The organism is Paracoccus sp. (in: a-proteobacteria) (assembly GCF_035556475.1).
Classification (GTDB): domain Bacteria; phylum Pseudomonadota; class Alphaproteobacteria; order Rhodobacterales; family Rhodobacteraceae; genus Paracoccus.
This window is the reverse complement of the sequence record NZ_DATMFA010000107.1, coordinates 55,273-108,329: the sequence shown is the minus strand read 5'-3', so window position 1 is coordinate 108,329 and position 53,057 is coordinate 55,273. Positions and strand designations below refer to the sequence as shown.

General features: G+C 64.1%; 56 protein-coding genes and 1 tRNA gene (1 of these 57 running past the window's edge). 22 read left to right on the top strand and 35 right to left on the bottom strand.

Annotated elements, in window-relative coordinates; genetic code table 11:
* The 4 genes from VNQ78_RS15170 to VNQ78_RS15155 all read left to right on the top strand — a co-directional run.
* Positions 1 to 622 (top strand): ABC transporter substrate-binding protein (locus VNQ78_RS15170; RefSeq protein WP_325691272.1); only part of this gene is annotated, 622 nt, incomplete at its 5' end.
* Positions 619 to 1,287: a thiaminase II gene (gene tenA / locus VNQ78_RS15165; RefSeq protein WP_325691271.1), complete on the top strand. Its 669-nt coding sequence runs from the start codon at positions 619 to 621 to the stop codon at positions 1,285 to 1,287. The genes VNQ78_RS15170 and tenA, both read left to right, overlap by 4 nt.
* Positions 1,284 to 1,991 carry an ABC transporter ATP-binding protein gene (locus tag VNQ78_RS15160; RefSeq protein WP_325691270.1) on the top strand — a complete coding sequence of 236 codons (708 nt, stop codon included), beginning with the start codon at positions 1,284 to 1,286 and terminating at the stop codon, positions 1,989 to 1,991. The genes tenA and VNQ78_RS15160 overlap by 4 nt, the downstream gene beginning before the upstream one ends.
* Entirely contained in the window at positions 1,988 to 2,719 is a 732-nt protein-coding gene (locus tag VNQ78_RS15155; protein WP_325691269.1) for an ABC transporter permease, read from the top strand. Before VNQ78_RS15160 ends, VNQ78_RS15155 begins: the two co-directional genes overlap by 4 nt.
* A gap of 40 nt (positions 2,720 to 2,759) precedes the next feature.
* On the opposite strand, the gene VNQ78_RS15150 is transcribed toward VNQ78_RS15155, so the two are convergent.
* The 8 genes from VNQ78_RS15150 to VNQ78_RS15115 form a co-directional block, all read right to left on the bottom strand.
* Positions 2,760 to 4,022 (bottom strand): Nramp family divalent metal transporter, encoded by a 1,263-nt coding sequence (locus VNQ78_RS15150; protein ID WP_325691268.1) that lies wholly within the window; start codon positions 4,020 to 4,022, stop codon positions 2,760 to 2,762.
* A 136-nt stretch (positions 4,023 to 4,158) separates the two neighbouring features.
* Positions 4,159 to 4,764 (bottom strand): molybdenum cofactor guanylyltransferase MobA, encoded by a 606-nt coding sequence (gene mobA / locus VNQ78_RS15145; RefSeq protein WP_325691266.1) that lies wholly within the window; start codon positions 4,762 to 4,764, stop codon positions 4,159 to 4,161.
* Positions 4,761 to 5,354, bottom strand: coding sequence for a hypothetical protein (locus VNQ78_RS15140; protein ID WP_325691264.1), 594 nt, complete (start codon positions 5,352 to 5,354; stop codon positions 4,761 to 4,763). The genes mobA and VNQ78_RS15140 overlap by 4 nt, the downstream gene beginning before the upstream one ends.
* A complete protein-coding gene (locus VNQ78_RS15135; protein WP_325691262.1) occupies positions 5,351 to 6,169 on the bottom strand; it encodes an ABC transporter permease in 819 nt (272 codons plus the stop codon). Before VNQ78_RS15135 ends, VNQ78_RS15140 begins: the two co-directional genes overlap by 4 nt.
* Positions 6,166 to 6,918 (bottom strand): ABC transporter ATP-binding protein, encoded by a 753-nt coding sequence (locus VNQ78_RS15130; protein ID WP_325691260.1) that lies wholly within the window; start codon positions 6,916 to 6,918, stop codon positions 6,166 to 6,168. The genes VNQ78_RS15135 and VNQ78_RS15130 overlap by 4 nt, the downstream gene beginning before the upstream one ends.
* Positions 6,919 to 6,930: 12 nt before the next feature.
* Complete coding sequence (locus VNQ78_RS15125) at positions 6,931 to 7,497, bottom strand: hypothetical protein (RefSeq protein ID WP_325691258.1); 567 nt, start codon at positions 7,495 to 7,497, stop codon at positions 6,931 to 6,933.
* 28 nt (positions 7,498 to 7,525) lie between these two features.
* Positions 7,526 to 8,500 (bottom strand): YVTN family beta-propeller repeat protein, encoded by a 975-nt coding sequence (locus VNQ78_RS15120; RefSeq protein ID WP_325691255.1) that lies wholly within the window; start codon positions 8,498 to 8,500, stop codon positions 7,526 to 7,528.
* An 8-nt stretch (positions 8,501 to 8,508) separates the two neighbouring features.
* Positions 8,509 to 9,714, bottom strand: coding sequence for an ABC transporter substrate-binding protein (locus VNQ78_RS15115; RefSeq protein WP_325691253.1), 1,206 nt, complete (start codon positions 9,712 to 9,714; stop codon positions 8,509 to 8,511).
* Between the two features lie 155 nt (positions 9,715 to 9,869).
* Between VNQ78_RS15115 and VNQ78_RS15110 the strand changes: the two genes are divergently transcribed.
* The gene (locus VNQ78_RS15110; RefSeq protein WP_325691251.1) at positions 9,870 to 10,421 is read left to right on the top strand and encodes an SRPBCC family protein; all 552 of its coding nucleotides are present in this window, start codon (positions 9,870 to 9,872) and stop codon (positions 10,419 to 10,421) included.
* Positions 10,418 to 11,338: a YncE family protein gene (locus VNQ78_RS15105; protein WP_325691249.1), complete on the top strand. Its 921-nt coding sequence runs from the start codon at positions 10,418 to 10,420 to the stop codon at positions 11,336 to 11,338. Before VNQ78_RS15110 ends, VNQ78_RS15105 begins: the two co-directional genes overlap by 4 nt.
* Here the strand turns inward: VNQ78_RS15105 and VNQ78_RS15100 are convergent.
* The 14 genes from VNQ78_RS15100 to rph form a co-directional block, all read right to left on the bottom strand.
* Positions 11,319 to 11,849, bottom strand: coding sequence for a PQQ-dependent catabolism-associated CXXCW motif protein (locus VNQ78_RS15100; RefSeq protein WP_325691247.1), 531 nt, complete (start codon positions 11,847 to 11,849; stop codon positions 11,319 to 11,321). The genes VNQ78_RS15105 and VNQ78_RS15100 overlap by 20 nt on opposite strands.
* On the bottom strand, positions 11,846 to 12,661 hold the full coding sequence (locus VNQ78_RS15095; RefSeq protein ID WP_325691245.1) for a substrate-binding domain-containing protein: 816 nt from the start codon (positions 12,659 to 12,661) through the stop codon (positions 11,846 to 11,848). Before VNQ78_RS15095 ends, VNQ78_RS15100 begins: the two co-directional genes overlap by 4 nt.
* On the bottom strand, positions 12,658 to 13,311 hold the full coding sequence (locus VNQ78_RS15090; RefSeq protein ID WP_325691242.1) for a c-type cytochrome, methanol metabolism-related: 654 nt from the start codon (positions 13,309 to 13,311) through the stop codon (positions 12,658 to 12,660). The genes VNQ78_RS15095 and VNQ78_RS15090 overlap by 4 nt, the downstream gene beginning before the upstream one ends.
* Before the next feature lie 108 nt (positions 13,312 to 13,419).
* On the bottom strand, positions 13,420 to 15,222 hold the full coding sequence (locus VNQ78_RS15085; protein WP_325691240.1) for a methanol/ethanol family PQQ-dependent dehydrogenase: 1,803 nt from the start codon (positions 15,220 to 15,222) through the stop codon (positions 13,420 to 13,422).
* A gap of 261 nt (positions 15,223 to 15,483) precedes the next feature.
* On the bottom strand, positions 15,484 to 16,317 hold the full coding sequence (gene fghA, locus VNQ78_RS15080; RefSeq protein ID WP_325691238.1) for an S-formylglutathione hydrolase: 834 nt from the start codon (positions 16,315 to 16,317) through the stop codon (positions 15,484 to 15,486).
* Between the two features lie 199 nt (positions 16,318 to 16,516).
* Positions 16,517 to 17,029 (bottom strand): N-acetyltransferase, encoded by a 513-nt coding sequence (locus VNQ78_RS15075; protein WP_325691236.1) that lies wholly within the window; start codon positions 17,027 to 17,029, stop codon positions 16,517 to 16,519.
* Positions 17,026 to 17,664: an ATP-dependent Clp protease proteolytic subunit gene (locus tag VNQ78_RS15070; protein ID WP_325691234.1), complete on the bottom strand. Its 639-nt coding sequence runs from the start codon at positions 17,662 to 17,664 to the stop codon at positions 17,026 to 17,028. Before VNQ78_RS15070 ends, VNQ78_RS15075 begins: the two co-directional genes overlap by 4 nt.
* Before the next feature lie 79 nt (positions 17,665 to 17,743).
* Positions 17,744 to 18,871 carry an S-(hydroxymethyl)glutathione dehydrogenase/class III alcohol dehydrogenase gene (locus VNQ78_RS15065; protein WP_325691232.1) on the bottom strand — a complete coding sequence of 376 codons (1,128 nt, stop codon included), beginning with the start codon at positions 18,869 to 18,871 and terminating at the stop codon, positions 17,744 to 17,746.
* 132 nt (positions 18,872 to 19,003) lie between these two features.
* Complete coding sequence (gene gfa / locus VNQ78_RS15060; RefSeq protein WP_325691230.1) at positions 19,004 to 19,588, bottom strand: S-(hydroxymethyl)glutathione synthase; 585 nt, start codon at positions 19,586 to 19,588, stop codon at positions 19,004 to 19,006.
* A 99-nt stretch (positions 19,589 to 19,687) separates the two neighbouring features.
* On the bottom strand, positions 19,688 to 20,041 hold the full coding sequence (locus tag VNQ78_RS15055) for a YbaN family protein (RefSeq protein ID WP_325691228.1): 354 nt from the start codon (positions 20,039 to 20,041) through the stop codon (positions 19,688 to 19,690).
* Position 20,042: 1 nt separating this feature from the next.
* Positions 20,043 to 21,233, bottom strand: a complete 1,191-nt coding sequence (hemW, locus tag VNQ78_RS15050; RefSeq protein ID WP_325691226.1) for a radical SAM family heme chaperone HemW — start codon at positions 21,231 to 21,233, stop codon at positions 20,043 to 20,045.
* Positions 21,230 to 21,631 carry a RidA family protein gene (locus tag VNQ78_RS15045; protein WP_414694085.1) on the bottom strand — a complete coding sequence of 134 codons (402 nt, stop codon included), beginning with the start codon at positions 21,629 to 21,631 and terminating at the stop codon, positions 21,230 to 21,232. Before VNQ78_RS15045 ends, hemW begins: the two co-directional genes overlap by 4 nt.
* On the bottom strand, positions 21,597 to 22,202 hold the full coding sequence (rdgB, locus tag VNQ78_RS15040) for an RdgB/HAM1 family non-canonical purine NTP pyrophosphatase (RefSeq protein ID WP_325691221.1): 606 nt from the start codon (positions 22,200 to 22,202) through the stop codon (positions 21,597 to 21,599). Before rdgB ends, VNQ78_RS15045 begins: the two co-directional genes overlap by 35 nt.
* Positions 22,199 to 22,912, bottom strand: coding sequence for a ribonuclease PH (rph, locus tag VNQ78_RS15035; RefSeq protein WP_325691219.1), 714 nt, complete (start codon positions 22,910 to 22,912; stop codon positions 22,199 to 22,201). The genes rdgB and rph overlap by 4 nt, the downstream gene beginning before the upstream one ends.
* Before the next feature lie 86 nt (positions 22,913 to 22,998).
* On the opposite strand from rph, the gene hrcA reads away from it, so the two are divergent.
* Positions 22,999 to 24,054, top strand: a complete 1,056-nt coding sequence (hrcA, locus tag VNQ78_RS15030) for a heat-inducible transcriptional repressor HrcA (protein ID WP_325691217.1) — start codon at positions 22,999 to 23,001, stop codon at positions 24,052 to 24,054.
* Between the two features lie 5 nt (positions 24,055 to 24,059).
* Positions 24,060 to 24,611 (top strand): nucleotide exchange factor GrpE, encoded by a 552-nt coding sequence (locus tag VNQ78_RS15025; RefSeq protein ID WP_325691215.1) that lies wholly within the window; start codon positions 24,060 to 24,062, stop codon positions 24,609 to 24,611.
* 89 nt (positions 24,612 to 24,700) lie between these two features.
* On the opposite strand, the gene VNQ78_RS15020 is transcribed toward VNQ78_RS15025, so the two are convergent.
* From VNQ78_RS15020 to VNQ78_RS14990, 7 genes are all read right to left on the bottom strand, one after another.
* Entirely contained in the window at positions 24,701 to 25,573 is an 873-nt protein-coding gene (locus tag VNQ78_RS15020) for a ParB/RepB/Spo0J family partition protein (RefSeq protein WP_325691213.1), read from the bottom strand.
* A 10-nt stretch (positions 25,574 to 25,583) separates the two neighbouring features.
* Positions 25,584 to 26,360 carry a ParA family protein gene (locus VNQ78_RS15015; RefSeq protein WP_325691211.1) on the bottom strand — a complete coding sequence of 259 codons (777 nt, stop codon included), beginning with the start codon at positions 26,358 to 26,360 and terminating at the stop codon, positions 25,584 to 25,586.
* Positions 26,353 to 26,934 (bottom strand): 16S rRNA (guanine(527)-N(7))-methyltransferase RsmG, encoded by a 582-nt coding sequence (gene rsmG / locus VNQ78_RS15010; RefSeq protein WP_325691208.1) that lies wholly within the window; start codon positions 26,932 to 26,934, stop codon positions 26,353 to 26,355. The genes VNQ78_RS15015 and rsmG overlap by 8 nt, the downstream gene beginning before the upstream one ends.
* Complete coding sequence (gene mnmG / locus VNQ78_RS15005; RefSeq protein WP_325691206.1) at positions 26,931 to 28,793, bottom strand: tRNA uridine-5-carboxymethylaminomethyl(34) synthesis enzyme MnmG; 1,863 nt, start codon at positions 28,791 to 28,793, stop codon at positions 26,931 to 26,933. Before mnmG ends, rsmG begins: the two co-directional genes overlap by 4 nt.
* A 10-nt stretch (positions 28,794 to 28,803) precedes the next feature.
* The gene (gene mnmE, locus VNQ78_RS15000; RefSeq protein WP_325691204.1) at positions 28,804 to 30,063 is read right to left on the bottom strand and encodes a tRNA uridine-5-carboxymethylaminomethyl(34) synthesis GTPase MnmE; all 1,260 of its coding nucleotides are present in this window, start codon (positions 30,061 to 30,063) and stop codon (positions 28,804 to 28,806) included.
* A gap of 16 nt (positions 30,064 to 30,079) precedes the next feature.
* The gene (gene rho, locus VNQ78_RS14995; RefSeq protein WP_325691276.1) at positions 30,080 to 31,351 is read right to left on the bottom strand and encodes a transcription termination factor Rho; all 1,272 of its coding nucleotides are present in this window, start codon (positions 31,349 to 31,351) and stop codon (positions 30,080 to 30,082) included.
* 119 nt (positions 31,352 to 31,470) lie between these two features.
* Entirely contained in the window at positions 31,471 to 31,920 is a 450-nt protein-coding gene (locus tag VNQ78_RS14990; RefSeq protein WP_325691202.1) for a CopD family protein, read from the bottom strand.
* 532 nt (positions 31,921 to 32,452) lie between these two features.
* Here VNQ78_RS14990 and VNQ78_RS14985 point away from each other — a divergent pair.
* The 11 genes from VNQ78_RS14985 (at position 32,453) to VNQ78_RS14935 (ending at position 46,083) form a co-directional block, all read left to right on the top strand.
* On the top strand, positions 32,453 to 33,691 hold the full coding sequence (locus VNQ78_RS14985) for an aromatic ring-hydroxylating dioxygenase subunit alpha (protein ID WP_325691200.1): 1,239 nt from the start codon (positions 32,453 to 32,455) through the stop codon (positions 33,689 to 33,691).
* Positions 33,691 to 34,767 (top strand): hybrid-cluster NAD(P)-dependent oxidoreductase, encoded by a 1,077-nt coding sequence (locus VNQ78_RS14980; RefSeq protein ID WP_325691198.1) that lies wholly within the window; start codon positions 33,691 to 33,693, stop codon positions 34,765 to 34,767. The genes VNQ78_RS14985 and VNQ78_RS14980 overlap by 1 nt, the downstream gene beginning before the upstream one ends.
* Positions 34,768 to 34,920: 153 nt before the next feature.
* Positions 34,921 to 38,004, top strand: coding sequence for a formate dehydrogenase-N subunit alpha (gene fdnG / locus VNQ78_RS14975; protein ID WP_325691195.1), 3,084 nt, complete (start codon positions 34,921 to 34,923; stop codon positions 38,002 to 38,004).
* A complete protein-coding gene (fdxH, locus tag VNQ78_RS14970) occupies positions 38,001 to 38,990 on the top strand; it encodes a formate dehydrogenase subunit beta (RefSeq protein WP_325691193.1) in 990 nt (329 codons plus the stop codon). The genes fdnG and fdxH overlap by 4 nt, the downstream gene beginning before the upstream one ends.
* The gene (locus tag VNQ78_RS14965) at positions 38,990 to 39,676 is read left to right on the top strand and encodes a formate dehydrogenase subunit gamma (RefSeq protein WP_325691191.1); all 687 of its coding nucleotides are present in this window, start codon (positions 38,990 to 38,992) and stop codon (positions 39,674 to 39,676) included. Before fdxH ends, VNQ78_RS14965 begins: the two co-directional genes overlap by 1 nt.
* A gap of 24 nt (positions 39,677 to 39,700) precedes the next feature.
* The gene (gene fdhE / locus VNQ78_RS14960) at positions 39,701 to 40,609 is read left to right on the top strand and encodes a formate dehydrogenase accessory protein FdhE (RefSeq protein ID WP_325691189.1); all 909 of its coding nucleotides are present in this window, start codon (positions 39,701 to 39,703) and stop codon (positions 40,607 to 40,609) included.
* Positions 40,609 to 41,943, top strand: a complete 1,335-nt coding sequence (gene selA, locus VNQ78_RS14955) for an L-seryl-tRNA(Sec) selenium transferase (RefSeq protein ID WP_325691186.1) — start codon at positions 40,609 to 40,611, stop codon at positions 41,941 to 41,943. The genes fdhE and selA overlap by 1 nt, the downstream gene beginning before the upstream one ends.
* Positions 41,940 to 43,865 (top strand): selenocysteine-specific translation elongation factor, encoded by a 1,926-nt coding sequence (gene selB, locus VNQ78_RS14950; protein ID WP_325691184.1) that lies wholly within the window; start codon positions 41,940 to 41,942, stop codon positions 43,863 to 43,865. The genes selA and selB overlap by 4 nt, the downstream gene beginning before the upstream one ends.
* A gap of 8 nt (positions 43,866 to 43,873) precedes the next feature.
* Positions 43,874 to 43,969, top strand: a tRNA-Sec gene (locus tag VNQ78_RS14945).
* Positions 43,970 to 43,989: 20 nt separating this feature from the next.
* On the top strand, positions 43,990 to 45,045 hold the full coding sequence (locus VNQ78_RS14940) for an aldo/keto reductase (protein ID WP_325691182.1): 1,056 nt from the start codon (positions 43,990 to 43,992) through the stop codon (positions 45,043 to 45,045).
* A 75-nt stretch (positions 45,046 to 45,120) separates the two neighbouring features.
* A complete protein-coding gene (locus tag VNQ78_RS14935) occupies positions 45,121 to 46,083 on the top strand; it encodes a nitronate monooxygenase family protein (protein WP_325691180.1) in 963 nt (320 codons plus the stop codon).
* 33 nt (positions 46,084 to 46,116) lie between these two features.
* Here VNQ78_RS14935 and VNQ78_RS14930 read toward each other — a convergent pair whose 3' ends face one another.
* Positions 46,117 to 46,920 (bottom strand): response regulator, encoded by an 804-nt coding sequence (locus VNQ78_RS14930; protein ID WP_325691178.1) that lies wholly within the window; start codon positions 46,918 to 46,920, stop codon positions 46,117 to 46,119.
* Between the two features lie 93 nt (positions 46,921 to 47,013).
* On the opposite strand from VNQ78_RS14930, the gene VNQ78_RS14925 reads away from it, so the two are divergent.
* The 3 genes from VNQ78_RS14925 to VNQ78_RS14915 are packed head-to-tail and all read left to right on the top strand — an operon-like array spanning position 47,014 to position 49,560.
* On the top strand, positions 47,014 to 47,160 hold the full coding sequence (locus VNQ78_RS14925; protein WP_325691176.1) for a NepR family anti-sigma factor: 147 nt from the start codon (positions 47,014 to 47,016) through the stop codon (positions 47,158 to 47,160).
* Positions 47,161 to 47,166: 6 nt separating this feature from the next.
* The gene (locus VNQ78_RS14920; protein WP_325691174.1) at positions 47,167 to 47,760 is read left to right on the top strand and encodes an RNA polymerase sigma factor; all 594 of its coding nucleotides are present in this window, start codon (positions 47,167 to 47,169) and stop codon (positions 47,758 to 47,760) included.
* A gap of 12 nt (positions 47,761 to 47,772) precedes the next feature.
* Positions 47,773 to 49,560: a sensor histidine kinase gene (locus tag VNQ78_RS14915; protein ID WP_325691172.1), complete on the top strand. Its 1,788-nt coding sequence runs from the start codon at positions 47,773 to 47,775 to the stop codon at positions 49,558 to 49,560.
* On the opposite strand, the gene VNQ78_RS14910 is transcribed toward VNQ78_RS14915, so the two are convergent.
* The 5 genes from VNQ78_RS14910 to VNQ78_RS14890 form a co-directional block, all read right to left on the bottom strand.
* Positions 49,557 to 50,435 (bottom strand): YihY/virulence factor BrkB family protein, encoded by an 879-nt coding sequence (locus VNQ78_RS14910; protein WP_325691170.1) that lies wholly within the window; start codon positions 50,433 to 50,435, stop codon positions 49,557 to 49,559. The two genes, VNQ78_RS14915 and VNQ78_RS14910, sit on opposite strands and share 4 nt — an antisense overlap.
* 72 nt (positions 50,436 to 50,507) lie before the next feature.
* Positions 50,508 to 51,233, bottom strand: a complete 726-nt coding sequence (dnaQ, locus tag VNQ78_RS14905) for a DNA polymerase III subunit epsilon (RefSeq protein ID WP_325691168.1) — start codon at positions 51,231 to 51,233, stop codon at positions 50,508 to 50,510.
* Positions 51,226 to 51,822 carry a dephospho-CoA kinase gene (coaE, locus tag VNQ78_RS14900; RefSeq protein ID WP_325691166.1) on the bottom strand — a complete coding sequence of 199 codons (597 nt, stop codon included), beginning with the start codon at positions 51,820 to 51,822 and terminating at the stop codon, positions 51,226 to 51,228. Before coaE ends, dnaQ begins: the two co-directional genes overlap by 8 nt.
* Entirely contained in the window at positions 51,819 to 52,670 is an 852-nt protein-coding gene (locus VNQ78_RS14895; protein ID WP_325691164.1) for a shikimate dehydrogenase, read from the bottom strand. The genes coaE and VNQ78_RS14895 overlap by 4 nt, the downstream gene beginning before the upstream one ends.
* 162 nt (positions 52,671 to 52,832) lie before the next feature.
* On the bottom strand, positions 52,833 to 53,057 hold the final stretch of the coding sequence (locus VNQ78_RS14890; RefSeq protein WP_325691162.1) for an Rrf2 family transcriptional regulator. 225 nt of this gene lie beyond the right edge of the window; 225 of the gene's 450 nt are visible here — the last part of the coding sequence; its start codon lies beyond the right edge, outside the window — the gene reads right to left on this strand; its stop codon occupies positions 52,833 to 52,835.

Sequence of the window (53,057 nt, the reverse complement as noted above, 5' to 3'; positions counted from 1 at the left end):
CTGCCTGATGGTCAAGGCCGATGGTCCGGTCCAGACCATCGCCGACCTGAAGGGCAAGAAGGTCGGCTATTCCGTCTCGGGGGTCGAGGAGGCGCTGGTCGGCCAGATCCTCAAGACCGCCGGGCTTTCGATGGGCGATATCGAGATGGTGAACGTCAACTGGTCGCTCTCTCCCGCGCTGATCGCCGGGCAGGTCGACGCGACGATCGGCGGCTATCGCAATTTCGAACTGACCCAGATGCGGCTGGAAGGGGCCGAGGGGCGCTGCTTCTTCGTCGAGGAACAGGGCGTGCCGACCTATGACGAGCTGATCTTCGTCGCCAATCCCGAAACGCTCGACACCGACCGCACCCGCCGCTTCCTGCACGCGGTCGAGCGTGGCGCGCAATACATGGTCAACCACCCGGACGAGGCGTGGCAGCTGTTCTCTGCGACCGCGCCAGACCTCAAGGACGAGCTGAACAGCGAGGCGTGGAAGGACACGCTGCCCCGCTTCTCGCAAAGCCCGGCGGCGCTGGATCAGGGTCGCTATGCGCGTTTCGAGGCCTTCCTGAACGAGGCCGGGCTGACCGACAGCGTGGTTCCGGTCGCGGATCTGGCCGTGGATCTGGGCGCGCAATGAGCTATGGCCGCACCTTCGCCCTCTGGCGCGACGCCGCGCCGGATTGGGCCGCCTATACCCGCCACGCCTTCGTCGAGGGGATGCGCGACGGCAGCCTGCCGCGCGCCGATTTCCTGACCTATCTGGTGCAGGATTATCTGTTCCTGATCCATTTCTCGCGCGCATGGGCGCTGGCCGTCGTCAAGGCGGGCGATCTGGACGAGATGAAGGCCTGCGCCGGCACGGTCCACACGCTCCTCGACCACGAGATGGCGCTGCATGTCCAGAGCTGCGCAGCCGCCGGGATCGATGTCGAGGTCATGCGGAACACGCCCGAGGCGATCACCAATCTCGCCTATACCCGCTATGTGATGGATGCGGGCCTCTCGGGCGATTTCCTCGACCTGCTCGCTGCGCTGATGCCCTGCGTGCTGGGCTATGGCGAGATCGGGACGCGCCTTGCGCGCGATGGCGCGCCGGATACCCCCTATCGCGAATGGATCGAGACCTATGCCGGTCCCGAGTATCAGGCGGCCTGCGCGAAAGCCGGGGCGCTGCTGGACGAGGCGATCCGCAAGCGACTGGGCGCGACGCCCGAGGCGAGCCCGCGCTGGGACGCGCTTTGCCAGCGCTTCGCGACCGCGACCCGGCTCGAGGTCGCGTTCTGGGATCTGGGGCGGGCATGAGCGGCGTCGCGGCCTCGGTCCGTGGCCGGGCCTGGGTTGGCGAGGAGGCGCTTTTCGCCCCCGTCGATCTGGAGCTTCGGGCCGGGGACTGGACCTGCCTGCTTGGCCCTTCCGGCGTCGGCAAGTCCACCATCCTGCGGCTGATCGCTGGGCTGGAGACCGGCGCGCGCTTCGAGGGTGAGGTCGAGCGTGACCGGCCCGTCGCGCTGATGGCGCAGGATGCCGGGCTGATCGGCTGGCTTGACGTTCTGGGCAATGTAACGCTCGGCGCGCGCCTGCGCGGCGAGGCCCCGGATCTTGCCCGCGCCGACGCGCTGATCGAGGCGGTGGGTCTTGCCGATCGCGCCCATCACCGCCCCGAGAACCTGTCGGGCGGCCAGCGCCAGCGCGTCGCGCTGGCCCGGACGCTGTTCGAGGACCGGGCGCTGATCCTGCTGGACGAACCCTTCTCGGCGCTGGACGCCCGCACGCGGGCGCAGATGCAAGACCTATCCGCGCGGCTGCTGGCTGGGCGCACGGTGCTGCTGGTCACGCATGACCCGGCCGAGGCCGCGCGCCTTGGCGACCGCATCCTGCTTTTGCGCGAGACGGGGATCAGCGAATGGCCCCTGCCCTCGACCCGGCCCGAGGGCGCGGCCCGCCCCTATGACGCGCCCGAGGTGCTGGCGCTGCAAACCGACCTGATGCGGGGGATGATGGCATGAGGACCGCGGCCCTTTTGATCGTCACCGTCCTTGCCTTGTGGCAAGGGATCATCTGGCTGGCGGGAATGCCGCATTTCCTGCTGCCCTCACCCCTCGCCGTCGCGGAGGCGTTGTGGGTGAACCGGACCGAGATCACCCGACACGCCGGTTTCACGCTGGCCGAGGTGGTGCTGGGTTTTCTGCTCGGCTCGGCCCTCGGGGCGGCGCTGGCGGTGGCGATGGGGTTTTCCGACCGTCTCACCGGTGTTTTGCGCCCGATCCTGACGTTTTCGCAGACCATCCCGGTCTTTGCCCTCGCGCCGATCCTGACGCTGTGGCTGGGCTTCGGCATGGCGCCCAAGGTCGCGATGACGGTGCTGATCGTGTTTTTCCCGGTCGCCAGCGCCTTTCTCGACGGCCTCTCGCGCACGCCGCAACCGGCGCTGGATCTTGCGCAGGTGATGGGAGCGTCGCGGGTCAGGACCATGCGGGTGCTGCGCATCCCGGCGGCGCTGCCCCAGCTTGCCACGGGGCTGCGGCTGGCGGCGGTCTATGCGCCGATCGGGGCGGTCATCGGCGAATGGGTCGGCGGCGCGCGCGGGCTTGGCGCGCTGATGATCCACGCGAACGGGCGGATGAAGACCGATCTGGTCTTTGCCGCGCTGCTGGTCCTGTCGGTGATGACGGTGATCTTTGCGCGTCTGGTCGCGCTGGCCCTCGCGCGCGCCTGGCGCCGCTACGGGGTCTGAGAGTGCCGCGCCCCGACGGATCGGGGCGCGACGGATCGGATCAGAAGAACGAGGCGATCCGGGTATAGACCTCGTTCACCGCAAGCGCGACGAAGGCCAGCGCGCAAAGCAGCAGCATCAGGTTCGTCAGCGGGCGGTTGCGCCATTGCGCCGGCACCCGGTCGGTGTTCAGGATCCACAGCAGCGTCACCGCCATGAAGGGCATGAAGAGCGAGCCGAGCACGCCATAGGCCAGGATCAGATAGACCGGTTGGCCCAGGAACATCATGATCATCGGCGGGAAGGTCAGCCACAGGATGTAGAACTTGTAGTAGCGCCCGCCGGCCAGCCGGTCGGGATGGTCATGCCGCTCGCCCCGGACGTGGCCGAGGAAGTCGGCGAACATCAGGCTGACGCCGTTCCAGACGCCGACAAGCGAACTCATCGCGGCGGCCCAGAAGCCGATCAGGAACAGCTTGCTCATCCAGCTGCCGTAGCGTTCGCCCAGAACATTCGCCAGATCGACCATGCCCTGATCGCCCTTGCCGATGGCGATGCCGGCGGAATACAGCAACTCGGCCCCGACGATCAGGGTCGAGATGACGAAAATGCCGGTCACGAGGTAGGCAACGCCATTGTCGATGCGCATGACCTTCATGAAGCGGGGCGTGGTCCAGCCCTTCTCCCGCAGCCAATAGCCATAAGCAGCCAGCGTGATGGTACCGCCGACGCCGCCCGCGACGCTGAGGACGTTGACCATCGCGCCTTCGGGAATCACCGGCACCAGGCCCGCCATGACCTCGCCCAGGTTCGGCAGGGTCAGCGCCGCGGCCAGCAGCATGGTAATGAACATCAGCACGACCATGGCGGTCAGGACTTTTTCGAACAGGTCATAGCGGCCCGACCAGACCAGCGCGAGGCCGATCAGACCCGAGAGGATCCCCCAGCCAGCCACGCCCATGAACGGGAAGAGCGAATAGAGCGCAAGCCCCGTCCCCGCCATCGCGGCGGCGCCGTAGACGAAGCCCCAGATGACGATATAGGGGCCGAAATACCAATGGGTCCAGCGGCCAAGGCTGCTCCAACCCTCGAAGATGGTCTTGCCGGTCGCGAGGCTATAGCGGCCCGCGCCCTCGACCAGAATGACTTTCATGATGCAGCCCGCGACCACGGCCCAGAGCAGCGCATAGCCATATTTGCTGCCGGCGACGGTGGTGGCGATCAGGTCTGCCGCGCCAACGCCGGTCGCAGCCACGACCAGACCCGGTCCGACAAGGTTCCATTTTGGCTCAACGGCCGATGGGTGGTCACTATGATTGGCCATCCCGTCTCCTCTTGTGCTGTAAGGTGCATGCCCCGCAGATATGATGCAGCCACGGGGCTTCATCCCGCGCGGGCTCACGGGCGTGTTACAGCTTCAGAGCGAAAGAATGAACCCGAATGTCACCTCAATAGCGTAATCATCGCAAATGACGTGACGCCTCGACCAGGTCTTCGGGGGTGTTGAGGTTCATGAAAGGGTCGCAGGGATTGCTGTCGAAAACCGCGCGGCCCGGATCATAGGCCGCGGCAAACTGCCCGATCCGGTGCAGGCCCGACTCAAGCGCGGCACGCAATTCCTCGCGCAGGGACACGGGCCAGAGCGCACAGGTCGGATGGTCGCGCAGCAGCCCGTCCTCGCCCGGGCTGGCCGCCACGGCAAGACCCGAGCGGCCCTTGGCCTCGTTCAGGCGATGGACCAGATCATGGGGCAGGAAAGGCGTATCGACGCTGACGCTGATGACGCTGTCGGCCTGATTTGCCGCCGCCCATTCCATGCCCGCCAACACCCCGGCAAGCGGCCCGGCGAAACCCGAGAAGCCGTCGGCGATGACGGGCAGGCCATAATCCTCGAACTGCTCGGCCTCGCCATTGGCATTGATCGCCAGCGCCCCGCATTGCGGGCGCAGGCGCGCAATCACGCGGGCCAGCAGCGTCTCGCCGCCCAGAAGCCGCAGGCCCTTGTTGCCGCCGCCCATGCGGGTCGAAAGCCCGCCGGCAAGGATGACGGCAGGCGGTCGCTTCATTTCAGCCCGGCCTGAATCGCGCGAGCCAGAGCGAACAACCGCTGCTCGAGGATGACGGGCGTTTCACACACATAGGTCAGTGCCTGCTGGCGGTCCTGAAAGATTCGCATGTCCCAGTCGAGCTTTTCTTCCTCGGCATCCACCGCGTCGAAATCGGGCTTCGGCGCCTTTTCCATCTCGGCCATCTTGCCGCGATGGTCCTCGATCCGCTTGGCAAGGTCCACTTGTTTGTTGCCATATCTGGCGATGCCCGAGATCAGCGCGGTGCGATGCGGCTCGACCCGGTCGAACAACGCCACCATCAGCGCGGTCAGCTGGTCGTTATCCGCCGTTTTCGCGAAATCCGCGATCTCGGCCGTGGCGTCCTCAACCGGCAGGCGACGCTGCTCCAGCCGGTCGGCCAGCCGGCCGATATCGGCGGAAGCCGCAAGCTCGCGGACCGCATCGGTCGCCTCGGGCCCGGTCCACATCTGGCCAAGCGACAGATGCGGCTGCTTGCGCTGCACGCAGGGCCAGTCGGGATCGGTGCTCGACTCGGCATGGGCGGCCCCTGCCGCGACCAGTGACGCCACCAGAACCAGGTATTTCATGCTCCCCCCTTTCGCCGGACCCAGAGTCCCCTTGCCGGATCATACATGATGACCGCCCCTGTGAAGAACAGGATGAGACAGCCCAGCACGACCGAAAAGGACAGGAGATCGAATTGCTGGTAAAGAGCGAAACGGATCAACTCAACCGCATGGGTGAAGGGATTCACCGCGCAGATGTCATGCAGAAGTGTCGAGCTTTCGCGCATCCGCCACAGCGGATAAAGCGCGGTCGAGGCGAAGAACATCGGGAAGATGACAAAGTTCATCACGCCCGCGAAGTTTTCGAGCTGGCGGATGGCCGAGGACAGGAAGAGCCCCATCGCCCCCAGCATCAGCCCGGTCAGGATCAGCGCCGGCAGCACCGTGACATAGCCCCAGAGCGGCGGCTCGACCCCCCAGAACCAGGCGATGGCGAGGAAGGTATAGACCTGGATGATCGAGACGATCACCCCCGCGACCAGCTTCGATCCGAGCAGGAACCAGCGCGGAAACGGGCTGACCAGCAGGGTGCGCATCGCCCCGGTCTCGCGGTCATAGACCATCGAAAGCGAGCTTTGCATGCCGTTGAAAAGCTGGATCATCGCGGCAAGGCCGGGCGTCACATAGACCTCGTAGAGCACATAGGTCTGGTAGGGCGGCGTGATCGAGAGGCCAAGCACCGCCCGAAACCCGGCGGCGAAGATGAAAAGCCAGACCAGCGGCCGGACCAGCGCCGCAAGGAAGCGCCCGCGCTGGTTGACGAAGCGCAGCGTCTCGCGCCGCGAAATGCCCAGGAAGGCGGTCAGCCACATCCGGGGGGTCAGGCTATGGCTCATCCCTCTTCTCCCGTCAGGCGCAGGAAGGCTTGGGTCAGATCCTCGCCGCCCGTGACCTCTTCGGTCCGGCCAGAGGCCAGAACCTCGCCCCTGTGCAGGATCACCAACCCGTCCTCGGGCCGGATCTCATCCATGATATGCGTGGCCCACAGCACCGAGACACCCTCTGTCGTCAGCTCGCGCGTCAGGCTCACCACTTCGCTGCGGGATTTGACGTCGAGGCCGACGGTCGCCTCGTCCAGCAGCAGGATCTCGGGCCGGTGGATCAGGGCGCGGGCGATCTCGGCCCGGCGCTGCTGGCCGCCCGACAGCGCCGAAACACGCGTGTGCAGCCGGTCGGAAAGCCCGACCTGCGCCAGCACCGTTTCGGCCCTGGCCATCGCCTCGCGGCGGCGGATGCCATGCAGCGCGGCGTGATAGGTCAGGTTCTGGGCCACCGTCAGGTCGGCATCGAGCGCACGGGACTGAAAGACCACCCCCAGCCGCGCCAGCGCCGCCGCCGGCTGGCGCCGCAGGTCGTTGCCCGCAACCTCGATCCGGCCGGAGGTATTGTTGTAAAGCCGCGTGATCAGCGAGAACAGCGTGGTCTTGCCCGCGCCGTTCACGCCCAGCAGCGCGGTGAAGCCGCCTTGCGGCACGCTCAGCGACACATCCTTCAGCGCCTGAAAGCGCCCGAAGCTGTGGCTGACATTCTGAACGGAAAGCGCGATCTGCGACATGGTCAAGCGATGCGGGTCAGGAACCCGCATCATTCCTGATATTTACTGGATGTTGAAGACCGCCTGCTGGGTTTCGCCATGCGAACCGGGGATCGAGAGCGTGTAGCGCCCCGGCATGATCGCGACGAAGCTGACCGTCGCTGTGCCCGCATCGTCGAATTCCAGCGAATGAACGCCCAGCGGCCGGATTTCGATGTCGTTGATGACGATCTCGTTCACCCAGATCGCCCGGAAGAAGTCGCCGCCCGACAGCGCCAGTTCCTGGCTGCCATCGGCATTGATGTCGATGCGATAATAGCCGCCGGATTTCAGCTTGTATTCCGCGCTGGCAACCGGCTTGCCCGACGCGAGCGTCAGGGGCGCAAGCTGGGTCCGGTTGTCGCGGGCCAACATCCCCGAAAAGCCATAGTCGAACTTGCCGGCGGCATCGTGGACGCCCTCGTCGGCGGCGGCCTCCTCTTCCTCTTCTTCGCCCTCCTCGCCTGCATCAGCCTCGGTGGCTGCCTCCTGGGCTGCGGCATCGGCGGGCTTCGAGGCGGGCGCTTCCTGCGCGGCGGCGGGCATGGCCAATCCGGCCATTACCATCAGGATCGTCAGCAATCGCGTCATGTCTTCCTCCTCCGTTTATGTTTGTTTGTCAGTTGGGCGCGACGACCACGCCCCAGGGCTGCTGGCCCACCGGAACGGATTTCACGACCTTGTTCGCGGCCACGTCGATCACCGAAACGTCGTTCGAGTTTCCGTTCGTGGTGAACAGGAACTTTTCATCCGGGGTAAAGGCCATCTGCCAGACCCGCTGGCCGACCAGCAGGTATTCCTCGACCTCGTCGGTCTCGCCATTGATCACGGCAACGCGGTTCGCGGGGCCAAGCGCCACGAAGACCTTCTTGCCGTCCTTGGTCACGCGGATGCCGACGGGCTGGATCGCCTCGGGCAGGACGCCGGGGATCTCGAAGGTGATCTTCTTTTCGATGGTCTGGTTTTCGGGATGGATGACGCTGACCGTGCCGCCGATTTCGGCGCTGACGTAAAGCTTGGTGCCCGCCTCGTTGAACTGGGCAAAGCGCGGGCGCGAGTCGACCAGAACGTTGCCGAAGATCTCGAAAGTCTCGGAATTGATGAAATGCGCCATGTTCGTGGTCTCGGAGGTGTTGATCACCACCTTGCCGTCCGGGCTGATGCCCATGCCCTCGGGCTCGACCCCCACGGGGATCTCGGCCAGCACCTTGTGGGTCTTGGTATCGACCACGGTGACGAGGTTGTCGTCCTCGTTCGCGATGTAAAGCGGATTGCCCGAGGGGTGCAGCACGAACAGTTCCGGGTCCGGGCCGGAGGGCAAGGTATGCGTCTCCTCCATCGTCTCGGGGTTGAAGACCCGCACGAGGTCATCGTCCGAGGCGCAGACATAAAGTTCCTTGCCATCGGGGCTGATCGTGATGCCGCGCGGGCGGGCGCCCACGGGGAAATGCCCGATCACCTCCAGCGTATCGCTGTCGAGGACGGTGACGTCATTCCCCTTCTCGTTGCTGACGAAGACGCGGTTCGCCAGCGCGGGATGGCCAAGACCCAGGCAGATCGCCGAGGTCAGGGCGGCAGTCGCAAGATGCTTCATGTTCGGCCTCAGAATTTGCATTCGGTTTCGGGTCGGTCGATGCCCAGCGTGTCGAGCGCCGAGGTCTGGTGAAGATACTGGTCTTGCGGACTGACCGAGGCGGTCACGTCGCCCGTGGTCAGCAGCACGGGCTGGCGAAGCTGGTGGTCCCAGTCCCGCATGGTCAGCTTCTGGCCCTTGAAGCCCGCGACCTCGAACTTGTCGGAAAGCATGAACTCCTTCAGCGTGGCGGGGTCGGTGCTTTGCGTGCGCGTCGCGGCCTCGCCGATCATGCGCAGGGCCAGCCAGGTCTGGTAATCCTCGTCCCACATGCGACGGGTCGCAAGCTTTTCGAAACGGTTCTGGAACTGCGTCGCCCCCCATGCCTCCAGCGCCGGGTGCCAGGATCGCGGAACCAGCCCCGCCGATCCGGCAACCGGGCGCGGATCCCAAGTTTGATAGGGCAACCACGGCGCGAAGACCCCAGCCTCGTCCGCGGCGATGACGACGTCATGTTCGGCGGCGCGCTGGGTAAAGACCGGCATCTGCTGCTGGACCTGGATATGGCCGCTATCGGTGCGCCGGCCGCCGCCGGTATCCTCATAGGTCCGCTCCTCGACGATCTTGGCGCCGAATTTCGTCGCCGCGCGGCGATAGGCGTCGGCCAGTGCGACATCCTCGGGGTGGCTGCCCGAGATCAGGAACCAGTTCGGCCATTTCTTCCACATCAGGAACTGCGCCAGCCCGTCGGCCAGCATGGCATGGCTGGGCGCGGTGTGGATGGTGTTGAAGCGGCAATCGGCGCCACGCAGCCTGTCGCCCCGCGCCCGCGCATTCAGGATCAGCGCCCGGTCGCCGGCCTGATCGGACAGCTTCAGCGTCGCGTCCTCATCCGCCAGCGTGACGACGAAGGTAACGCCCTCGCCCAGCAGCTTGTCCATCTCGGCCGCGGCGGTTTCGGGCGTGGCGGAGACCTCGACCGCCTCGAAATCCTGCCCCATGAAGCGGCCGGTGGTGTCATTATCCTCGATCGCGAGCCTTGCGCCGGCAAAGCCCAGATCCCCGGGAGGCGTGTCCAGACGCGAAATCGGCGGCAGTTCCGGCTTGTCGACGCGCAGGACGGCCGCGCGGACCGTCTGCATCGGCTTTTGCGCCGCCGGGCTTGCCGCCTGCTGCGCGAAGGCAGGGGCCGTGACACACAACCCCGCCAAAAGTATGATGATTCTGCCTTTCATAGCCATCCTCCCCTTTGGGATCATGGCGGGCAAATGGGTCTGCGCCAACCCGGCAATCCCCCCGCATCGAACCGGGGAGATTCACCCGATACGTTTGTCGTATGGACGCGCCGCGCCTCGGGGGGCATCGTCTCCTCGTTCTGGAGGAGACGAGGATGAAGCGAATACTGGCCATGAGCCTCGCTGTCGCGACGGCGCTTGCCACAACCGCCGAGGCACATGGTCCCGTCCGGCTGAAGCTGGAACTGGACCAGAAACTGAACGCCACACCGGACGAGGTCTGGGCCGCCATCGGCAAGTTCGACGACATGAGCTGGCACCCCACCATCGCCTCGGTCGAGATCAAGGGCGACGGATCGACCGACCAGCCCGAGAAATCCGAGCGCGTCCTGCACCTGAAGGCCGATTCCGGCGACCCGACGATCACCGAGGTGCTGTCGAAACTGCAGCCCGAGAAACGCTGCTATGCCTATCGGATCGAAGCGGTCGACGTGGCGGTCCTGCCGGTGACGAATTACGCCTCGACGATTTGCGTCAAGGACGAGGGCGGCAAGGCGACGGTCAGCTGGAAGGGCGGCTTCTATCGCGGTTTCCCGAACAACAACCCGCCCCCCGAGTTGAACGACGACGCCGCGACCAAGGCGGTCGGGGACATGTATCAGGCGGGGCTCGACGCGCTGGCCGAAAGGTTCGGCAAGGCGGAATGATCCGCCTCGGGACAGCTCTGGCCGTCCTTGGTTGCCTGCCGGCGATGGCTGCGGATCTGGCCTTTGTGACGTCACAGAATGCCGGATCGGTCAGCGTGGTCGATCTGGCAAGCGGAGAGGTGCTGGCCGAGACCCCGATTGAGGGCGCGCCCGCACCCGTCGCCTATGATCCCCTCCATGCCCGCGCCCATGTCATCGCGGCACAGACCGGCCTGCTTTCCGTTCTGGCCGAGGATGGGGCCGTCACCCGCACGAAGTCCCTGCCCGAAGGGGCGTTCGGCATTGCGGTGGGCCCGGATGGCGGGCTTTTTGTCACCGAATGGTATCAGGCCCGGCTGATCCGGCTGAGCGAGACGCTGGACGAGCTGTGGTCAGTCCCGACCGGGCGCGCCCCGGCGGGCGTCGCGACCGATGGCGCGCTGGTCGCCACGGCGGATCGCGACGACGATCAGGTCTCGGTCTATGATGCGGAAACCGGCGCGCTCAGGGGCAGGATTGCGGTCGGCAAGCATCCCTATGCGCTGGCCTTCCATGACGGGCGGCTCTGGAGCGTCGATGTCCAGAGCGACACCGTCACGGTGATCGACCCGGTTGCGCAAAGCGTGACTGGGCAGGTTCCGACCGGAAGCCATCCCTATGGCATCGCCTTCGCGGGAGGGCGCGGCTTCGTCACCGATCAATATGCCGGAACCGTCACCGTCTTTGATCCCGCGACGCTGAGCGTCCTCGCCACGCTGGAAACGGGGGACTATCCCGAGGGCATCGCCCCCCTGCCCGACGGGACCGGAGTGGTCGTCGCGCATTGGGACTCGAACACGCTGGTCTGGATCGACGCCGCCAGCCTTCAGATCACGCGCGAGATCGAGATGCCGGACGGGCCGCGCGCCTTCGGGAATTTCACGGGGCGTCAGCGGTAACCAGCTCGCGTCCCGCCTCCTGCCAGCCATCGCTGCCCGCCGGATACCAGTTGACCCCGGTATAACCCAGCCCGACCGCCCGCTTGCCGGCGTTCCAGCTCATCCAGCAATCGCTGCGGCAGAAGATCACCACAGGCGCGGTCTTGTCGCCCTTTGTCGCGTGGGCGAGGCCATCGGCAAGGCGCTGCTCCTCGGCCGGGGCGATCCGATCATAGCCGGTATCATAAAGCCATGTCGCGCCAGGGATGGTCATATGCGGCGGAGCATTCCAGATCGTCCCCTCCGGCAGCCCCTCGGGACGCTTTTTCCGCGGCATGGTATCAAGGAAGGGGACGCCCGCGTCATGCAGGCGAATGGCCTCCTCGGTCGTGATCACATCCGCGCCGGTCAGGGTCGCGGGCACAGCCGAGCGATAGGGCTCTCCGTGAAAGCCTTGCGGCTCGGGCACCGCCTCCTCGGCCATGGAGGGTCCGGCCGACAGCATGATCAGTGCCGCGGCCAGCCATTTCATGGCTTCAGACCCTTGCCGTAATCGTCGAGGATCGGAACCCCGGCCTCGCGCAGGATGGCGTCGATCTGGTCCTGATTGCGGCGGATCGTGCTGTTCAATTCGCGTTTCCACGCATCCTCACCCAGCCGAACGCCCATGGTGATGCGGTAAAACATCTTCGGGCCGGTGGTTTCCTTGAGAAGCGGGGTGAACTGCAATTCCGGGTCCTGCTTGACCAGCGGCCCGACCAGCGGTCCCCAAAGCACGGCTGCGGCAAGCTCGCCCGACTTCACCTGCTTCAGCATGTCGCCGACCGGGTTCATCACGCGGCGGTCGACGAAAAGATCGGCCCCGTGCATGTCCTTGGCCAGACCCGCCCGCGCCATGTTGGTCGCCGGGGGCGTCCCGGCCACCACGCCCAGCGGCTTGCCCTTCAGCGCCGGATCCTCAAGCGTGTCGACCGAGGCCAGCGGGCTGTCCTTGCGCGTCACGATGCCATAGGCCGAGGTGTAGTAGTGGTTGGTGTTCAGGACCATCTCGTCGCCCTGAGCATAGCCCATCACGACGTCGCACAACCCGGCGCGCAGCGTCTTGCGGATGAAGCCCGAGCCCTGCGGGAACCAGGTATAGGTCACGGGCAGGCCCAGCTGCTCGCCCATGAAGCTGGCCAGCTTGTTTTCGAAGCCGGACCCGTCCTCGGAGGACATCGGAACCGCGGCAGGATCGGCGCAGACGCGGAACTCGGTATGCGAGCGCAGGTCCGCGACCTGCGCCGACGCCCCCGTGGCCATGGCGAGGGTCAGGAGGGCGGGCAGGAACCGGGTTCGCATCATCCTTCCATGCAGGAATTTTCCTGCGCCGCAAAATCGTCGGACTTGGCGTCCTTCTTGGCCGGACGGCCGCGCGGCAGATCGCCCACGCCCCGCGCCACCAGATAGGCATAGATGTCGTCGATATAGCACCAGACGTTCTTGTTGGTTCCGAATGCCGGCATGACCAGGTTCGCGGCCGCGTTCACGTCCTGCTTGCCCGAGGCCACGATCTCCTGGAACTGGTAATAGTCGAGCTTCAGGACCGAGTTCTTCAGCGCCGGCGCATAGGTCGAGCCCTCGCCGTCCGGGCCGTGGCAGACATGGCATTCCGCCGAATAGCGGCGATAGCCCGAGAAGGTCGCATAGTCGAGCGTGCCATCCTCGGCGATCTTGAAGGTCGGGATGCCGTCCGCGTTGTACCAGCGCCCGTTCTCCATGTGGTCGGGGGTCATGTCCTGGCCGTTTTGCAGGACCAGCTTTCCTCCGCCTGCCGGCGCTGCCTCGGCCGAAGGCGCCTCTGCGGCGGCGGGCGCATCGCCCGAAGTCGCCGCGGCGGCCCCGGCACCGGCCTGGGCCGGGGGGGTCGTGCTTTCCTGGGCCAATGCCGTCTGGGTCATCGTCGCAGTCGCGAAGCAGATCGCCAGTATCCCGGCGGTCATCGACGTCTTCATGTAATCTTCCTCCCTAGGTCCATCCGCAGAAAGATGAAGCCGTCCCAAGTTACCCTTGGAACGGCCATTTTCGAGTCACAGTTTGATATTCGGCACCAAAGTATGACGTCAGCCGGGCAGTTCGAACACCGTCAGCTGGCCGCCAAGTTCGGTATATTGCGACAGCGCGGCATATCCGCCCACCGCACCCAGGCCTTCGTTCGGGTTGGTCAGACCGGCCGCAAGACCGATGCCCGCCCAGCCGCCGACGCCCGAGAGGATGCCGATATACTGCTTGCCGCCATGCTCATAGGTCATGACGTTGCCGATGACGCCCGAGGGGGTCTTGAACTTGTAGAGTTCCTTGCCCGTCTCGGCATCGACCGCCTTCAGATAGCCTTCCAGCGTGCCGTAGAAGACCACGTCGCCCGCAGTCGCCAGAGCGCCCGACCAGACCGAGAACTGCTCGGGCAGGGACCACTTGATCTCGCCCTTGGTATTGTCCCAGGCGATGAAGTTGCCCATGCCGCCATGGCTGTTCGGCGCGGGGAACATCGACAGCGTCGCGCCGACATAGGGCTGACCCGCGGTATAAGCGACGCGGAACGGCTCGTAGTCCATGCAGACGTGGTTGGTCGGGACATAGAACAGGTTGGTCTTGGGCGAGAACGAGGCCGGCTGCTGGTCCTTGGTGCCAAGGGCGGCAGGGCAGATGCCGGTCGAGTTGGTATCCTCGCCATTCTGTTCGGTCGAGTATTGCGCCACCACGGCGGGACGGCCGTAGGTTTCCGATTTCGGGTCCATATCGACGCCGGTGGTCCAGTTCACCGCCGGGTCATACTTCTCGGCCACCAGCAGCTCGCCGGTTTCGCGGTCCAGGGTATAGCCAAGGCCGTTGCGGTCGAAATGGGTCAGCAGCTTGCGGTCCTTGCCGTCGATCTGCTGGTTGGTCAGGATCATCTCGTTGATGCCGTCGAAGTCCCATTCGTCATGCGGCGTCATCTGGTAGAACCATTTCGCCATGCCGGTATCGGCATCGCGGGCCATGATCGTCATCGACCATTTGTTGTCGCCCGGACGCTGCGCGGGGTTCCAGGTCGAGGGGTTGCCGGTCCCGTAATAGATCAGGTTCAGCTCCGGGTCATAGGAATACCAGCCCCAGGTCGTGCCGCCACCGATCTTCCACTGGTCGCCTTCCCAGGTGCTGAGCGAGCTGTCCTTGCCGATCGGCTTGCCAAGCGCAGTGGTCTTTTCGGGGTCGACCAGCATCTCCTCGTCCGGGCCGGTGGAATAGGCCTTCCAGATTTCCTTGCCGTCGGCGAGGCTATAGGCCGTCACGCGGCCACGGACACCATATTCGCCGCCCGAGACGCCGACGATGACCTTGTCCTTGACCGGCAGCACGGTCGCGGTGTTCGTCTCGCCAATGGCGGGATCCCCGGTCTTGATCGACCATTTCACCTCGCCGGTCTTGGCGTCCAGAGCCACCAGAGTCGTATCGGCCTGATGCAGCAGGATCATGCCGTCGGCATAGGCGACGCCGCGGTTGACCGTGTCGCAGCACATCACCGCGATGACGTTCGGATCCTGCTGCGGCTCATAACGCCACAGGATCTTGCCGTTGTCATTGAGGTCGAGCGCAAAGACGTTGTTCGGGAACGGCGTATGGACATACATCACGTCGCCGATCACCAGCGGCGATCCTTCATGGCCGCGCAGCACGCCGGTCGAGAAGGTCCAAGCCACCCGCAGGTCCTTGACGTTGTCCTTGTTGATCTTGTCGAGCGTCGAATAGCGCGTGTTCGCGTAGTCGCCGGTCTGGATCGCCCATTGCTCGGGCTTTCCGATCTCTGCCAGAACGCTGTCGTTGGCCAGTGCCGAGGTGCCAGACAGCAGCAACGCCAGAGCGGCGCCCTTGATCAGTTTCTTCATGATTTCCCTCCGCTTTCAGGCCAGCGCGACTCCTCCTCGCGGGGTGGCCATCCCTGTGACCGAGTCTCCCTGCCGCGCTACCCCTGCGTCAACGAAGCCGACAGCCTCGCCAAACTAAAGTCTTAGGGAAACGAGGAAACTTGGTCGGGATTTCTACCTGCCCGAGGGTCCGGGCCGATTCTATCGCCTTCGTGATCGCGGGGGCCTGGCCGGCCCGCCGCGGATTCCCTTCGCCTTTACCGGCAGAAGTCCGAGGGTCGATCAACCCAGACGTTCGGCGTGCCAGCGGATATGGTCGGCGATGAAGGTCTGGACGAAGAAATAGCTGTGGTCATAGCCCTTCTGCATCCGAAACTCTCCCGGCTGGCGCCGGGCCAGCATCGCCTGCCCCAGCGCCTCGGGCTTCAAGAGGTCGAGGAACTGGTCCGCCGATCCCTGATCGATCAGGATCTCGCCCGGATAGCCGCGCTCGCGCATCAGCACGGTCGCGTCATGGCGGTTCCAGGCAGCACGATCCTCTCCCAGATAGGCGGTGAACTGCTTGCGGCCCCAGTCCGATTCCGAAGGATTGCTGATCGGCGCGAAGGCTGAGACGGATTTGTAACGCTCGGGCATGGTCATGGCGATGGTCAGCGCGCCATGCCCGCCCATCGAATGGCCGGTGATTCCCTGAGCCTCGCGGTCGAGCTGGAAGTTTGAAAAGACCAGCTCGGGCAGTTCATGCGTCACATAGTGCCACATGCGGAAATTCGGCGCCCAGGGCGCTTGCGTCGCATCGACATAGAAGCCCGCGCCCTGCCCCAGATCGAAGGCCTCGTCATTCGCGACCCCTTCGCCCCGCGGCGAGGTATCGGGGAAGATCAGGGCGATGTCATATTCGGCCGCCCATTCCTGCGCGCCCGCCTTGGTCATCGCATTCTCATGCGTGCAGGTCAGGCCCGAGAGATACCAGAGAACCGGCACCTTGCCGTGCTTCGCCGCCGGCGGAAGATAGACCGCGAAGGTCATGTCGGTGCCGGTCGCCTGCGACTCGTGGCGATAGACACCCTGTGTCCCGCCAAAACTGCTATTCTCGGAAACGGTCTCGAAGCTCATCAGTCATCTCCCTTGAAGCGAAACGATCGCCTGTGACGGTGCAAGAACAACTCTGCTGGGGACCCGACAACCGACAACCGCGCTTTCTGCCACGATTGGCTTGCTGGCCCCACGTGACCGCAAGGACACTGCCGTCAACAAACCTCAACCGAAGCAGGCTGTCCAGCGCCGTGGCATGATGCCCGGTCCCGCAGGTCCCTCAGCGGGCGGTCAGGTCGCGATACATCACCAGCGCGTCGACATAGCCTTCGCGCGGGTGCAGGAAGGCGCCGGGAAGACGGCCAACGATCTCGAAACCGGCCTTCTGCCAGGAATGCACCGCATCGGCGTTGGTCGAGACGACAAAGTTGAACTGCATCGCCCGGAAGCTCTGCGAGGCGGCCCAGTCGATCGCGTGATTCACCAGCGCCCGCGCGATACCTTTGCCCCGCGCCTCGGGAAGGGTCGCGAAGCTTGCATTCGCGACATGGCTTGCCGGTCCGGGGCGGTTGCGCCCGACATGGCTGGCGCCCAACACGCGGCCCTCAACCTCGGCCACGAAGGCAGTGAAAGGCGCGGCGAACCAGTCCGCCAGCGCCTCGTCTCGGGTGATGTCGGTGGGGATGCAATAGGTCTCGCCCGCCCGATAGACCGGCTCCAGGATCTTCCAGATCGCGTCATGGTCATCGGGGGTGGCGGGACGAATCACGATCCCTGTCCCGCCATTCGTCATTTCAGCTCGTCCACCGTGCGGATGACCTTGCCCAGAAGGCCGTAATCCAAGGCTTCCTGGGTATTCAGCCAGAAGTCGCGCTGGGTGTCCTTCTCGATCCGCTCGATCGTCTGGCCGGTCGCCTCGGCAAAGATCTGGTTCAGGCGGTCGCGCATCAGGCGGACCTGCTCGGCCTGGATCATCATGTCCGAGGAGGTGCCGCCGATCCCGCCGGAAGGCTGGTGGATCAGGAAGCGCGTGTTCGGCAGGCAGTAGCGGTTTTCCTTCTTCGCCGCGACAAAGATCAGCGCGCCGGCCGAGGCGACCCAGCCCGAACCGATGGTGCGCACGGTGGGACGGATGAACTTGATCACGTCATGGATCATGTCCCCCGATTCCACATGCCCGCCGGGCGAGGAAATCAGCATGTTGATCGGCGCGTCGCTGTCTTCGGCCAAAGCCAGAAGATGCGCAACGGTGCGCTGCGCCAGCTTGTCGTTGATCGGGCCGGCGACGATCACCGTGCGCGACTTGAAGTAGAGCTTGCCGATCTTGTCGCCCTCGGGCAGGCCCAGACCCTCGTCCTTTTCGCCTTTCTGGGGGCGATCGTCGTCATCATCGTCGTCGTCATCATTATCGAGCCATTGGTGACGCATCGGCCTGCTCCTTCTGTTCCTCATGGCGACGGCGGGACCAGCGGCCCCGCCGTCCTTTTAACTAAGCAGCAGTTTCGGATCAGTAAAGGACGACCGAGCGGATCGACTCGCCCGAATGCATCAGGTCGAAGCCCTTGTTGATGTCCTCGAGCGGCATGGTGTGGGTGATCATCGGGTCGATCTCGATCTTGCCGTCCATGTACCAGTCGACGATCTTCGGCACATCGGTCCGGCCGCGCGCGCCGCCGAATGCCGTGCCTTTCCAGACCCGGCCGGTGACCAGCTGGAACGGACGGGTGCTGATTTCCGCGCCTGCCGCCGCCACGCCGATGATGACCGACTGGCCCCAACCGCGATGGGTGCATTCCAGCGCATCGCGCATGACCTTGGTATTGCCGGTCGCGTCGAAGCTGTAATCGGCGCCGCCAATCTGGTCGAAGGGCGTTTTCGTCATGTTGACGATTTCGGCCACGACATTCTCGACGTTCTTCGGGTTGACGAAATGGGTCATGCCGAAATGCTCGGCCATGGCCTTCTTCTCGTCGTTCAGATCGACGCCGATGATCATGTCGGCGCCGGCAAGCCGCAGGCCCTGGATCACGTTGAGGCCGATGCCGCCCAGACCGAAGACCACGGCTTTCGCCCCGATTTCGACCTTCGCCGTGTTGATCACCGCGCCGATGCCGGTGGTGACGCCGCAGCCGATATAGCAGATCTTGTCGAAGGGCGCGTCCTCGCGCACTTTCGCGACCGCGATTTCCGGCAGCACGGTGAAGTTCGAGAAGGTCGAGCAGCCCATGTAGTGATGGATCGGCGTGCCGTCGAGCATCGAGAAGCGCGAGGTTCCGTCCGGCATCAGCCCCTGCCCCTGCGTCGCGCGGATCGCGGTGCAGAGGTTGGTCTTGCCCGACAGGCAGGACGCGCATTGGCGGCATTCGGGGGTGTAGAGCGGGATGACATGGTCGCCCGGCTTCACGGTGGTGACGCCCGGCCCGACCTCGACCACGATGCCCGCGCCTTCATGGCCGAGGATCGAGGGGAACAGCCCCTCGGGGTCAGCGCCCGAGCGGGTGAATTCGTCGGTGTGGCAGATGCCGGTCGCCTTGATCTCGATCATCACCTCGCCGGCCTTCGGCCCCTCGAGATTGACCTCCATGACCTCCAGCGGCTTGCCGGCCTCAAGTGCTACGGCTGCGCGTGTTCTCATTGATGATCTCCTTGCGTCTTGGCCGGGGTGGCCACTGAATGTCTTTTCAAGACCCTGACCAGACCGCGTCCGCGGTCATGGTTTCGGGGGCCGGAACGACCGACCCCCTGCTTGCTGCGAAAACGGGGGCCGTCAAGCCGCGAGTGCACCCGATTTCTTGGCGATATGCGTCGCGATCGCGTCCATGAGCGGCGGCGAGAGCGCGTCATAGGGCTCCAGCCCCAATTCGCGAAGCCTCGCGCGAATGCCCGCCATGCGGCTGGGATCGACACCCGATTCGATGACCGAGCTGACGAAGGCGGCAAATTCCGGCGCCGACCAGCCGTCCTGATCCGAAAGCTCGGTATGGACGAAATCGAGGCCATAGAACGGATGCTCGGTATTCTCGATCCGGCCATACATGTGAACGCCGCAGTCCTTGCAGCGATGACGCTGGATCGGGGCGTCCTTGTTGACGATCTCGAGCTTCTCGGCGCCGCTCAGCACCTCGACCGCATCGCGGCCGACGACGGCGACCTGCGAAAAGATGGCGCCCTCGGGCTTCCAGCATTTGGTGCATCCGCAGACGTGGTTATGCGCGGTCTGGGACTTGACCGAGACGCGCACCGGATTGCTGGAACATTTGCAGTGAAGCTCACCGCCGGAAAATCCCGGCGTGGCTGGTTTGATGCCGTTATCAACGGCGGGGTGGATCTTTACCCCGGAAGTGTCGCTCATGGTCCTCCCTCCGATAGACCCTGGGCCTTGACCGGCACCAGTGAGCGCAGTTTGCGCCGCAGAAGGGCGCAGGCAAGTGGGCAAAAGGTTGTAACGCGGTCAGGATTCCGGCCGCGTCACCAACCACAGCGCGACCGCGCTGCAAACCAGCGCCTGCGCGACAATCAGGCGCGGATCCAGCCCAAAATAAAGCGACCAGCCCACGCCGCAGGCCATGGCCACCGTCGCCCAGATCTTGGCCGGACGCCCGATCACGCCGCGCTTGCGCCAGTTGCGCAGGGCCGGCCCGAAGGTCGGGTGCCGCATGATCCGGGCGCTGAGCCGGGGCGAGGATTTGGCAAAGGCCCAGACCGCGATCAGCAGGAAGGGCACCGTTGGCATCACCGGCAGAATCGCCCCGATCACCCCGACCGTCAGGGAGAGCCAACCAAGCGCGAGCCAGAGGAAACGCATGCTACTCCGCCAATTCGCGCAAGATGCCGTTCAGGACAGGGCGGCCGATGGCCGTCGCTGCAAGCCGGTCGTTCCGGGTTTCGACCAGACCAAGCCCGATCAGATCCGCGACGCGATCTTGCGGCAGCCTCGCCCCATGCGCGGCATAGCGCGAAAGCTCCATCCCTTCAGCAAGCCTGAGCGACATCAGCAGATATTCGACCGCCCGGTCCGAGAGCGTCAGGCAGTCGCGCAGGCTGTCGCCGCTGCCCTTGCCCTCGACCGCGTCCAGCCATGCGCCGGGCGCGAGATGGGCCTCAGTCGCCCAGCGGCCATTGGGCAGCGTCAGGCGGCCATGCGCCCCCGGCCCGACGGCCGCCCAGTCGCCCTGACGCCAATAGACCAGATTGTGCCGGCTTTCCGCCCCGGAACGCGCGTGATTCGAGATCTCATAGGCCGGCATCCCGGCAGCCGCGCAGATTTCCTGCGTGTCGAGATACATGTCGGCCGAGAGATCGTCGTCTGGCAGCCCCTTGAGACCGCCGCGGGCATGGCGGGCGCCAAATGCGGTGCCCGGCTCGATCGTCAGTTGATAGGCCGAGAGGTGGTCGACGGCCATCGACAGCGCTTCGGTCAGCTCGCGCCGCCAATGCGCGCGGTCCTGATCCTGCCGGGCATAGATCAGGTCGAAACTGACGCGGTCGAAGCAATCGCGGGCAATGTCGAAGGCGGCGCGCGCCTCGGCCACGCTGTGCATCCGGCCCAGCCGCCGCAAGTCCTCGTCGTTGAGCGCCTGCACGCCCATCGAGATACGGTTGACGCCGCCATCGGCATAGGCCCGGAAACGCCCCATCTCGACACTGGTGGGGTTCGCCTCCAGCGTGATCTCGATATCATTGGCGAAGGGCCACTCAGCCCGCGCCGCCTCGATCACGCCGGCGACGGTTTCGGGGTTCATCAGGCTGGGGGTGCCGCCGCCAAAGAAGATACTGTTCAGCACGCGTCCCGGCAATTCGCGCCCCAGCCGCGCCAGCTCACTGCGATAGGCCTGAAGCCAGCGGCGCTGGTCGATCGTCGCGGCGACATGGCTGTTGAAATCGCAATAGGGGCATTTCGAGGCGCAGAATGGCCAATGGACATAAAGCGCAAATCCCCCTGCCCGCCAGTCCTGGGCAAGGGGGTCACTTTGTGGGATTGCGGCGGCGGCTGTCATTCCTTGAACGCTGTAACCTCGATCTCGACCTTCATTTCGGGTTTGATGAGGCCCGCGACAACCATCGTGGCCGCAGGTAACGCAACCTTCATCGCCTCGCCCAGAACCGGAGCGATTTCGTCAACCAAACCGGGATCGACGATCGTGTATTGCACCCTCACGATGTCCTCGGGCGCGAATCCCGCCTTGCGCAGCGTGTCGAAGATGGTCGCGAAGGCATTGCGGGCCTGATCGGCGGCGCTTTCGGGCATCTGCATCGCGGCATAGTCATAGCCGGTCGTGCCCGAAACGAAGCACCACGGCCCCTTGACCACGGCGCGGCTGTATCCCAGCGCGGCCTCGAACGGAGAGCCGGTCGATATCCTAACCAAGGGCGGCCTCCAGCTTGCGGAAGGCATCGGCGCGGTGGCTGATGCGGTTCTTCTCCTCGGGCTTCATCTCGGCATAGGTCAGATCGTGGCCGTCGGGAATGAAGATCGGGTCATAGCCGTGACCCTCTGCCCCGCGCGGCGGCCAGGTCAGGCGACCGGGCGCGACACCCTCGAAGATCTCCTCATGCCCATCGGGCCACATCAGGATCAGGGTCGCCCGGAACTGGGCGGTGCGGGGGTGAGGGGCGGAGCGCGCCTCAAGCTCGTTCCAGGTGCGGGTCATCGCCTGCATGAAGTCCCGGCCATTCGGCGTCTCGGCCCAGTCGGCGGTATAGACCCCCGGCGCGCCGTCAAGCCCGTCCACGGTGATCCCGCTGTCATCGGCCAGAACCGGCAGGCCCGTCGCCTCGACCGCGGCGCGGGCCTTGATGCGGGCATTGCCGATAAAGCTCGACTCGGTTTCCTCGGGCTCGGCCAGACCCATCTCTCCCGCCGAGGTCACCTCGATCCCGTGCGGGGCCATCATCGCGCGGATTTCATCCAGCTTGCCGCTGTTATGGGTCGCGACAAGCAGTTTTCGCTCGCCCAGCTTCCTCATGCGATTGCCGCTTTCTGAGCAGCAACGAGTTCTGCAATCCCGCCCTCGGCGAGGTCGAGAAGCTGGTTCATCTCGGGGCGCGAGAAGGTGGCGCCCTCGGCCGACATCTGGACTTCGATCAGGCGGCCCGATCCGGTCAGGATGAAGTTGCCGTCAGTCCCCGCCTCGCTGTCCTCGGCATAGTCGAGGTCGAGGATCGGCTGGCCGGCATAGATGCCGCAGGAAACCGCCGCCACATGATCCATGATCGGGTCGGTACTGATGACACCCGCCGTCAGCAGCTTGTTGACGGCAAGCCGCAGCGCGACCCAGCCGCCAGTGATCGAGGCGCAGCGGGTGCCGCCATCGGCCTGGATCACGTCGCAATCGATCACGATCTGACGCTCGCCAAGCGCGCGGCGGTCGATGCCGGCGCGAAGCGCGCGGCCGATCAGGCGCTGGATCTCCTGCGTGCGGCCGGATTGCTTGCCCGCCGCGGCCTCGCGCCGGTTGCGGGAATTGGTCGCGCGGGGCAGCATTCCGTATTCCGCAGTCACCCAACCCTGCCCCGAACCCTTCAGAAAGGGCGGCGCCTTCTCCTCGATCGTGGCCGAGCAGAGGACGCGCGTGTCCCCGCACGAGATCAGACACGAGCCCTCGGCGTGGCGCATCACGCCCGTTTCGATTGAAATCGGACGCATATCGCTTAAATTCCGGCCAGAGGGTCGCATCGGTCATTCCTTTCGGGGGTTTTGCTGTTCAAATACAGGTCGCCTGCCCCTGACCGCAACCCCGTGAACGATCAGCTTGAGCCATCATGCCAGAGACCGCCCTGCTTTCCGATCTGAACGACCGCTCGCGCGAGGTGTTTCGCCGGGTGGTCGAAGCCTATCTTGCGACCGGCGAACCCGTCGGATCGCGCACACTGACCCGCGACATGACCGAGCGCGTCAGTGCCGCGACCATCCGCAATGTCATGCAGGATCTGGAGCATCTGGGTCTGCTGGACCATCCCCATGTCTCGGCCGGGCGGATGCCCACGCAGCTTGGCCTGCGCCTTTTCGTCGACGGGCTGATGGAGGCGGGGCCGGTCTCGCCCACCGACCGGGAGATGATCCAGGAGACACTGGCCGATGAACGCGGCGATACCGGCGCGAGGCTGGACCGGCTCAGCACCGCGCTGTCGACGCTGACGCATGGCGCCTCGCTGGTGCTGATGCCGAAACAGGAAGCGCCGGTTCGCCATATCGAGTTCGTGAGCCTCGCCCCTGATCGGGCGCTGGTGGTGCTGGTCTTTGCCGATGGGCGGGTCGAAAACCGGGTCTTTTCGCCCCCTGCGGGGTATACGGCCAGTTCTATGCGGGAGGCGGCCAATTTCCTCAATGCAGTGGCGGAGGGGCGGACGCTGGCGGATCTGCGGCAGGGCATCTCGAAAGAGGTCGAGGCGAGCCGTCAGCAGCTCGATAAGGCGGCGGCAGAACTGATCGCCTCGGGCCTTGCCATGTGGAATGACGACGGCCCCGACCCGCGGCTGATCGTTCGCGGACGCGCCAACCTACTTGCACATGAACTGGCGGACCTCGACCGCATACGGACGCTTTTCGACGACCTCGAGCGGAAGCGGGACATTGCCGAATTCCTTGAACTTGCCGAGCATGGCGAGGGCGTGCGCATCTTCATCGGGTCCGAGAACAAGCTTTTTTCACTTTCCGGTTCATCTCTCGTCGTTTCTCCCTATATGAATGCCGACCGTAAGATCGTTGGCGCGGTCGGCGTGATCGGCCCAACGAGGCTGAATTACGGAAGGATCGTGCCGATCGTTGATTATACTGCGCAGCTCGTCGGCCGGATCATCTCTGGCCGGAAAGGATGAAGGACATGACGAACGAGTATCCGAATGCAAACCCCCTCGATGACGAGGATTTCCCCGAGTCCCTGCCCGAGGCTGCCGAGGGCGCCGCACTGGAGATCGAAGCCCTGACTGCCGAACGGGATAGCCTGAGGGACAAGTTCATGCGCGCCCTGGCGGATGCGGAAAATGCACGCAAGCGGGCCGACAAGGACCGCCGCGAGGCCGAGCAATATGGCGGATCGCGCCTTGCCCGCGACCTGCTGCCGGTGCACGACGCGCTGACGCGCGCCCTCGAATCCGTCAATGACGAGCAGCGGGCAAATGCCGCCGCACTGATCGAGGGTGTCGAACTGACGCTGCGCGAACTGGGGAATGTATTCGCCAAGCATGGCATCCATATCGTCAAGCCCGAGATCGGCGACAAGTTCGATCCGACGCTGCATGAGGCGATGTTCGAGGCCCCGGTTCCGGGCACCATCGCCGGCAACATCATCCAGGTCATGGGCGACGGTTTCATGCTGCACGACCGCCTGCTGCGCCCCGCCAAGGTCGGCGTCAGTTCAAATCCGGCGTCCTGATCCGAAGCACAAAGTTCACAAAACCCCGGATTTCGATCCGGGGTTTTAGCTTATCTAGGGGTACGATGTTGCTGGCTGACTATATCTAGTCAGTTACCGAGCATCTGACAAAGCCGATCGAGCTGATCCAGATCCTTATAGGCAATGACAAGCTGTCCGCCTTCCTGCCCCGAATGATTGATCGCCACGCGCATTTTCAGGTGCGCAGACAGATCGCTTTCGAGCGCCCTGGTATCGGCATCCTTTTCGGGCCGGCGCGATGCAGGTTTTTGCTTCGCGGCCTCTGCCTGCCGGCGAACCAGTTCCTCGGTCTCGCGAACCGACAGGTTCTTTTCGATCACCTTGCGGGCCAGTTCCACCGCATTGGGCGCCGTGATCAGTGCGCGGGCATGACCGGCAGTCAGCTTGCCTTCCTTCAGCCAGTTCTGGACCTGATCTGGAAGGTTCAGCAATCTCAACAGGTTGGCGATGTGGCTGCGGCTCTTGTTCAAAGCCTCGGCAAGCTTTTCCTGCGTATGCCCGAAGCGATCCATCAGTTGGCGATAGGAAGCGGCTTCCTCGATCGCGTTGAGGTCGGCGCGCTGGATATTCTCCACGATGGCAATCTCGAGAACTTCCGTATCGCTGAGCTCTCGGACGATAACCGGAACGTCGTGCAATTGGGCGAGTTGCGCCGCGCGCCAGCGACGCTCACCTGCGACGATCTGATAAAGTCCCCGATCGCTCGGATGCGGGCGGACGATCAGAGGCTGCAACATTCCGCGCTGACGAAGCGAATCTGCCAGCTCCTGCAACGATTCCTGGGCGAAACTGCGGCGGGGCTGGTCTGGATTGGGCGTGATCTGCTCGACAGGCAGCAGTTGCCGCGGCATCGGCCTTTCGGAGGGTATCAGGTCGACATCGGCCATCAATGCCGACAACCCACGCCCCAGCCCTCTCTTCTCAAGCTTGTTCTCTGACATGGCGTTCCCCCTAGGCTGTCACGAATTGTCTGGCCAGAAATTCCTTGGCAAGCTCCCGATAGGCGATACTGCCCTTGGAACCCGGATCGTAATGCAGAACCGGCAGAGCATGCGACGGCGCCTCGGACAGACGCACGTTGCGCGGAATAACCGTGTTATAGACCAGCCCCGATAGCGTGTTCCGGGCATCCGCCTCGACCTGCTGCGAGAGATTGTTGCGGTTGTCCGACATGGTCAGCAACACGCCCTCGATCCTCAGATCGGGATTGGCTGTCTGCCGAACCTCACGCACCGTCATCAGCAGTTGCGACAGCCCTTCAAGGGCATAGAACTCTGCCTGAAGGGGCACCAGAACGCTTCCAGCAGCCACCATGGCATTCACCGTCAGAAGACCAAGCGCCGGCGGGCAATCGATCAAAAGATATTCAAGATCAGCGCCATGCGCCAGTTTCCGGCGGAGGAGTTGGGTCCGGCCCGGCCGATTGGAAATTTCGAAATCGACCGAGGACAAATCACGGCTGGACGGAACAAGGCTGAGATTATCAATTCGCGTGGGAATCATGCATTCGACAAGACCCGCATCCGCCGTCAGAAGATCATAGGAGGTCAGATCTCTCTCCTCGGGCGGAACGCCAAGTCCGGTCGAAGCGTTTCCCTGCGAATCGAGGTCGATAATCGCAACCTTGTGCCCATTCTCTGCCAATGCAGCAGCCAGATTGATCGCGGTGGTGGTCTTTCCCACCCCACCCTTCTGGTTCGCGACCGCGATGATCCTTGTTTCAACCATGGCATATATCCGCTATCTCCAGGATTGCTGCATCAGGATCGGTTTCACTTTGGTGAACCCGAAGAGCGAATTGCCATTGTTTCCGGGCTTCATCCACCTCAGATGACCAGTTTCTGCCCTTCATGAGCCATGCTCTCCCGCCTTCAACCAGATGTCTCGCTACATATGACATCAGGAGGGGGAGCGGGGCAAGCGCGCGTGCGCTGACATTCGCGGAAGAAAGCGGCTTTGCCTCCTCGATACGCTCTGTAACGATGTTTACGTTGGTCAAAGCTAGCTCTCGGGTCACGGTCCGCAGGAAGGCAGACTTTCTTTTGTCGCTTTCCACCAAGGAAACCTCGAGATCGGGCCGACATATGGCGACAACTATTCCAGGGAGTCCGCCTCCGCTTCCCAGATCGGCCCATGTTCCGACGGCCTCCCGCGACGCTTCCACAAGTTGTCGGCAATCAGCGATATGCCTGATTTCGACCTCGCTCAGCGTGGACGGCGCCACAAGGTTGATCGCAGGATTCCATTTTCGGATCAGCGAAGCATATTTCTGAAGCGCTTCTGTTTCACGTGAAACAGTCATCTTGCTGCACGTTTCTCGCCGGACCGGAGGATCGCGAGAATGAGTGTCAGCGCAGCTGGCGTCATCCCTTCGATACTTGCCGCAGCTGCGAGCGTGGACGGCGCAAAGCGCTTCAACTTTGCCTTAAGCTCGTTCGAAAGCCCTGAAATCCGATCATATACGAAATCGGCGGGAATTTTGACCGCTTCCTCCTTGCGCAGGATGGTGGCGTCCCTCTCCTGCCGATCCGTATACTGCCTATAGAGGGCATCAGTCGCCAGTTGTTGTAGCGTGCGCGTATCAGTCGAGGCAAACTGATGGTCCAGATCCACGACCCTGCTTCGATCGATATCCTGCTGCCCCAGAAGCGCCAGCAAGCTGCGCCGGCTTCCGTCCTGACGAACCTCAATTCCCGCTTGCCGCAGTTCCGATGGTGTGAAACTCACACGCTCGGCGCGATCCCGTGCCACGGAATAACGCTGCATCTTATCGGAGTAGCTCGCTTCCCGCGCCTCGCCAACGCAGCCAAGCCCCAGTCCAAGCGGTGTCAGGCGCTGATCGGCGTTGTCGGCGCGCAAAGAGAGTCTGAATTCAGCCCGCGAAGTGAACATCCGATAGGGCTCACTCACGCCGCGAGTCACGAGATCATCGATCATAACTCCGATATAGCTTTCCGAACGGCTGAAATGCGTAGCGGGACGGCCCTGAGCCCTCAATGCTGCGTTCAAACCGGCCACCAGCCCCTGCGCCGCGGCCTCTTCATAACCGGTCGTGCCGTTGATCTGCCCCGCGAGGAACAGTCCGGGCATGGTTTTCACCTCGAGCGCAGGGTTCAGTGCCCTCGGATCAATATAATCATACTCAACTGCGTAGCCGGGTTGGACAATCTCGACATTTTCAAGGCCGCGAATGGAGCGCACATAGGTAAGCTGCACATCCTCCGGCAAGGAAGTGGAAATTCCGTTGGGATAGACCAAGTCGGAGTCCAAGCCTTCGGGCTCCAGGAAGATCTGATGCGAGTCTTTATCGCCGAAACGGACAATTTTATCCTCGATCGAAGGGCAGTAGCGCGGTCCAACTCCCTCGATTCTGCCGCCATACATCGCAGACCGACCGAGATTCTCTCGAATAACGTCGTGAGTGCGCGTATTTGTATGGGTGACGGCACAACTGACCTGTTCGACCAGCGGCCCGTCACTAAGATACGAAAAGAGCACCGGATCATCGTCGCCCGGTTGCTTCGGCAGACTATCCCAGTCAATCGTCGATCGGAGCAGACGGGGCGGCGTCCCCGTTTTCAATCGACCCAGCGGCAATGAAAGCGGCCACAAAGATTCCGCAAGCTCGATAGAAGCAGCAGATCCCCAACGTCCGGCCCGTTTCGTCTTATCTCCGATGTGGATCAGGCCATTCAGGAAGGTGCCCGCCGTCAAGACGACCTGGTGTGAAACCAATTCCGTGCCATCACTTAGAACCACGCCTCGCACGCCATCCGGGCCATGCTCGATCCGGGTCACCTCGCCCAGCACCGCTGTCAGTCCCGCTTGACCTTCAACCAGCTTCTTCGCCGCTTGCTTATAGAGCTTGCGGTCCGATTGAGCACGCGGCCCTTGCACCGCCGGGCCCTTGCGACGATTCAGCAGACGAAACTGGATCCCCGCCGCATCCGCCAGCAGGCCCATTGCCCCGTCCATCGCGTCGACTTCGCGAACGAGGTGTCCCTTCCCAAGCCCGCCAATCGCCGGATTGCAGGACATGGTGCCGAAATCTTCCAGGGAAAGGCTCACCAGTGCGGTATCGGCCCCCATCCGGGCAGCCGCCATCGCGGCCTCCAGACCGGCATGACCTCCACCCACTACGACCACGTCAAACTGTTTCACGTGAAACACCCTATTTCCCGATACAGAACGAAGAGAAGATTTCGTCGAGATAGTCTTCCGCCCCGATTCTTCCTAGAAGCGAGGCCAGCGTAAATGACGCTTCCCGGAGTGATTCTGCAAGAAACTCCGGCGCCATTTCCTCACTGACGGCGAGGGAACGCAGCGCTCTCTCCAATGCCTCGGCCTGGCGGCGATGCCCGATGAGACCGGATTTTGCCGCCCTGACCCGCAGTCGATCATAAACCAGATCCAGCAATTCAGAAATACCCTCACCGGTCTTTGCCGAGACCGAGAGGGTGTTGCCCGCCGACAAGTCCGCCTTCGATCGGACGATCAGGTCGCCCTCCTCGGCAGCGCCAGCCCCGTCAGCCTCTTCGGAGAGAAGGATTCGCAGGTCCGCATCTTCGGCGCGGCGCAGCGCCCGCTGCACTCCCATCGCTTCGATCGGATCAGCGCTTTCCCGCATACCTGCCGTATCCAGAAACGTAACCGGCAATCCCTTCAGATCGGTGCGAAGCTCAAGGATATCGCGTGTCGTGCCCGCGATATCCGAAACAAGCGCAAGCTCTCGCTTCGCTATTCTATTGATAAGACTGGATTTACCGGCATTTGGCGGGCCGATGATCGCGACCTCATAGCCCTGCCGCAGCCGCTCGGTAGCTGGATAACTTTCCAGCATCGCCGCAATCTCGGCACGGGAGGATCGGATCAGGTCAAAAACCTCGGCCGGCACATCCTCGGGTACTTCTTCGTCGGCAAAGTCGATACTGGCCTCGACCAGCGCGCCCGCGCGCACGAGTTTTGCACGCAACTCCTCGACCTTCCGGCCCAGCTCTCCGTCGGTCGACTTCATCGCCAGCCGACGCTGAGCTTCGGTTTCAGCCGATAGCAGGTCTGCCAGACCCTCCGCTTCCGCGAGGTCCATGCGGCCGTTCAGGAATGCTCGCCGCGTAAACTCGCCCGCTTCGGCGCGACGCAAGCCACGCGCAAGCAATGCCTGGGTCAAGCGGTTCGCAATGACCGGCGCGCCATGTAGATGAAATTCCGCAACTTCCTCGCCGGTAAAGCTGTGGCCTTCCTCGAACCACATGACAAGGGCGTGGTCGATCAGGTCATCACCGTCACGAAGCGCGCGAAGATAAGCGCGCCGCGCTTGCGGCACGGCACCGGTCAGCGATTGCAGGACAATGCGCGACTCCGGGCCGCTCAAACGAACGACCGAAACGCCTCCTCGACCGGGCGGCGTCGCCTCGGCAAAGATCGTGTCCACCGCATCCTCCGCGCCGTCAGGCGTTCATGGAATCAAAGAACTCACTGTTGGTCTTGGTCTGCTTCATCTTCGAAAGCAGGAATTCGATCGCATCTGTCGTACCCATCGGGTTGAGGATGCGACGCAGAAGATAAGTCTTCTGCAGATCTTTCGAATCGACCAGCAGTTCTTCCTTTCGCGTGCCGGATTTGAGGATATCCATGGCCGGGAAGACCCGCTTATCGGCGACCTTGCGGTCAAGGACGATCTCGCTGTTGCCGGTGCCCTTGAACTCTTCGAAGATCACCTCGTCCATGCGCGAGCCGGTGTCGATCAGCGCGGTCGCGATGATCGTCAGCGATCCACCCTCTTCGATATTCCGTGCCGCACCGAAGAAGCGTTTCGGCCTTTGCAGCGCATTCGCATCCACGCCGCCGGTCAGCACCTTGCCAGAGCTCGGCACGACCGTGTTGAATGCCCTACCAAGTCTTGTGATAGAATCGAGGAGAATAACAACATCTCGTTTATGCTCGACAAGACGCTTGGCCTTTTCGATCACCATCTCCGACACTGCGACGTGTCGGCTGGCAGGCTCGTCGAAGGTCGAAGAGATCACCTCGCCCTTCACCGAACGCTGCATATCGGTCACCTCTTCGGGGCGCTCGTCGATCAGCAGGACGATGAGATAGCATTCAGGATGATTTTTCTCGATCGAATGCGCGATATTCTGCAAAAGCACCGTTTTACCGGTTCGCGGCGGCGCCACGATCAGCGAGCGCTGCCCCTTCCCGATCGGGGCGACGAGGTCGATGATCCGGGCCGAGCGATCCTTGATCGTCGGATCCTCGATTTCCATCTTCAGACGCTCGTTCGGATAAAGCGGCGTCAGGTTGTCGAATGCAACCTTGTGGCGGGCCTTTTCCGGGTCCTCGAAGTTGATCTTCTCAACCTTCGTCAGTGCGAAATACCGCTCATTCTCGCCGGGAGCGCGGATCACGCCCTCGACAGTATCGCCAGTGCGCAGCGAATGCTGCCGGATCATGTCCGGGCTGACATAGATATCGTCCGGGCCGGGCAGATAGTTCGCCTCGGTCGAGCGCAGGAAGCCGAAGCCGTCCTGGACGACCTCAAGCACGCCGTCGCCGCCGATGTCCCATCCCTCTTCCGCATGCTCCTTCAGGACCGAGAACATCATCTCGCCCTTGCGCATGGTCGAGGCGTTCTCGATCTCCCACTCCTCGGCCATGGCCAGCAGGTCAGCGGGGCTTTTCGCCTTCAGATCGGACAGGTTCAGACGTTCTTCGGTCATATCAGGCCCATAGACGCAACGGATCAGCGGATCGCGCCACAGTAGAAATTGTGAATGGAAAACGGCCGCCGGACGGCGGTTGAAGCCCAGATAGGAAGATTCCCCTCGGGAGTCAATTCTCAGAACTTCACAATCACCGAAAGCACGATCACCACCATCAGCACGGTGGGCAGTTCGTTCATCAGCCGGTAGCGTCGGCCGGGAAGCCCTTGCCCAGCCAATATCGCCTTTCTCTGGACCGCCAGCCACATGTGAAACCAGGTCATGGCAATGACGGCCGCAGCCTTGCTCCATGGCCAGACCATCGTCCAGTCAACGATTCCCGGTGTCGCAACCAGCATGAGACCCGCGATCCAGGTCAGGATCATCGCCGGCCTCATGATCAGCCGCAGGAGCTTATCCTCCATGATCGCCAGAGAAGCCGCAGGTTCGCCCTGGGGACTGGTCCCGCGTTCGACGTGATAAACGAACAGTCGCGGAAGGTAGAACAGCCCCGCCATCCACGCGATGACCGCCATGACGTGAAGGGCTTTAACCCAAGGGTAATACAGGGAGAGCAGATCGAGCATGGGACCTCCAGATGCACCAAGCCTCTATCAATGAAGATAAAGAGAAAGAAGATTGATGTAGTGATAGGTCCTGTGGATGACTGGATACCATTGTTTCACGGACGAAATCCCCAGACCAAAGCATTGGGGAAAACTTGAACGTAAATGGTTTGTTAACATATTTATCAATATAAACCAAATACTTACAAAGTATCGTCCTGTGGATAAGATTGTGAAAAGTTGATTCACTCACAGGCTGTGGAAAGTGGCATACCAGTTCTCAACATGGGGAAAACTCGCCGGGGTTCCCCTCCCGTTCGCAGGGGTAATCCACAACCGGGAACAGGCCAGGGTGATTCCCACAGATTCGCCCTCGTGAGTCGCACCCGATTCCTCCACAGGGTTATTCAGCGGTCGGGCGATCCGGGCTGATGGCGGAGTCTGCGAAGGTCAGATTTCGTCCTCGGAATGTCGCATTTGGCGGATTGCGACGGCACAATCCGATGCAAACCTCGCGCTAAAGACGCCCTCGCCCAGCCAATGGAAGCCAGCCATGCTGAACAACACCGAAATCCTGTCCCAGCTCGTCAATCGGCAGAAGAACCATGCGCTGACGCGCGATCTCTACTGCGATCCGGGCGTGTTTGATGCCGATCTCGAGCAGATCTGGTACAAGGAATGGCTCTTTGCCATCCCGGCCTGTGAAGTGCCCAAGACCGGGAACTATGCGACCATGCAGGTCGGCGCCTTTCCGGTCCTGATCATCCGCGGAGGGGATGGCAAGATCCGCGCCTTCCACAATGTCTGTCGCCATCGGGGCCAGCGCCTCTGCTCGAAGGCCAGCGGCTCGACCCCGAAGCTGGTCTGCCCTTATCATCAATGGACCTACGAGCTGGACGGCAAGCTTCTCTACGCCCGCGACATGGGCGACGATTTCGATGCGTCGAAATTCGGGCTGAAGCCGGTTCATTGCATCGACCTGAACGGCATGATCTTCGTCTGCCTGGCCCAGGTGCCGCCGCCGATCGCCGATCTTGCCAAGCATCTGATGAGCTATCTTGTGCCCAGCGGTCTGGCCGACAGCAAGGTCGCCTTCTCCTCCACCATCGTCGAGAAAGGCAACTGGAAGCTGGTGATCGAGAACAACCGCGAATGCTATCATTGCAGCGGCTCGCATCCCTCGCTGTGCCGCAGCTATTCCGACAACCCGCTGATGACGGTGATGGAGGGGCCGAACGCCGCCTCGCCCGAGATCCTTGCCCATTGGGACCGTTGCGACGAGGCCGGGGTGCCGGCGCGTTTCGTCAATCAGGCCGACATGCAATGGCGCCTTGCGCGCGTGCCGCTGCTCGACAATGCCGAGAGCTTCACCATGTCGACCAAGTCTGCTGTCTCCCGGCTGATGGGCAGTATGCCCTGGGCCGATGCGGGCAGCCTGATGTTCTATCACTTCCCGTCCAGCTGGAACCACTTCCTGCCGGACCACGCGATCGTCTTCCGCCTGCTGCCCATCAGCCCGACCGAGACCGAGGTGACGACCAAGTGGCTGGTCCACAAGGATGCCGTCGAGGGCAAGGATTACGACCTCCAGCAGCTGACCGAGGTCTGGCTTGCCACCAATGACGAGGACCGCCGCGTCGTCGAGGAGAACCAGAACGGCATCCGCTCTCCCGCCTATGAGCCCGGCCCCTATTCGCCGACGCAGGAGGAAGGGGTGATCCACTTCGTCGACTGGTATACCTCGCTCTTGGCGAACCGCCTGAACCCAGCGCCCGCGATGGCGGCGGAATAATGGCGGTTCTGGTCAAGGCTTTCGGCGACCGGCCATGGAAGGACGACGAACCGCTGGAATGTGCGATGGTGGTACCCGAGACCTCGGACACCGCGACCTTCACCTTCCGCGCGCCGTCGGGATCGTATTTCGACTATCAGCCCGGCCAGTTCGTGACGCTGGATCTGCCGTTGCCCGGCGGGAACGTCCAGCGCACCTATACGATCAGCTCCAGCCCCTCGCGGCCGCTGTCGATCGGGGTCACCGTCAAGGCCCAGCCCGGCAGCATCGGCGGGCGCTGGATGCTGGACCATTTGCGTCCCGGCATGCGGCTCAGGGCCTTCGGCCCCGCCGGGATCTTCAGCTTCATCCGCCACGAAGCGCCGAAATATCTGTTCATCTCGGCCGGTTCCGGCATCACGCCGATGATGTCGATGACGACCTGGGCCTGGGATTCGGGCGAAATGCCGGACATCATCTTCGTCCATGCCGCGCGCAGTCCCAGCGACATGATCTTCCGCCAGCGGCTTGAGCAGATGGCGGATCGCGTTCCGGGGTTGCAGCTGCGCTTCACGGTCGAGGAAGCCGATCCCTTCCGCACATGGCACGGCTATCGCGGGCGGCTCAACCAGATCATGCTGGGGCTGATGGCGCCGGATTATCTTGAGCGCGAGGTGTTCTGCTGCGGGCCCGAGCCCTTCATGCAGGCGGTCCGCGACATGCTGGTCGCCCTTGGCTACGACATGGACCGCTATCATCAGGAGAGTTTCGGCGCCCCGGTCCGCAACGAAGCCGAGGCCCCGGTGATCGAGGATGTCGTGCCGGACGAAGCGAGCCAGGCCCAGATCACCTTCGCCGCCTCGGGCCTGACGGTGAAATGCACCGAGACGGACACCGTTCTTGGCGTGGCCAAGTCGAACGGGCTGAACATCCCCTCGGGCTGCACCTTCGGGCTTTGCGGCACCTGCAAGATCCGCAAGACCTCGGGCGAGGTGCATATGGTCCATAACGGCGGGATCTCTGACGAGGACATCGAGGCCGGCTATATCCTTGCCTGCTGCTCGCACCCGATCGGAGCGGTCGCGGTCGAGGCCTGAGGATCACTCTTCCCCCCTCTCATTTCAAAGCGATTTCATCAATTTAATGCGAGGCCCCTCGACGGGCTTCGCGCATCGCTTTGCTTGACAAGCCGATTGGCCGGGAGGCATGCTGGCAATACCTATCCATTTGACAGGCAAAAAGGGGGCACGATGAATATCGACCTCTCACGTCGCGGCTTTCTGAAGCTCGCGGGTGCAGGCGTCGCGGCCACATCGCTCGGGGCTATGGGTTTTGGTGAGGCGGAGGCGGCCGAACAGGCCCATGTCCGCGCCTTCAAGCTGGCATCGACGACCGAGACGCGCAACACTTGCACCTATTGTTCGGTTGCCTGCGGCATCCTCATCTACTCCAAGGGTGATCTTGCCGCCGGCGAAAAGGCCGAGATCGTCCATATCGAGGGCGATGCCGACCATCCGACGAACCGCGGCACGCTTTGCCCCAAGGGCGCGGCGCTGAAGGACACGGTGCTGTCCGAGACGCGCCTGACCCAGCCCCGCATCCGCCGCCCCGGAGCCGACCGGCTCGAGGAAATCAGCTGGGAGGAGGCGCTCGACAAGATCGCCCGCGCCCTGAAGGACGACCGGGACGCGAATATGGTCCTGACCAACGATCTTGGCGTGCCCGTCAATCGCTGGACCTCGTCGGGTTTCCTTGCCGCATCGGCGACAACGAACGAGACCGCGTGGCTGACCTACAAGGTGGTCAGGGCCATGGGGATCGTCGGCTTCGATAACCAGGCGCGCGTTTGACACGGCCCCACGGTGTCCAGTTTGGGCCCGACCTTTGGCCGCGGAGCGATGACGAATCCCTGGACCGACATCAAGAATACCGACCTTGTCATCGTCATGGGCGGCAATGCCGCTGAAGCCCATCCCTGCGGCTTCAAATGGGTGACCGAGGCGAAAGCCCATCGTGGCGCCAAGCTGATCGTCGTGGACCCCCGGTTCACGCGCACGGCCTCTGTCGCGGATTACTACGCGCCGATCCGTCCAGGCTCCGACATCGCCTTCCTGATGGCGATGATCAACTGGATGATCCAGAACGACAAGGTGCAGTGGGAATACGTCAAGAATTTCACCAATGCCGCCTTCATTGTGAAGGACGAATTCGGGTGGAGTGACGGGCTTTTCACCGGCTACGACCCCGAGAAGCGCGACTATGACAAGTCGAGCTGGGACTATGTGATCGGTGATGACGGGTTTGCGCAGGTCGACATGACCCTGCAGAACCCGCGCTGTGTCTGGAACCTGCTGAAGGAGCATGTCTCGCGCTACACGCCCGAGCTGGTCGAGCAGGTCTGCGGGACGCCCAAGGACAAGTTCCTGCATATCGCCGAGATGATCGGCGAATGCTCGGCGCCCGACAAGGTCATGACCTCGATGTATGCGCTTGGCTGGACGCAGCACGCCAAAGGCTCGCAGAACATCCGCGGCATGGCGATGCTGCAGCTGGTCCTTGGCAATATCGGGGTTCGGGGTGGCGGCATGAACGCGCTGCGCGGGCATTCCAACATTCAGGGCCTGACCGATATCGGGCTGATGTCGAACCTGATCCCCGGCTATCTGAACATCCCGACCGAGGCGGAAACCGACTGGACGACCTACATGTCCAGCCGTTCTTTCAAGCCGCTCAGGCCGGGACAGACGAGCTATTGGCAGAACTATCCCAAGTTCATGGTCAGCTTCATGAAGGCCATGTGGGGCGATGCCGCGCGGGCGGACAACGATTGGGCCTATGACTATCTGCCCAAGCTGGATGTCCCGACCTATGACATCCTGCGCATGTTCGACCTGATGAACGAGGGTCAGATCACCAACTATTTCTGCCAGGGCTTCAACCCGCTGCTGTCCTTCCCGAACCGGGCCAAGCTGACCGCTGCGCTGTCCAAGCTGAAGCTTCTGGTGGTGATGGACCCGCTGGAAACCGAAACCGCGCATTTCTGGGAGAACCACGGCGAATATAACGACGTCGATTCCGCCTCCATCCAGACCGAGGTGATCGAGCTTCCGACGACCAGCTTTGCCGAGGATGACGGCTCGCTGGTGAATTCGGGCCGCTGGCTGCAATGGCACTGGGCGGCGGGAACCCCTCCCGGTCAGGCGCGGCGCGACACCTGGATCATGTCGCAGATCTTCCTGCGCGTGAAAAAGCTCTATCAGGACGAGGGCGGGGTCTTCCCCGATCCGATCCTGAACCTGACCTGGGACTATGCGGACGAGAATGAGCCGACGGCCGAGGAACTGGCGAAGGAGCTGAACGGCAAGGCGCTTGGCGATGTCTACGACCTTGTGGACACGACCAAGCTTCTGGCCGGGCAGGGCAAGCAATTGCTGAACTTCAGCCAGCTTCGCGACGACGGTTCGACCATGTCGGCCTGCTGGATCTATGGCGGCTGCTGGAACGAGGATGGCAACAACATGGCCCGCCGGGACAACAGCGACCCCGACGATACCGGCATGTTCCTGAACTGGAGCTATGCCTGGCCGCTGAACCGGCGCATCCTCTATAACCGCGCCTCGGCGGATATGGAGGGGCGGCCCTGGGACGCCTCTCGCAAGCTGATGGAGTGGAATGGCGAGAAATGGGTGGGGTATGACATCCCCGACATCTCGCCCACCGCGAAACCCAGCGAGGTGGGGCCGTTCATCATGAACGCAGAGGGGGCCTCACGGCTCTTTACCCGGGGCATGATGCGCGACGGACCGTTCCCCACCCATATGGAGCCGTTCGAAAGCCCGATCGCCAATGTCTTCAACCCGGAAATGCGCGGAAACCCGGTGGCACGGGTCTTTGCCAGCGATGCGGAACAGTTCGCGACCAGCGACGAGTTTCCGTTTGTGGCAACGTCCTACCGGCTGACCGAGCATTTCCACTATTGGACCAAGCACAACCGCATCAACGCCGCGCTGCAACCCGAGTTCTTCGTCGAGATCAGCGAGGAGCTGGCCGCCGAGAAGGGCATCAAGAAAGGCGGCATGGTGCGGGTCTGGTCCAAGCGGGGCGAGGTCTGGGCGCGGGCGGTCGTGACCAAGCGGATCCGGCCGCTGCAATGCGGCGAGAAGCTGGTCCATGTCGTCGGCATCCCGCTGCATTGGGGCTTCATCGGCGCGGCCCGCAAGGGCTTCGGCCCGAACAGCCTGACGCCCTTCGTCGGGGACGCAAATGTCGAGACGCCGGAATTCAAGGCGTTCCTCGTCAATATCGAGCCTGCAACAGGGGAGGCCGTGTCATGACCATGGACCCGAACCTCGACAGTCCGCGGACGGCGGTGTCAAACCCGCCGATCCAGCCGATGAAGGCGAACCTTGGCCCGGGCGACGTCGTCCGCGCCTCGGCGATGCCCGACCTGCCCAAGCCCGAGCGCGAGCTGACGCCCGTGGCCAAGCTGATCGACGTATCGAAATGCATCGGCTGCAAGGCCTGCCAGTCTGCTTGCGCCGAATGGAACGATACCGTGCCCGAGATCGGGTTCAATGCGGGCGTCTATGAAAACCCGCATGACCTGACCCCGGACATGTTCACGCTGATGCGCTTCAGCGAATTCGACAATCCCGAGACCGGCAATCTGGAATGGCTGATCCGCAAGGATGGCTGCATGCATTGCAGCGATCCCGGTTGCCTCAAGGCCTGCCCGGCTCCGGGGGCGATCGTGCAATATTCGAACGGGATCGTCGATTTCATCCACGAGAACTGCATCGGCTGCGGCTATTGCATCACCGGCTGTCCCTTCGACATTCCCCGCGTCAGCAAGGTCGATCACAAAAGCTATAAATGCACCCTCTGCTCGGACCGGGTGGCGGTGGGACAGGGACCGGCCTGCGCCAAGGCCTGTCCGACCCAGGCCATCGTCTTCGGCACCAAGGACGACATGATCGAGCACGCGAACATGCGGGTCGAGGACCTGAAATCGCGCGGCTTCGAGAATGCCGGCATCTATGACCCGGAAGGCGTGGGCGGCACCCATGTCTTCTATGTGCTGCATCACGCCGACCAGCCCTCGCTTTATTCCAACCTGCCTGAAAACCCGCGGATCTCGCCGGTCGTGCAGGGCTGGAAAGGCGTGACCAAGACCATCGGCCTTGCGGTGATCGGGGCTGCGGCTGTCGGCTCGATCCTGCACGGCTTGCTCGGGCGGGCCAACAAGGTCAGCGCCGAGGAAGAGCGCGAGGCCGAGCATCTGGTCGAAAGCAACCTGCCCGCCGGCAAGGAGGGGTCGTGATGGAAAAGCGTCTCTACTCGCAATCTGGCGACCATATCGAAAGCACGGACCCGGTGACGGTCAGCCGCTATCGTGGCTTTACCCGGATCAACCACTGGGTCACGGCACTCAGCCTGATCGTGCTGCTGATCTCGGGCCTCGCGCTGTTTCATCCGTCGCTCTATTTCCTGACCGGGCTGTTTGGCGGCGGGCAGAACACGCGCTGGCTGCATCCCCTCGTCGGGATCCTGCTGTTCGTGAGCTTTTTCATCCTCTTCGTGCAACTCTGGAGGCTGAACCTGCCCAAGCCCGAGGATCGGACATGGGTTGCGAATATCGGCGATGTGGTGACGGGGCATGAGGAACGCCTGCCCGAGCTTGGCAAATACAATGCCGGGCAAAAGGGCGTGTTCTGGGCGATGTCGGGCCTGATCATCGTGCTGATCGTCTCGGGCGTGATGGTGTGGGAGGAATATTTCCCCGAACTCGTCTCGCTGCCGGTCAGACGCTGGGCGATGCTGATCCATTCGCTGGCTGCGGTCCTGATCATCCTGACCTTCATCGCCCATGTCTATGCCGCCGTCTGGACGCGCGGCACCCTGCGCGCCATGACGCGCGGCACGGTGACCGGCGGCTGGGCCTGGCGCCATCACCGCAAGTGGCTTCGGGAACTGGCTGGACGCGAGCGCGAGGGTCCGGCAGAGTAGGCCAGACGCAAGGGCCAGGACGCAATGACCTCCAGCTTGAAACCCGATCCCTCGATGATCGGCGGCGTCGCCAAGGTTCCCTTGGCGCGCCTTCCCGATCCCGAGACCCTTTTCACCACGCGGGCCGAGCGGTTTGAATTTCTCGCTCTGCACAGCCCGAACCTCGCGCCCTATCTGCGCTTTCTGGGCCGCGTGGCCCGCGCCCAGGCGGAACTGGCGCGGGAACTGCCCGTGCCGGCACCCCCTTCCGCCTCGCGGATCGAGCTGGCGCGCTCCAGCCGGATGCCGCCCCTCGACCGCAATGACATGCGCGCGGGGCTTTCGGTCGCGCTGGACCGGCTTTGCGACCTCCTCGCCGACGCCGAGATGCCCGAGCCTGCCCGCCTCGCCCTTCGCGCGCTGCAATCGGCCGAACCTGCGGACCGGGACTGGGTGATGACCAATGTGCTGACCGACACCATCCCCGAGGATAGCGTCGCCCCCCACCTTTTCGCGGCGGCGGCACTTCAGGTCCATGCCGCGATGATGGCCGCGACGCTTCACGTGGAACAACTGGTGCCCATTCGAACCGGGATATGCCCCGCATGTGGTGGCAGGCCGACGACAAGCATGGTGACCGAGAGTATCGGGGCCGAGGGCGCGCGCTATTGTTCCTGCGCGACCTGCCAGACGCTCTGGAACGAGGTGCGGGTGAAATGCACCTGCTGCGGCTCAACCAAGGGCATCACCTATCGCTCGGTCGAGACCGAAGAGGCGACCGTCAAGGCCGAGATCTGTCGTGAATGCGCGCATTGGGTGAAGATCCTCTATCAGAACAAGAACCCGACGCTTGAGCCGGTGGCCGATGACGTGGCGAGCCTCGGCCTCGACCTGATGATGCGCGACACCGAATGGAAACGCGGCGGGTTCAACCCGTTCCTCGTGGGCTATTGATGGATCTGCGCTCCCTGCCCTCGGTCGACCGGTTGCTGACGGCTGCGGCGGGGCTGGTCGACCTTCACGGACGCGCGGCCGTGACCGATGCGCTGCGGGCCGAGCTTGCGGCGATCCGGGCCGCGCGTCCCGATCCCCTGCCCGATGCGGGCCAGATCATCGCCTCGGTGGATCGCGGCATGGCGGCGGTCGCGCAAAGTCGCCTCCGCCCGGTCCTGAACCTGACGGGCACGGTCCTTCACACCAATCTTGGCCGCGCCCTGCTTGCCGACCCGGCGGTCGAGGCCGCGATTGCCGCGATGCGCGCCCCCGCCGCGCTGGAATTCGACCTCGATACCGGCGGGCGGGGCGAGCGTGACAGCCATCTGCGCGGGTTGCTTTGCGAATTGACCGGGGCCGAGGACGCAACCGTCGTCAACAACAATGCCGCCGCCGTCCTCATCGCGCTGAACACGCTGGCGCGCGGGCGCGAGGCGATCGTTTCGCGGGGTGAGTTGATCGAGATCGGCGGCGCCTTCCGCATGCCCGCGATCATGGAGCAGGCCGGTTGCACGCTCCGCGAGGTCGGGACGACGAACCGCACCCATGCCCGCGACTATCGCGACGCCCTCGGCCCGGAAACCGGCGTGGTGATGAAGGTCCATACCTCGAACTACCGTATCGAAGGCTTCACCAAGGAGGTTCCGGCCCCCGAACTCGCCGGTATCGGGCATGAGGTGGGCTTGCCGCTGCTGAACGACCTTGGCTCGGGCACGCTGGTCGATCTGCGGCGCTGGGGCCTCGCGCCCGAGCCGACCGTGGCCGAAGCGGTGGCCGAGGGGGCCGATCTGGTGACGTTTTCCGGCGACAAGCTGCTCGGCGGTCCGCAGGCAGGCTTCATCGTCGGCAGGCGCGACCTGATTGCCCGGATCAACAAGAATCCCCTGAAACGTGCCCTGCGCATGGACAAGATCCGTATCGCCGCGACCGAGGCGACACTGCGCCTCTATCGCGACCCCGACCGGCTGGCTGAGCGTCTGCCGACGCTGCGCCTGCTCTCGCGCTCTCAGTCCGAGATCCGCGCGCAGGCCGGGCGTCTTGCCCCCATCGTCGCAGAAAAGCTGGGCTGCGAGGTCCGGGTGATCGATTGCGCCAGCCAGATTGGTTCGGGTGCGCTGCCGACCGAGACGATCCCAAGCGCGGGCCTTGCCCTTGGCCCCGCGCCCGAGGCGCTGGCCGCGCGGCTCAGGGCGCTTGCAGTGCCGATCATTGGGCGAATCCATGACGGCGCGCTGATCCTCGACCTGCGCTGCCTGCCCGATGACGCTGCCATGCTGGATGCGCTGGCCGGATGATCGTCGGCACGGCGGGGCATATCGACCACGGCAAGACCGCGCTGGTGCGTGCCCTGACCGGCATCGACGCCGACCGTCTGGCCGAGGAAAAGGCCCGCGGCATCACCATCGAGCTTGGCTTTGCCTATGCCGATCTGGGCGGCGGCGCGGTCACCGGCTTCGTCGATGTCCCCGGCCACGAGAAATTCGTCCATACCATGCTGGCGGGGGCCGGCGGGATTGATCTGGCGCTGCTGGTGATCGCGGCGGATGACGGCATCATGCCGCAAACGCGCGAGCATCTGGCGATCCTCGACCTGCTGGGTATCACGCGCAGCATCGTCGCCTTGACGAAATCCGATCTCGCCGACCCTGATCGCATCCAGATTCTTTCTAATGAAATAAAAGATTTACTGGAAGGAACGGGCCTCACTGACGCGCCGATCCTGCCCGTCTCGTCGCTGACTGGTGAGGGGATCGACACGCTACGCGCGGCGCTCGCACTGGCCGAGGACGAGACCACGGCCCGCGCCGCGGACGCCCGCTTTCGCCTTGCCGTGGATCGCAGCTTCACGCTTGCCGGGGCGGGAACGGTCGTCACCGGCACTGTGTTTTCGGGCCGCGTCGCGGTCGGCGACCAAATCACGATCAGCCCCTCGGGCCTTTCCGCGCGGGTGCGCGGCATCCATGCCCAGAACCGCAAGGCCGAAATCGGGCTCGCCGGTCAGCGCTGCGCCCTGAACCTCAGCGGCGAGGGCATAACGCGCGAGGCGATAGCGCGCGGCGACATGGCGCTTGACCCGGCCCTGCACGCTCCGACCGACCGGATCGACGTGATCCTGCGTGCCCTGCCGTCCGAGCCGAAGCCGCTTGGCACCTGGTTTCCCGCCCGGCTGCATATCGGTGCGGCCGAGCTTGGCGCGCGGATCGTGCCGCTGGGAGGTCCCCTCGATCCCGGCGCCGTGGGGTTGGCGCAGATCGTCCTCGATCGCCCGGTGGCGGCCGCGGTGGGGGATCGCTTCATCCTGCGCGATGTCTCGGCCCGGCGCACCATCGGCGGCGGGCGGGTCATCGACCTGCGCGCCCCGGCCCGCCGCCGTGCCCGGCCCGAGCGGCTTGCCGCGCTGCGTGCCCTTGCCCTGACCGACCCCGCCGCCGCGCTGGCCGCACTGGGCGAAACCGGGCTGGTCGATCTGGATGGTTTCGCCCGGGATCGCGCCCTCTCGCCCCCGCAACTCGAAGCGGCCTGCGTCGCATCGGGCCTTGTGGTGATCGCGGGCACGCGGATGGCGCTTCCACCTGCCAGCCTCGATACCCTGCGCCAGCAAATGCACGAGCTGCTGAGCGCGTTTCACGCCGAGAATGCCGATCTGCAAGGGCTGGGGCGCGAGCGGTTGCGGCTGCTGCTCGTCCCGCGCCTGCCCAAGCCCGATTTCGCCGCCTTCATCCGCGCCGAGGCCGAGGCGGGCCGGGTCGCGCTGGATGGCGCCTTTCTCCGCCTTCCCGGCCACCTGCCCCGCCTCTCACCCGAGGATGAGGAGATCTATGCCCGGATCCTGCCGCATCTTCTGGGAGACGAGCGTTTTCGCCCGCCCCGCGTGCGCGATTTCGCCACCGATCTCGGGGTGGACGAAGCCGAGATGCGCCGCATCCTGCGCATGGCCGCGCGGCAGGGCCGGGTCGACCAGATTGCGCATGACCATTTCTTTGCCCGCGCAACGACGGTCGAGATGGTGGGCATCATCCGCGACCTTGGGACCAAAGCCGAGGATGGCTGGTTCACTGCCCCGGCCTTTCGCGACCGGGTGCAGAACGGGCGCAAGGTTGCGATCCAGATTCTCGACTTTTTCGACCGGCTTGGTCTAACCTTGCGGCGGGGCGATTTACGGCGCATCAATCCGCACCGGATCGATCTGTTCACCCCGGACGGGTCGCAAGGATGAGCCATTGTGGAAGAGAATCGTCCCCGGTGGGGCGGCCGGACTTCAAATCCGGTTGGGGCAGCGAGCCTGTCCCGGGTGGGTTCGACTCCCATTCTCTTCCGCCATTTCTGACGAAGGAAGTTTCATGCAACGATTGACGCTTGGCAGCAGCGGGGTTTCGGTCAGTGCCGTCTCGCTCGGCACCATGACGTTTGGCAACCAGACCGGTTCGGCGGATGCCCATGCCCAGATCGACATGGCGCTGGAGGCGGGGATCACCTTCCTCGACACCGCCGAGATGTATCCGGTGAACCCCGTCACGCGCGAGACGGTGGGCCGCAGCGAGGAAATCATCGGAAGCTGGCTGGCCGATCACGGTGGCCGCGACCGGGTCGAGATCGCAACCAAGGTGACCGGCTCCAGCGACAAGGTCCGGCATGAGGGATATGACGGCAAGATCCTGCGCCAGACCATCGACGCCTCGCTGAAGCGGCTGCGCACGGATTATATCGACCTCTACCAGCTGCATTGGCCGATGCGGGGCAGCTATGCCTTTCGCCAGAACTGGCGCTATGACCCGCGCAAGCAGGACCGCCAGCGCACGTTGGATCATATGGCCGATGTGCTTGAAACCGTTGCCGATTCTGTCAAGGCGGGCAAGATCCGCGCCTCCGGTCTCTCGAACGAATCCGCCTGGGGCACCACGCGCTGGATCGACACGGCCGAGCGGATGGGGGCGCCGCGGGTCGTCTCGGTCCAGAACGAATATTCGCTGCTCTGCCGCCTTTATGACACCGACATGGCAGAGGTTGCCGTGAACGAGGATGTGACGCTGCTGGCCTATTCGCCCTTGGCTGCGGGGCTGCTGACCGGCAAGTATCGCGGCGGGGTCGAGCCCGAGGGCAGCCGCGCCGCCGTCGACCGCGCGCATGGCGGGCCGGGCGATCTGGGCGGACGGCGGACCAAGCGCGCGCCCGAGATCGTCATGGCCTATCACGCGCTGGCCCATGAACTGGGCCTCGATCCGGTCCATATGGCGATCGCCTTCACCCGGCAGCGCCCCTTCGCCTCCATCCCGATCATCGGCGCGACCGATCACGGCCAGCTCGACCATCTGCTAAAGGGCATCGACCTGAAGCTGAGCGACGAGGCGCTGGCGCGGATCGACCGGCTGCACCACGAAAACCCGATGCCCTACTGAGGACGCTACGAAACCCTTGGCGGCGCGCGGCGGCTTGTGCAACCTGCCGCCCGTGCTGACCAAGGAGGAGACGTCATGCTGCCCCCCATTCTTGCCCATCTGCGCATCCCGGTCGTGGCCTCGCCCATGTTCATCGTCTCGGGGCCCGAACTGGTCATCGCGCAATGCAAGGCCGGGATCGTCGGCAGTTTTCCGGCGCTGAACGCACGCGAGAAAGAGGGCGAACCGCCTTTGCTCGATGCCTGGCTGAAGCGGATCTGCGAGGAACTCGACCGCCACAATCAGGCCAATCCCGACCATCCGGCGGCACCTTTCGCGGTGAACCAGATCGTCCACCGCTCGAATGCGCGGCTGGAGCGGGATATCGAGATCTGCCACCGCCATCGCGTGCCGATCTGGATCACCAGCCTCGGCGCGCGGCCCGAGGTCAATGCCGCCGCGCATGATTGCGGCGGCATCGCGCTTCATGATGTGATCACGAATACCTTCGCCCGCAAGGCGATTGAGAAAGGTGCCGATGGGCTGATCGCGGTCGCCGCAGGTGCCGGGGGCCATGCCGGCCAGCAATCGCCTTTTGCCTTGGTGCAAGAGATCCGGCAATGGTTCGACGGCCCCTTGCTGCTTTCGGGCGCAATCGCGACCGGGCGGGCGGTTCTGGCGGCGCAGGTGATGGGGGCGGACCTTGCCTATATCGGCAGCCCCTTCATCGCGACCGAGGAAGCCAATGCCCAGTCAGACTACAAGCGCATGATCGTCGAGGGCGGCGCCGAGGATATCGTCAACTCAAGCCTGTTTACCGGGATTCACGGCAATTATCTGGCCCCCTCGATCCGCAATGCCGGGCTCGACCCGGCGGCGCTGGCCAGCGCGGACCCGTCGGCGATGGATTTCGGCAATGCAAAGGCCAGAGCCTGGAGCCAGATCTGGGGATCGGGTCAGGGGATCGGCGCGGTGCGTGCAGTCCAGCCCGCCGCCGCGCTGATCGAGCGGCTCGGCCGCGAATATGCCGCGGCGAAGCGCGCTGTCGTCGAAATGTGATCACAGCGGAGGGGCCTCCCCCTCCGCCACCCCTTACGCCGCGTTCAAGCCTTCGGTCGAGGCGAAGAACATCGCCTGGCTCACGGCCGAGCGCACCTGTTCCTCGGAATAGGGTTTCGAGATCAGGAAGGCCGGCTCGGGCCGGTCGCCGGTCAGCAGACGCTCGGGGAAGGCCGTGATGAAGATCACCGGCACGTCGCCCATATCCGCGATAAGCTCGTTCACGGCCTCGACCCCCGAGGAGCCGTCGGCAAGCTGGATATCGGCAAGGATCAGGTCGGGGCGACGCTCATGCGCCAGTTCGACCGCGGCCTTGTGGGTCCGCGCGATGCCGGTCACCGCATGGCCCATGGCCTGGACGATGCCCTTGAGGTCCATGGCGATGATCGTCTCGTCCTCGATCACCATGACCTTGCCGGAGAGCGTCTGGCTCATCTCGCTCAGCGCGATCTGGACCAGTTCCTCGGCCTCGGATTGGTCGACCTGCATCACCTGCGCGATCTGGTCATAGCGCAGCTCCTCGATCGTGCGCAGCAGCAAGGCCTCGCGCGAGTTGGGGGTAAGCTTGCGCAGATGCGACTGGGCGCGCGCCTCCTGCGGGGTCTGGCCCTCGATCTCGATCGGTTGGCCGGAGCTTTGCCAGATGGCATGGAAGGTGCGGAACAGCGACATGCGCGTATCCTCGCCCGCCACCAGGTTCCGATCGCTCAGAATGGCCTCGAGCGTGGCGGCTGCGTAATTGTCGCCGGCGGATTGGCTGCCGGTCAGCGCACGCGCATAGCGGCGCAGGTAGGGCAGTTCCCGGCTGATGGATTGGGCCAGCTCTGCTGCGGTCATGATATCCTCAAAATTGCTGATCTCTCAGGGAACCTGACAGGATAGGTAACGGTTGATGGCAGTGCGCACAAGAATTTCGGGAATAACTTAAATATGAATACAAGGCGGGAAGAACGCAAACGGGTCGCGATCGAGAAGCAGATCGATGAAAACCTCAAACGCGTCTACGAGCAAGATTCGACTCAGAAAATTCCCGACAGATTTCTGGAGTTGCTCGATAAACTGCGCGAGCAGGAGTAAGCGCGCATGACGTCGAAACCCAAAGCTCCGCGCGCTTCGGAAAAGCAGCATGGCGACCCCAGAAACGAACTGGTCGATCACCTGCCCGCGCTTCGCGCCTTTGCCCTGTCCCTGACGCGGGAAGGCTCCTCGGCCGACGATCTGGTGCAGGACACCATCGTCAAGGCCTGGACCCATATCGACAAGTTCCAGCCCGGAACCAACCTGCGCGCATGGCTGTTCACGATCCTGCGAAACACCTTTTACTCCGCCCGCCGCAAGACCCGGCGCGAGGTCAGCGACTCCGACGGCATCCATGCCGCCCGGCAGGCCACGCGGCCCGAGCATGACGGCCGGCTGGCGCTGAACGACTTCCGCAACGCCTTCCAGCAGCTTCCAGACGAGCAGCGCGAGGCGCTGATCCTTGTCGGGGCCTCCGGTTTCTCGTACGAAGAGGCGGCAGGAATGACCGGTGTGGCCGTCGGCACGGTCAAGTCCCGCGCCAATCGCGGTCGCCGCAAGCTGGCCGAGCTGTTGAAGCTGGAGGAAGGCGAAGAGCTGGAGATGACCGATCGCGCGACCCTTGCCGTGATGGCGCAAAACATCCCGACCATCCGATAGGTGGGTGCAGTCGTGCTGCGCCGGCTGCTGGAAAAGCCCGAATTCTTCAAGGGGCTGGGCTTTCGTCTGGGCGGGCTCCTGTCGCTTGCGATCCTGCCTATCGGGCTGATCTCGGTCATCCAGACCCTGCACCTGTCGCGGGAATACGAGCGCTCGTCCGAAATCGGGCTGCTCGGGCGCACCGCGACCGCTGCCGCGGGCGAGCGGGCCTTGCTGCAAAGCGCGCTTGGCACCGCCGACGCGCTGGGGCCTGCCGTCCTGGAAACCATGAGCGATCCGCGCGCCTGCGCCGATATCATGCGCGGCTTCGTCCAGCGTTCGGTCAACTTCGCCTATGCGGGCTTCACCCGGCTTGACGGGACTGCGGAATGCACCTCCGAACCCGGAACCCGCGACATGACCAGCGATCCGGCCTATCGGCTGTTCGTCGACAGTCCGGGCACGCTGGTCACCACCACCGGCACAAAGGCGGACAGTTCCGCCGCCTCGATCGTGGTGATCCAGCCGCTTTACCGAGGGGCGGAACTTCTGGGCTATATCTCCGTCGCCATGTCCCATGACATGCTGCGCTCGACCCATGTTGCCGGGCTTGGCCCGGAAAGCGTCCGGGTGCTGACCTTCAACAATCTGGGTCAGGTCTTGACCGGCGGCGAGGAGGGCGGCGACACGATCGAGGACCAGTTGCCGCGCGGAAAGACCCTGCCCTCGCTGCTGTCGCGCAGCGAGACGACCTTCTCGGATTATTCCGCCACCGGAGAGCGGCGGGTGTTCAGCGTCGTGCCGGTGGTGCCGGGCCTTGTCTATGCGATGGGGTCATGGACGCGCTCGGAATCCGGTATCGCCGGGATCGACCAGACGCGCCGGGCGGCGCTGGTCCTGCCGCTGATCCTCTGGGCGGTGTCGCTGGTGGTGGCCTATTTCGCGGTCTACCGGCTGGTCCTGCGCCATATCCGCGAGCTGCGCGGCCAGATGCGCCGCTTCGCCATCGGCGACCGTTCCGCGCCGCCGCCGGTGCTGCAGGACGCCCCGGCCGAGATCACCGATGTCAGCCAGACCTTTCACAACATGGCCCGCATCCTGATCCGCGACGAGGATGCCATGGAGGCCGCCGTCAACGAAAAGACGGTCCTGCTGAAAGAGGTGCATCACCGGGTCAAGAACAACCTGCAGCTGATCGCCTCGATCATCAACATGCAGATCCGTGTGATCGACCACGAGGATGCCCGCCGCGTGCTGCGTTCGGTTCAGGACCGGGTCGCCTCGCTCGCCACCATCTATCGCAATCTCTATCAGGCCGAGCATCTCGACTCGGTCGAGGCGGACCGGCTGATCGGCGACATCATCAACCAGATGGCCAATGCCTCGGTCGAGCCGGGATCGGGCCTGCGGGTCAGCACGGATCTGGAAAAGCTGGTCCTGATGCCCGATCAGGCGGTGCCGCTGTCGCTTCTCGCGACCGAGGCCTTTACCAACGCGCTGAAATATTCCGGGATTTCGCTGGATGGCGGTCCGCCCTGGGTGCGCGTCACCCTGCGCAGCATCGGCGCGCAGGAGGCGATACTCGAGGTCGAGAACTCAACCGGCGAGGCGGCGGAACTCGCCGAGGGCACGGGCCTTGGCAGCCAGTTGATCGAGGCCTTCGCCACCCAGCTCGAAGGGCAGGCGGAGCTGAGCCAGAACGCCGGGCGCTTTACGCTGAGATTGCGGTTCAAGGTCCAGCCGGTCGAACGGGACCAGCCGGGCACGGACACGCAAAGCGTGATCCTGACCTCGGCCGCGCGACCGGGTTCGCGGCACTAGCCTTCCTTGCCGGCGGCACGGCGCGCCTCGCGCCGGATCCTGCGGGCGGCGGCGATGCGGCGATGGCGGGCCAGTTCCAGATTGATCAGCGCCCCCAGCATGACCGAGAAGCCGCCCAGATAGAACCACATCAGCAGCGCGATCACCGCCCCGATCGAGCCATAGATGCGGTTGTAGCTGTTGAAGCTGGCCAGATAGGTCGAGAAGCCATAGGACGCCGCCGCCCAGGCCAGCGCCGCGAAAAGCGAGCCCCAGGTGAACAGCGCCGTCCGAGGCGCCTTCACGTTCGGGCCATAGCGATACATGATCCCGATCACCACCAGCACGATCACGAAGATCGCGGCCCAGGGCACCGAGCCGATCATCCAGTTCCTGAGCGGGACATCCGGCAGCAGGTTGATGGCCAGCGGCACCACGATGATGACCGCAAGCCCGAGGATCACCACGCCCACGATCACCAGCGTCAGCCCATAGGCCAGCAGGAACCCGAAGATCGTCGAATGCGACCGGACGCCATAGGCCGCGTTCAACCCCCGCACGAGGGCGTCGACCCCGGCCCGCGCCGAGATCGTGGCGATCAGGAACGAGATCGCGGTCGCCCAGCCAAGCTGCGTGCGGCCCGCCGCGATCAGGGCGTTGATCTGGCCATAGATGATGTCGGCAGCGCCCTGCGGGATGAACTCGTCGGCGGTGTGGACATAGTCCTCGATCAGCTGCGGATCATACCAGAGCCCCCAAAGCGCGAAGAGCGCGGCCAGCCCCGGAAAGACCGCGAACATGGCATAGAACGCGACCCCGGCCGCGATCAGGCTCATGTGGATCTTGTCCATGCGCTCGAAAAGCGCCGAGATGAATTGCCAGCCATCCCTCAGCAACAGCCCGCCCTCATCCGGTTCCGTCTGCCCGTGAGAGGCCAAGCCGCCGGTCGGGGAAAGGTTCCCGGCACGCTATGCCGCCGCCCCCGGCCGGCTGTAGCGCAGCCATACCGCCTTCTCGCCCAGTTTCGCGACAAAGGCCGCATGGGCCTCAGCCTCGGCCTCGGTCAGACGCGGCGGCAGGGGGCGTGGCCTTGCGCCGCGCGGCGCGGCGCCCTGCCCCTGTGCCCCGGCCCCGGTCAGCAGATCCGCCCGCGCGGGGCCTTCCAGCACCAGCCCCGGCTGCCTGCCGCCGCGAAGCGCGAGGTAGACCTCGGCCAGGAGTTCGCTGTCGAGCAGCGCGCCGTGCAGCGTCCGGTTCGAGTTGTCGATGCGGAAGCGCCGGCAAAGCGCGTCGAGCGAGTTCTGCGCGCCCGGAAACTTGCCCCGCGCCAGTTCCAGCGTGTCGACGGCGCGGCTGTAGGGCATCACCGGATAGCCGCATTTGCGCAGCTCGGCATTGAGGAATTTCATGTCGAACTGGGCATTATGGATGACCAGCTTGGCATCTTCGCCGATGAAGGTGACGAAATCGCCCGCCACGGCGGCAAAGACCGGCTTGTCGCGCAGGAAGTCGTCGCCCAGCCCGTGGACGTCGAAGGCTTCCTGCGGCATCGACCGCTCGGGGTTGATATAGACATGGAAGGTTCGCCCGGTGGGCAGGTGGTTCATCAGCTCGACCGCGCCGATCTCGACGATGCGGTCGCCGGTATCGGGGTCAAAGCCGGTGGTTTCGGTATCAAGGACGATCTCACGCATGGGGCTTTCCTGCCATGATCCGGTCGCAGATGTCCATAATTGCGGCCTGCGCGCCCTGCCGCGTGACCGAAGGAATGACGAAATCGGCCCTTGCGCGTTTCTCGGCGTCAGGCATCTGCCGCGACAGGATCATCTCGAAGGTCTCGGGGGTCATGCCCGGTCGCGCCAGCACGCGCTCGCGCTGGAGGTCCGAGGGGGCCGAGACGACGGCGACGGCGTTCATCTCTCCCTCGCTGCCCTTTTCAAAGAGAAGCGGGATGTCGAGGACGATGATCGGCGCGCTGCCATGGCGGTCGATGAACGCCTTGCGGTCGCGGGCCACGAGGGGGTGGACGATCGCCTCCAGCCGCGCAAAGCCCTCGGGATCGGCGGCCAGCGCCTCGCGCAGGGCCGCGCGGTCGATCGCGCCGCCCCTTTCGACGCCGGGAAAGGCGGCCGAGACCGGGGTGACGGCCGCGCCGCCCGGCCCGTAAAGGCGGTGAACGCTTTGGTCCGCGTCCCAGACGGGATGGCCCAGTTGGCGGAACATCTCGGCGGCGGTCGATTTTCCCATGCCGATCCCGCCGGTCAGTCCCAGCAGGAAGCTCATTCCAGCACGACCCGGCGCAGTTCCTCGTCCACTTCGGGGCGGTGGCCGAACCAGCGCTCGAATCCGGGCGTGGCCTGATGCAGCAACATGCCCAGCCCGTCCACGACCTCGCAGCCGCGGGCCTTCGCCTCCTCGAGGAATGGGGTCATCAGGGGCGTATAGACAAGGTCGGTGACCAGCGTGCCGGGGGTCAGCGCGTCCATCGGGATGCGCAGGGGCGGCTTGCCTACCATGCCCATCGAGGTCGCGTTCACCACTGTGACCGCGTCCTCCATCATGTTGCCGGCCTGCGCCCAGTCATAGACGACGACCTTGGCGCCGAACTCGGCCTTGATCTGCTCGGCGCGGATGCGGGTGCGGTTGGCGATCCGCAGCTCGGTCACGCCGCTTTCCAGAAGCGAGGCGACGACGGCGCGCGCCGCGCCCCCGGCCCCGATCACCGCTGCCGGGCCAAGATCGGGGATCCAGTCCGGCGCGTGCTGGCGGATATTGGCGATGAAGCCGTAGCCGTCGGTATTGTCGGCATGGATCTTGCCGTCCGGGCGGAAGATCAGGGTATTGGCCGCACCGATCAGCGCCGCGCGGTCCGTCACGACATCGGCCAGCGCCAGCACGCTTTCCTTGTGCGGGATCGTGACATTCGCGCCGACAAAACCCATGCGCGGCATCGCCCGCAAAACCTCGGCCAGATGCTCGGGCAGGACGGCGACGGGGATGTAATGGCCGTCGATGCCGTATCGCTTCAGCCAGTGGCCATGCAGCCGGGGCGAGCGGGAATGCGCGACGGGCCAGCCGAGGACGCCGGCAACTGGGACGTGGCGGGGGCTTGGAGCTTGGGCTTCCGGCATTTTCGGTCAGGCACTTTCGGAGGTCGTTGTGTCATGGCCGTCGCGCAGGCGGACGACGTTCAGACGAGAAGTGCCGCCGCCGCGGTCCGGGGTCAAGCCGGGCGCCCGGCATCGGCGCGCCAGCATGGCAGAAAGGCAACCTTTCCCGCCCTTTGCCGGGGTTCAGACGGTGCCCCCCATCTCGGGCAGCCCGCCCTCCTCGACCAGATCGGCGAGGGTCAGGGATTCGATCAGCAGCAGATAGGACCAGAACACCTGCCCGAACATCTTACGCAACCGGCAGCTTGCCTCGTCCGTGCAATCCTCGCAGCGCTGATAGGAACGCCGGGACAGGCAGGGCAGCGGCGCGATCGGCCCGTCGACCTGGCGTAGAAGCTCGCCGATCGA

Coding starts and splice junctions, on each gene's coding strand:
- fghA (WP_325691238.1), bottom strand. CDS start 16,317: ATGAGCTTCGAGACCGTTTCCGAGAATAGCAGTTTTGGCGGGACACAG.
- VNQ78_RS15125 (WP_325691258.1), bottom strand. CDS start 7,497: ATGACGCGATTGCTGACGATCCTGATGGTAATGGCCGGATTGGCCATG.
- VNQ78_RS15025 (WP_325691215.1), top strand. CDS start 24,060: ATGACGAACGAGTATCCGAATGCAAACCCCCTCGATGACGAGGATTTC.
- VNQ78_RS14895 (WP_325691164.1), bottom strand. CDS start 52,670: ATGCCGGAAGCCCAAGCTCCAAGCCCCCGCCACGTCCCAGTTGCCGGC.
- VNQ78_RS14930 (WP_325691178.1), bottom strand. CDS start 46,920: ATGACCGCAGCAGAGCTGGCCCAATCCATCAGCCGGGAACTGCCCTAC.
- rsmG (WP_325691208.1), bottom strand. CDS start 26,934: ATGACTGTTTCACGTGAAACAGAAGCGCTTCAGAAATATGCTTCGCTG.
- VNQ78_RS14965 (WP_325691191.1), top strand. CDS start 38,990: ATGGAAAAGCGTCTCTACTCGCAATCTGGCGACCATATCGAAAGCACG.
- coaE (WP_325691166.1), bottom strand. CDS start 51,822: ATGAGCTTCCTGCTGGGACTGACCGGCGGGATCGGCATGGGAAAATCG.
- rph (WP_325691219.1), bottom strand. CDS start 22,912: ATGCGACCCTCTGGCCGGAATTTAAGCGATATGCGTCCGATTTCAATC.
- VNQ78_RS15090 (WP_325691242.1), bottom strand. CDS start 13,311: ATGAAGACGTCGATGACCGCCGGGATACTGGCGATCTGCTTCGCGACT.
- VNQ78_RS14990 (WP_325691202.1), bottom strand. CDS start 31,920: ATGCTCGATCTGCTCTCCCTGTATTACCCTTGGGTTAAAGCCCTTCAC.
- VNQ78_RS15085 (WP_325691240.1), bottom strand. CDS start 15,222: ATGAAGAAACTGATCAAGGGCGCCGCTCTGGCGTTGCTGCTGTCTGGC.
- VNQ78_RS15095 (WP_325691245.1), bottom strand. CDS start 12,661: ATGATGCGAACCCGGTTCCTGCCCGCCCTCCTGACCCTCGCCATGGCC.
- selA (WP_325691186.1), top strand. CDS start 40,609: ATGGATCTGCGCTCCCTGCCCTCGGTCGACCGGTTGCTGACGGCTGCG.
- VNQ78_RS15075 (WP_325691236.1), bottom strand. CDS start 17,029: ATGACGAATGGCGGGACAGGGATCGTGATTCGTCCCGCCACCCCCGAT.
- gfa (WP_325691230.1), bottom strand. CDS start 19,588: ATGAGCGACACTTCCGGGGTAAAGATCCACCCCGCCGTTGATAACGGC.
- fdhE (WP_325691189.1), top strand. CDS start 39,701: ATGACCTCCAGCTTGAAACCCGATCCCTCGATGATCGGCGGCGTCGCC.
- VNQ78_RS15110 (WP_325691251.1), top strand. CDS start 9,870: ATGAAGCGAATACTGGCCATGAGCCTCGCTGTCGCGACGGCGCTTGCC.
- VNQ78_RS15160 (WP_325691270.1), top strand. CDS start 1,284: ATGAGCGGCGTCGCGGCCTCGGTCCGTGGCCGGGCCTGGGTTGGCGAG.
- tenA (WP_325691271.1), top strand. CDS start 619: ATGAGCTATGGCCGCACCTTCGCCCTCTGGCGCGACGCCGCGCCGGAT.
- VNQ78_RS15015 (WP_325691211.1), bottom strand. CDS start 26,360: ATGGTTGAAACAAGGATCATCGCGGTCGCGAACCAGAAGGGTGGGGTG.
- VNQ78_RS15120 (WP_325691255.1), bottom strand. CDS start 8,500: ATGAAGCATCTTGCGACTGCCGCCCTGACCTCGGCGATCTGCCTGGGT.
- rho (WP_325691276.1), bottom strand. CDS start 31,351: ATGACCGAAGAACGTCTGAACCTGTCCGATCTGAAGGCGAAAAGCCCC.
- VNQ78_RS14935 (WP_325691180.1), top strand. CDS start 45,121: ATGCTGCCCCCCATTCTTGCCCATCTGCGCATCCCGGTCGTGGCCTCG.
- VNQ78_RS14980 (WP_325691198.1), top strand. CDS start 33,691: ATGGCGGTTCTGGTCAAGGCTTTCGGCGACCGGCCATGGAAGGACGAC.
- mobA (WP_325691266.1), bottom strand. CDS start 4,764: ATGAAGCGACCGCCTGCCGTCATCCTTGCCGGCGGGCTTTCGACCCGC.
- VNQ78_RS15100 (WP_325691247.1), bottom strand. CDS start 11,849: ATGAAATGGCTGGCCGCGGCACTGATCATGCTGTCGGCCGGACCCTCC.
- VNQ78_RS15140 (WP_325691264.1), bottom strand. CDS start 5,354: ATGAAATACCTGGTTCTGGTGGCGTCACTGGTCGCGGCAGGGGCCGCC.
- VNQ78_RS14985 (WP_325691200.1), top strand. CDS start 32,453: ATGCTGAACAACACCGAAATCCTGTCCCAGCTCGTCAATCGGCAGAAG.
- VNQ78_RS15150 (WP_325691268.1), bottom strand. CDS start 4,022: ATGGCCAATCATAGTGACCACCCATCGGCCGTTGAGCCAAAATGGAAC.
- VNQ78_RS15065 (WP_325691232.1), bottom strand. CDS start 18,871: ATGAGAACACGCGCAGCCGTAGCACTTGAGGCCGGCAAGCCGCTGGAG.
- VNQ78_RS14920 (WP_325691174.1), top strand. CDS start 47,167: ATGACGTCGAAACCCAAAGCTCCGCGCGCTTCGGAAAAGCAGCATGGC.
- VNQ78_RS15130 (WP_325691260.1), bottom strand. CDS start 6,918: ATGCGGGTTCCTGACCCGCATCGCTTGACCATGTCGCAGATCGCGCTT.
- VNQ78_RS15155 (WP_325691269.1), top strand. CDS start 1,988: ATGAGGACCGCGGCCCTTTTGATCGTCACCGTCCTTGCCTTGTGGCAA.
- fdxH (WP_325691193.1), top strand. CDS start 38,001: ATGACCATGGACCCGAACCTCGACAGTCCGCGGACGGCGGTGTCAAAC.
- VNQ78_RS15105 (WP_325691249.1), top strand. CDS start 10,418: ATGATCCGCCTCGGGACAGCTCTGGCCGTCCTTGGTTGCCTGCCGGCG.
- VNQ78_RS14940 (WP_325691182.1), top strand. CDS start 43,990: ATGCAACGATTGACGCTTGGCAGCAGCGGGGTTTCGGTCAGTGCCGTC.
- hemW (WP_325691226.1), bottom strand. CDS start 21,233: ATGACAGCCGCCGCCGCAATCCCACAAAGTGACCCCCTTGCCCAGGAC.
- VNQ78_RS15055 (WP_325691228.1), bottom strand. CDS start 20,041: ATGCGTTTCCTCTGGCTCGCGCTTGGTTGGCTCTCCCTGACGGTCGGG.
- VNQ78_RS15070 (WP_325691234.1), bottom strand. CDS start 17,664: ATGCGTCACCAATGGCTCGATAATGATGACGACGACGATGATGACGAC.
- selB (WP_325691184.1), top strand. CDS start 41,940: ATGATCGTCGGCACGGCGGGGCATATCGACCACGGCAAGACCGCGCTG.
- VNQ78_RS15135 (WP_325691262.1), bottom strand. CDS start 6,169: ATGAGCCATAGCCTGACCCCCCGGATGTGGCTGACCGCCTTCCTGGGC.
- hrcA (WP_325691217.1), top strand. CDS start 22,999: ATGCCAGAGACCGCCCTGCTTTCCGATCTGAACGACCGCTCGCGCGAG.
- VNQ78_RS15045 (WP_414694085.1), bottom strand. CDS start 21,631: ATGCCTTCCGCAAGCTGGAGGCCGCCCTTGGTTAGGATATCGACCGGC.
- dnaQ (WP_325691168.1), bottom strand. CDS start 51,233: ATGCGTGAGATCGTCCTTGATACCGAAACCACCGGCTTTGACCCCGAT.
- VNQ78_RS15020 (WP_325691213.1), bottom strand. CDS start 25,573: ATGTCAGAGAACAAGCTTGAGAAGAGAGGGCTGGGGCGTGGGTTGTCG.
- VNQ78_RS14925 (WP_325691176.1), top strand. CDS start 47,014: ATGAATACAAGGCGGGAAGAACGCAAACGGGTCGCGATCGAGAAGCAG.
- rdgB (WP_325691221.1), bottom strand. CDS start 22,202: ATGAGGAAGCTGGGCGAGCGAAAACTGCTTGTCGCGACCCATAACAGC.
- VNQ78_RS15115 (WP_325691253.1), bottom strand. CDS start 9,714: ATGAAAGGCAGAATCATCATACTTTTGGCGGGGTTGTGTGTCACGGCC.